Below are 52,912 nucleotides of genomic sequence, written 5' to 3' on the forward strand. Positions count from 1 at the left end.
CCGCCACCGCTCGTACTGTCTCCTTCTACTCAGCCACGTCGACGTCGACGAGGCGGACCTCCGAGAGCAGGCGGCGAAGTATGGCCTCGAAGACGAAATCGACGCCTTGCTCCGTTACCTCGAGACGCACGGCGAGGTCGACGACGACCGGCTCCCGGAGTGGGACGAGTTCCAGGAGCTGGCGGCTGACTACGAGGTGCCACTACCACAATGAGACCAACATTCGGACGTGAGTACATCGAGAACGAATTCCAGCGGATCGGGGACGGGCTATCTGAACCGCTCACGGTCTACCTGATCGGTGGTGGCGCGATGTCGCTGCGCGACCTCAAGGGGGCGACGAAAGATATCGACCTGGTCGTCCCGGATGGCGACGCGTACGGCCAGCTGTGGGCCGTCCTGATGGACCTCGGGTATGCGGAGGTTCAATCGCTGGATCCAGATTATCGGGCGCTGGGGGCAACGAGCTGCGTCGAGAACGACGATGGGTGTCGCCTCGACATCTTCAACCAGCAGGTCGCGAACAAGCTCGTGCTCACCGACGGGATGCAAGAGCGCAGCGAGCCGTTCCTCAACACGGATCGACTGACGGTCCGGCTGGTCAGCAACGAGGATATCTTCCTGTTCAAGGCGATCGCAGGCCGCGACGACGACATCGAGGACATGAATATGCTCGTGCAGGCCGGCCTCGATTACGACGTCGTCCGGGATGAACTCGAAGCCCAGATCGAACGCCTGGGGGACGATCAGTTCGCCACGTTCGCGAACGAGGCCCTGGTCGAACTCGAGGAGCGGTACGGAGTGACCACGCCGATCGAGGCCCGCGTCCAGGAACTCACGAACAGGTACTACCGGGGGCTCGAAGTCCTCCAGGCACTCGATGAACCGATGACCGTCGAGGAACTGGCCGCCGAACTGGAGCTGGATACCGACGAGGTTCACGACCGGATCGCATATCTCTCAACGTTCGACCGGGTCAGTCGGGATGGCGACACAGTCCGTCCCGTGGAGTAGTCTGGCCACCACTACGGGGAGGGAAGGCGGCCGTCTGGTCGGGGAACGCGGCCCCGTTTGATCTCGTGATCGACGCGGCGCAGGTGTTTACAGCCGCCTTCGGGTGAACGTTGCTGCCAGTCGGGACAGGTACACGATTCGTCGATGACGTCGACTTCGTACCGGTTCCCGGACGCAGACTGTACCTCGTAGCGGCCACCCTTCGAGAGGAGTGAGACGTCCATCGCTTCGGCGACGGCACGCTTCGTGCGGGGCTCAAGATCGTCCTCCGACTGTGCGTTCTCGTCGACGACCAGTCGGTCGCGAACGTCGCCCGTTCGGCCACCGTCGGGAGCGACGGCTTCCGCAGGGCCACTGAGCCGCTCGTGGAGCACTTCCTCCACCGGATGGCCTTCCGGCCACAGGTAGTGGACCTCGCGGCGCTCGCGATGGTCGTAGGAGCCGCACGCGGCTGCGCTCCCGGTCCACACTCGCCAGGCACCGAGCGCGGCCATCACGTCGACGATGTCACGGGGAACTGTCTGGTGGTCGTCCGGGAAGAACACCCGGAAGCGGGTACACGCCTCCTGGGGCGGGACAGTTTCCCACCAATCTTCGCTTGCGCTCCAGCTGTCGAACATCGCGTCGTCGCTGCCGTAGCCCACCGTGACGCCGTCGATCGGCGTCCAGCCCGTCGGGAGGTGGTCTGCCTGTCCCTCGAGTATCCGGAGGACGGCGTATCGAAGATATTCGTGGGCTTGGTTGTCCGTCGTTCGGGCGACCTGCTCGTGCTGCTCGGCGACGTGCTCGGCTTCCCTGAGGACCGTCGTGAGATAGGGTTCAGTCATCATTCGATGGAGGTCAGAACGCGCCTCCGCCCCTCCGCGGGCGCTGAAAAACTTAACCAACATACTCCCCCTCAAACGCAGATGTGTTGGTTAACTCTCCAATCACCCATCAAGAGATACAGGAACTAGTACTCCAATCGTCGCTGTGAGCAATAAGTAAAAATAGCGAATAGCTGTCTACGGGCCGGTTGAAGCAGTAGGGAGCTTGATTTTGAGAGTCGTATCCTCGGGAGCGACATGTAGTTCCCCACCAGATTTCGTCACTGTCCATTCGAGACACCAGAGCGCCAGCCCCTCCGCGTGATTGAGCGGGGTCTCCTCGCCTGCGTTGACAGCTTGAACATCTAATTCGGGGAATCCGTCGGCATCGTCATCGATTCGGAGAACGACCTTCTCCTCATCTGTTCCAGCGTCAGTAACGGTGACCGTAACATCCACGTGAACATCCCCTTCATTGTGCGTCGCGATCTGGTGGACAACATCTGCGACCGCGGTCGGGAACGTCTGTGTCGCTTGGACAGCTCTGTCGTTTGTCTCATCGTTGCATTCGACATCTGCGCATGGGGTGTCGGCATCAACTCCCGCTAACTTCGAGGCTACATCGTCCAAATCAACGGATTCTGGCTCAGCGTTTCCTTCGGCGAGCAGCTGTTTGATGCGCTGTGTGCGTGACGAAATCGTACTGAGCTCCCACGCAGCATTCTGTACAGCCTCTAAATCTGCTTGGGCAGCCTCATCGTCGATGCGGGACGCAGCCAATTCAGCTCGTCCAGTAATGATGTTCACCTCGTTTCGAACGTTGTGACGGAGGATACGATTCAGAACGTTCACCATCTTGGATCGCTCTTCGAGACTCGCATTCGATGCTTCAAGCTCTGTCTGGGTTTCGCGGATCTCATTGATCCGCAACTGCAGAGCATCCCGTGTCGATGCTATCGTCCGGTTAAGATCGCCGAACTCGTCCGGCCGGTCGGTATCGAACTCCACGTCGTACTGGCCGTCTTCGATCTGCTCTGCCCGGTCGGTTAGCCGGGAGAGCGCTCCGGTCACGTCCCGGCCGAGAACGCCGACGACACCCACGAGCGCAAGCAGGGTGAGCGCTGCGATTCCGCCGATCCATCGAAGCGCCTGTTGGGTAATAACGTACGCCTCACTGGCTGGCGCGTGCTCGATGACGACCCAGTCGGTGTTCGGAACCGCAGCATACGCTGCGACATACTCTCCCTCTATCTCAGGGCGAGTTTCATAGGCTGGTGACTCCGTGAACCCAGAGTCCCCTCGCAGGCCACTGCTGACTGCCGGTGCACGACGATCTCCATCGCTGTATTGGGTGAGCGTCGCTGCTGCATCGTCACTGAACACGACCGTCTCGTTGGAATTGACCACACGCGTAAAACCACCGTCAACGGGGTGTTCGAAGCGATCGAAGATAGTCGCGGTGTCGATTTCGACGACAAGTAACTGCTCCGGGGTCCGACGAATTGGGGAAATAAACCCGATAACCGTCTCGTTTTGTACTGCATACGGGTCAGTCACCTGCACGTCATCGAAATCCTGGAAGGCGAACCGTTCAGTCCAGCCGAGTTCCTCGATGGGTTGGCCTTCCATATCTTCATTAGAACTAACCGCAACAGTCTGGTTCCGCCGATCGATTACGTACGCTCGAACGATTTCTGTATCAGCTCTCTCCCCTTGCTGTGCCTGTAGATACTCCTGGATTTCGCCGCGGTCGCCATCTTCGAAGACTGGATGTTCGGATAGCAGCTGAGCGACGAGTCTGTTTTTTCCGCACCATTCTCGCAACTCGTCCGCCTCAGTCTCGGCAGCCGCAGCCATCGACTGTTCGACGTTCTCCTCCAGTAACCCACCTACCTGTACATACAGGCCGACTGTGCCGATACTAATGATCAGGAAGACAACGAGGAGCGCCGTGGTAAGTTTCCGCCGAAACGACGACCGCACAACATCGGCTATCGTTCCCAGAACTGGGATGGAGGACAGGAGTCTACGCATCGCCGAGCACCTCGCTTTCTAAAAACTGTGTTGCGACCGCGAACGGATGGTCACCATCGAGGAGGACCCGGCTGTTGAGGGCCCGTATTGTCGACTTATCGAGTGCTGAAACCACGGGGGAGAGTTTCTCAAAAACCTCCGGATGTTCGTCGATGAGGGGTGCATACGCCGTCGGGGCCGGTTGGTAGGGAAGGAAGTAGTCACGGTCGTCCTCGAGGACTGTAACCGACGATCTGTTGAGCTGCGGGTCCGTCGCAAATCCACTTGCAATCTGAACGCGGTCCTGTTCGAGTAGTTCGTACGTCAACCCGATCGACGTGACGATGAAAGGTTCGGTCTGGAATGGCTCGCCTGCCGTAGTCTCGATTTCATAGTATGCAGCTAGTCCCCGCCATCCATCCTCCCGATGATAGAACTCCTCGTTGACGGCTACACCCGGCGAATCACCGCCGTTTCCGATATGGGCTGCCAAGTCGCTGATGGTCGATATCTCGGTCTGCTCCGCCCATCGAGCGTCGGCAGCGATGACGTACTCGTTCGAGAACGGTGCCGGGTCAGCCAACTGGAGCCGCTGAGAATCAGCGTCCACTTGGACCCGCTCAAAGAGTGACTCGGGGTCGGTGATCCGTCTATCGTGGCGAGGCGGGAGTTGCAGCCACGCCGTACCCGTGTACTCCCAGTACAGGTGTTGATCCCCCGTTGCTGTTGCCTCCCAGTTCGATAGCGAGTTTCCTGCCCCGATTTCATCGACGGCACGAATCCAATCGATTCTCCGTAGCCGTTCGTAGGCGAGGTAGCCGAGAATCTTCTGCTCAGTGAACGGCTTCGACCCGATTCGAACGGTTACTGATTCTGTGTCGGGTTGCTCGTTGCTGGCGCAGCCACCCAGGAGTGCAACAGCGCCCACGCCGCCGACGCGACCGATCTGGCCGAGATACTGCCGGCGTGTGAGCGGCATATAAAAACATCTGTGCCACCGGATGACAATATAATTACGGGGGGTTACTTCCGCAGTGTTGTGGCGACAGAAAGCCTATGATTGGTGGAGGCGCTTCTGCGTACATGGCGGAGTGTCAGAACTGTGGCAGCCACGTGACGGAGGTCTATGTACGTGTGTTTACGCCGGATACAATCGATAATCCACGTGTCTGTCCGAACTGCGAGGATAAGACTCGCGATCGAAATGGCGTCCGGAAAAAACGAACGTAACTCCTGTAACGAGATTCCGGAATATCAGTACCCCCGCTGCGACTCTTAGTTATTCGGCGGTTGCCGTCACCAGAAACGTTTCTGGACGTACCGCTTCGAATTCGACTGTGAATCCGTGCTGACGGAGCGCATTCGCCGTCTCAGTGGCGGAATACCGCTCGTCAACGGGTGGGCCGTGAGATCCACTTCCGGAAGCTGCCCAGTCGACGATAACGAGCGTCCCCTGTGGGGTGAGCACGCGACTGAGTTCGCTCAACGCCTGTTCGTTCGCGAACTCGTGGTAGGTCATTGTCGAGAACGCTGCATCGAGACTGTCGGAATCGAGTGGAAGGTCGTCGACGCCACTCGTCACGAGCTCGACGTTCTCGGGGACGCCCTTCTCCCGGTAGTAGTCGTGCATCGCAACCTGGATGTCGACGGCGTACACGTGGTCGACAGCTGGTGCGATGTCGTCCGTATAGAACCCGGTCCCGCTGCCGAGATCTGCGATCGTCTCGTCGCCGTCTGGTGACAGCGACCAGAGGAGTTCCTCCGCGGAGAGGAAGCGGTACCGTCGCTGTGCGTCCTCGAGTTTGTCGGCGCGGTCGGCGTCAAACGTGTGATATCCCATCTTAGAGGTTCGCGAATGCCTCGTCGACGAGTTCGCCGGTGTCAGCGACGATGTCGGCCATCGCCTCGTTGTCGGGCGCTATCCCGACGAGGCGGGCGATGCGCATGATGGAGACGTGATAGACGACTTGCTTTCCGGGTTCCTCTTCCCAGATGACGACGTTACAGGCCATGAGCGCGCCGAGTTTATTGTCGGTCGCGTCGAGCGCACGGTCGGCCACCTCGGGATTGCACGCACCGAGCACGTAGTAGGGGTCGCGGCCCGCGTCGACCTTCTCGTTGAGCATCTCGGACGGCGAGAACTCGACGGGGACGCCGAAGCCGGCGTCCGTGAACACGTCGCGAACGTGTTCGATCGCTTCCTCGTGGCTCATCTCGAGGGTCGCTTGTTCTTCGCCGATGTCCGCGGGGTCGATCTGGCTCGGGTCGATTGGGAGCGTCATTCGTGTATTATCTTGGGTCTTCAGGACAAAGTCTCTTCGGGTATTCATCCACGAAAGCGGAGTATCATGGGAAGGAGTCGCTACAGTACCTTCTCTGCCAACAGAGTATTGTGGCATTCGAGAACAGCTTTAATCGTCTCTGCCACCCTATCTTCGGACATGGTGGCCACGTCAGTGCGTGAGGACCTCGAGCGCGACCTGGGGTGCCTCGACCTCCTGAGCTGCATTCACGGGCTCAACGAGCGGGATCAGGTGGTCTTTCAGCTGCTACAACAGGCAGAGGAGCGTCTCACGGTCGACGACGTCGCAGATCGAATGGATTGTGAGCGTTCGACTGCGTATCGTTCGATATCTCGGCTCCTTGAGGCCGGCGTGGTAGTTCAGGAGCAAGTAAACTACGAGCACGGAGGGTACTACTACGTGTATCGTTCGCGGACATCCGAGGAAGTTGCACACGACATGCAGCGATTGCTCAACGATTGGTATGCGGCCATCGGACAACTCATTCAGGAGTTCGAAGACCGGTACAGCCGGGACTTGGAGGATCGCGAGAAGGAGCCGATTGAGTCCCGTCTCTGACCCCTATCGTTCAAACCCACCCAGTTCAGTATTGTGCGAGTTGTACAAAACAAATAAGGCGGCGCGGTTCAAACGGACACCTAATGGCTGAAGATATCGAAGAGATTCGTCGACAGAAACTGGCTAAGCTTCGAAACAAGGCTGAAACGGGCGGTGCTGAGGCGTCCACCTCGAAGAATCCGTCCGAACCGATCCATATCGACGGCGGCGCCAAGCTGTCAGAAACTGTCGCCGAGTCCGGTCTCGTTCTCGCCGACTTCTACGCCGATTGGTGTGGTCCGTGCCAGATGCTCGAACCAATCGTCGAAACGATCGCGGCCGAGACCGATGCGACCGTCGCGAAGATCGACATCGACGCGAATCAGCAACTCGCCGCAGAGTACGGTGTCCAGGGGGCTCCGACCCTCGTCCTGTTCGCTGACGGCCAGCCGGCGGAACGACTCGTCGGAATGCAGGGCGAAGCGCAGCTTCGCTCCGTCATCGAAGCGCACGCGTGAACCAACGATGCCCGATGAGTCTACTGACGCGGATAACCGCTCACTGAAGGATATCGCTGGCTCCCTTGAATCGACACTGAAGGCTGATTTCGGTGAGACGCTAGTCGGCCTGGCGTCCTACGAGGATGGCGAGTACGATATCCTGTACCGAGACGAGGCGGCGTCCTCACAGTACGCAGCGTCGGATATCCGGGCGATTCTAGAGCACATTCAGCTGGAGGCGATCGGCACTGCAGTCTACGAGGAGTACCACGGAGAGTCGCTGCACGCGACCGTCCGCGTGTACGATACGCTGGTCACCATCACCGTACCAGTCCAGGAGACGACCGGGCTCGTTGTCGTGGTACGGAACGATGGCAGACACGATCCGTATTCGATAATTGAAACAGTCGAAAACGCGGTATAGGTGCCCATAGAGGGGGGTCTTGGATTTCTATTAGGACCACAACGTCTATCAGCCGATGCGAAGTAGTATTGTATATAGATGGACGAAGAGGGCAATATCACTCGGCGGAGGGCACTCATCGCCGGCGGCGCGGTGCTCGCGTTCGGTGGTGGTGTCGCCTACATGGGATCACGATCTGGTGCGAGCGGACAGCACTACGTCCCCGACGCCACGCACGCTGGTTCCGGGACGACCAGATTCGACGTCGACCTCGACGGCCGCCCCATCGCCGGTGAACGCGACGCGCCGATAGACATCTACTACTGGACGGACTATCTGTGTCCGTTCTGCAAGCAGTTCGAGACCGAGACACTCCCGGAACTCGGCCGAGAGCACCTCGACACCGGCGATGCGCGCCTGGCCGTGCTGCCCTACCCGAACATCGGAGAGTACTCGATGCCGGCGGCGGTTTGGGGCCGTTGCGTGTGGTCGCAGGTCGCCCACAGCGACCCGGACGCGTTCTGGAACTGGCACGCGGCGGCCTTCGCCGAACAGCCAGAGTCCGGCACGGACTGGGCCGACGAGAAGACGTTCGCGGCGGTCACCGAACAGACGGCTGGTGTTGACCTGTCCGCGGTCGAGACCTGCCGCGAGGAACGCGGCGCGTCGATCCGGGAGTGAATCGAGCCGAACGTCGCCATGGCCCGGAAGTCGAGAATCCAGGGGACCCCCGGGTTCGTACTCTACAACCGTGACTCCGGGGCGGCCGGAAAGCTCGTCGGCGCCCACCCCTACGAGAACTTCGCCGAGGCGATCGAGAAGGTGATGGAGGCGTGACCGGGAACCGCGCCGCCACGAGTCGCGACTGGACTCGCGACCTCCGCGACGCGCTCGGCTATCCGCTCACGTCGGACGCCCGGTTGCTATCGACCGCCGTCGTGACACTCGCCACGTACTTCGTCCTGGTGTTGAGCTCATTCCCCCAGTTCTCGGTTCAGGTGCTTACGACCGACCCGACCGATGTCGGCTACGCGGTTACGGCGCTCACGCGCGAAGTATACCTGACTACCGGCTACCTTGGGCTCGGGCTAGTCGCCACGTACGCCGTCCTGACCGGTGTCGCGGTGACCAACGCGCTCACGCTGGTCCAGCGCGCACGTCGCCGGAGTGCGTCGACGATCGTCGGCGTGCTTCCCGGACTGCTCGCCGCTGGCTGTGCGGGCTGTGGTGCGGGCGTGCTCGGCGCGTTGGGCTTCGTCGGTGCGATGGCGGCGCTGCCGTTCGACGGCAATCTCCTTCGAGTTGGTGGAATCGCCCTACTCCTCTTCTTCCTCGGTCGCGCGGGCGACCCACGAACGTGTTCGCTCGACGGAGGTGGGCGTGCATGACGGCGCTGCCGCGCCCACGTCTGCTCCGGAGTGTCGGCGTGAGCATCGGGGTGTTTGTCCTGTTCGGGGCGGTGACCGGCCTGCTGCCGAACCCGGTCTACGTGCGGATGGTCTCTCGGACCCCGGCGGATTACCTGTTCCTCGTCGCGACCGCCGCCTTCGCCGGCGCGTTCGTCTACCAGCGCTCGCTAGCCGAGAAGCCAATTGGCGATCGATTCGCTGCCGGTGGAATTATCGGCGGATTCCTGGCGTTTGGCTGTCCGATCTGTAACGCCGTACTGCTCGCGCTGTTCAGCTCGTCGGCGCTCATGACGTACTTCGACCCGCTCCGCCCAATCCTCGGTGCCGTGAGCGTCGTGTGCTTCGCCGCGCTTCTGGTCTATCAACGCCGGCGCTGCGAGGTGTGCTGACCGTGCGAGCGACGGCCTCGACGACCCAAACGCACTTGGGTCAATCAGACGAAGGAGAGCCCAATCGATGACTAGTTCAGACGAGAGCGGGAGTGCCGAGGACGCGTCGACCCCTCCGTGGGGATTACTCGGTGTTGGTGGCGCGGTGAGCCTCTGCTGTCTCTTCGCGGCGCCGACCGCCGGCGCCGCCGCTGCCGGGGGAACGGCGGGTGCACTCGGTGGTGGGCTCATCAGAATCGTGGTGACTGCGCTAACGGTCGGTGTGATTGGCACCTTCTGTTGGCTCTACTCTTCGGGCGATACCGACCAAAGCTCCGCAATACGTACATGACGTCGTTTGTGGCGAATTTGGTAATGACCGGGCTACGGAACGGAAACAGGCTTCTGCACTGCCGTTTGGCCATCACTGGCTGTCGTCGCCCTCGGTAGCGGCCCCCTCGACAACAAACCCACCCACGTATGAGCAATGTCACGTCCACCGAGTACGTGCGAGCACACCGAGAGGAACTGGTCGCGCTCGCGCTCGACCTCCTCGCGATTGAGACGTCGAACCCGCCCGGCGGCACGCGCGAAATCGTCGCCAAAATCGAACAATTCCTCGGCCCGCTTCCGGTCGAAATAGAGCGGTTTGCAGTCGATCCAGCCAAGCCGAATCTGATCGTTCGACTGCCGGGTGCGTCTGACCACACACTGCTCTATAATGGCCACCTCGATACGGTGCCCTTCGACGCAGATGCCTGGTCCCACGATCCACTTGGCGAGCGCGTCGATGACCACGTCTACGGCCGCGGTGCAACCGACATGAAGGGTGCCGTGGCGTCGATGCTGTTCGCAATACAGGCCTTCGTAGCCACCGATACTGAGCCACCTGTCGACCTCCAATTCGCGTTCGTGAGCGACGAGGAAGTGGGTGGTGACGCCGGCTTGCCAGCGTTACTGGACGCTGGTGAGTTCGACGCTGACGCATGCGTGATTGGCGAGCCGACCTGCGAGGAAGGCCGCCACTCCGTCACAATCGCGGACCGGGGGAGCATCTGGCTGACGCTCGAAGCCAGCGGTGATGGGGCCCACGGCTCCCGACCAATACTCGGCGTCAATGCCATCGACCGGCTCTACGACGCCGTCGGGACTATGCGCGAACGGTTTGGCACCCAGCGACTCGAGATCGACGCTGACGTGGCACCAATCGTCGAGGAGTCAGTCGAATACTACGCCCCCTCGATGGGTGAGGCCGCCGCTCGAGAGCTGTTTTGGTACCCCTCGATCAATCTCGGCGTGCTCGAGGGCGGGGACGCGATTAACACCGTCCCGCAGTCTGCGCACGCCGAAGTTGACGTGCGACTGACCGCGGGCGTCCACACGCCCGATGTGCTCGCGGAGATTCGGGAGTGCGTCGCCGACTGCGACGGTATCACAATCGCCGATGTCTCTTGGAGCGTCGGTACGGCCGAAGCACCCGCCAGCTCACTCGTCGAAGCCGTCGCGTCGACCGCGGAGGAGGCCACGGGTGATCGCGTCTTCCGGCGGAGCGCTACGGGTGGTGGTGATGCCAAGAAACTCCGGAATGCGGGCATCCCGACCGTCGAGTTCGCGCTCGGAACCGACACTGTCCACGCGCCGGATGAGTACGTTCCGGTCGACGTCCTCGTCGACAACGCCGTCGTCTACGCTCAGCTACCAACACGGTGGCAGTCCCAGATCGGTTAGTAGCGTCTCCAGGCTGACGGTTGTACCGGATTGCTTGGGCGGTGAGAGGAAGCCGTCGGGAAACACTTAGGTAATAGTCTGGTGTATCTGTGGGTATGGAGAACAATATTGGTGCGGCAGACAGCCGAATCCGAATTGGTATCGGACTGATTTTAGCGGTTGTCGGAGTGGCCTCACTCGGGGGGCTGCTTGGAGCTGGGACGGTGGTCGGCACGGTTCTAACCCTGCTGGGTCTCGTTCTTGCCGGGACTGGCCTCCTTCGAGTCTGCCTCCTGTATCGCCTGCTGGGAGTGGATACGTCAGGGTCCCGCTAGGGATGGAGCGCTTCCAGAACACCGGCCAACCCGACTGGGACTGGTGGAGCAAACTCTGGCCGACACCCGGCGCGACGCTCCGGGAACTCGGCGTCAAATCAGGCAAGTCGGTCGCTGAAGTCGGCTGTGGAAGCGGCTACTTTGCCCTTCCAGCTGCTCGAATTGCCGACCCCGAGCCTGTTTACGCTATCGACCTGGATGTATCACTGCTCGATGAACTCGATGATCTCGCCGAGCAGCAGGACATCGAGAACGTCGTTCCGACCCACGGTGACGCCCGGAACCTGACTGGCGTCCTCCCCGACTCAGTCAACACGCTCGTCGTGGCGAACACGTTCCACGGCGTCGACGATCATTCGGAGCTGGTCGAGCAGGCGTTCCAGGCGCTCGAACCTGGCGGAAGCCTGATCGTCGTCAACTGGCACGACCGCCCACGTGACACGACGACTGTCGGACCTGAACCCCGCGGACCTCCGACGAAACTCCGGATGACGCCGAGAGAAACTGAAGATGCCGTGCTGCCAGCCGCAGCGTTCACGCTCGACCGGCAGGTAGAGCTGCCGCCGTACCACTACGCGCTTGTATTCGAGCGGTAACCCTCCTCCTCTACGATTTCAATATTACCTCTCGGTCGCTCATCCCAAACCCACAGATTTTCAGAATCTTGGAACACGCACACAATACTAATATAGGGTAGTTCCAACTGCCGTCTGTGAGCTCTCTATGACTGACATCGAGCCTGACGACATTGTCGATGCCAGAGGCGCAGCATGCCCCGGCCCGTTGATGGACCTCATCGGAAAGATTCGGAGCGCCGAGTCGGGGGACGTGATTCGACTGCTGAGCGACAACGACCAGTCGCTCACCGACGTTCCTGAGTGGGCCGAGGAAGCCGGTAACGAGCTACTCGCGGTCGAAGAGCGCGACGACCACAACGAGTTCTACGTGGAGAAAGCATGACCGAGCACGTCGTTATCGTCGGTGGCGGGACCGGCGGCACCGTCCTCGCGAACGACGTCGCCGACCGACTCGAACCCGAACTCGACGCCGGCGACGTCCGAATCACGCTCGTCAACGACGACCCTGACCACGTCTATAAGCCGGTCTGGCTGTACGTGCCGTTCGGCCAGCGCGAACCCGACGACGGCCGTCGCCCGCTCGACGACCTCGTCGACGACGCAATCGACCTCCGGATCGACCGCGTGTCCGACATCGACACCGAGGCCCAGCGGCTCCGGTTCCACGGGAGTGCCCCACCAGTCAGCTATGACTACCTCGTGCTGGCGACCGGGTCGACGTTGGAGCCCGACCAGATTCCGGGCCTCATGGAGGACGGTCACAACTACTACAGCGAGTCGGGCGCGACCGACTTGCGCGACGAACTGCTGGAGTTTACTGAGGGCGAGCTCGTGTTGAGCGTCATCGGGACGCCCCACATGTGTCCGGCGGCACCACTCGAATTCGTCTTCATGGCCGACGACTGGCTCCGCGAGCGCGGCCTCCGCGAGGACGTCGATATCACGTACACGTATCCGATCCAGCGCGTCCACGGCAACCCCCATATCGCCGAGTGGGCCCGCCCCATCATGGAGGAACGGAACATCACCGTCGAGACGTTCTTCAACGCCGAGTCGGTCGACCCCGAGGCGGAGACCATCACGTCGATGGAGGGGACTGAACTCGAGTACGACCTCCTTGTGACGATTCCACCTCACGGCGGCATCGACCTGATCGAGGAGGCTGGGCTCGGCGACGACGGCTGGGTCGATGTCGACAAGCACACGCTCGAAGCCGAAGCTGCCGACAACGTCTACGCGCTCGGCGACACCGCCGATACCGGCGTCCCGAACGCTGGCAGCGTCGCCCACTACCAGGCCGGCGTCGTCGGGCAGCGCCTCGCTAGCGAGATCCGTGGCCGCCCGGCGACGGCGACCTACGACGGGAAGACGCTGTGCTTCATCGAGACGGGGATGGACGCGGCGTCCTTCGTCGAGTTCGACTACGAGAATCCGCCGTCGCCAGCGCCGCCCTCGGAGAAACTCCACTGGTCGAAGCTGGCGTACAACGAATCCTACTGGCTGACTGCACGAGGACTGCTCTGATTATGTCTGAACCGCAGAACTCTGCACCGTCCAACCTGGAAGCGGCGATCGAGCAGAACCCCGAGGCAGTCGCCGAGTTCGTGGAACACCTCGACGCGGTAAACGAGCTGCTGGACGTGCTCTCGCTCGGCGAGAGCGCGCTCGACGACGAGATGGTCCGCGAATTCTCGAGCACGGGGTCGATGCTCGCGGAGTCGGCCGACGGGCTGGCGACTGACGAGACTGTGGCGCTGGCCGAGACGGTCGGCGAGAAAGGCGATGACCTGCGGGAGGCCCTTGACACGTTGCTTGCGCTCCAGCAAAGCGGGACGCTCGACGACTTGACCGAACTCGCGGAGGTAGGGTCGTTGGCGACCGCGGCCCTCGACGACGAGATGGTCACGTCACTAGCCGGCACCGGTGCCGCGCTCGGTGAGGTCGCGCAGACGGCGTCCGACGACGACACTCGTGACGGCATCGAAACCCTGTTAGAGAGTGTCGGCGAAGCGGAGCGGGAATCGTCTAAGCAGGTCGGGGCCGTCGGCCTGTTTCGCGGATTACGGGATCCGGATGTCCAATACGGGCTGGGTTTCTTGTTGGCGCTTGCAGGTGCGATTGGTCGGGAACGGACCAACAGCCAATCTCAGTAACGACCAACTGCTACCTCGGCCCTGATGGCGATATTTGTTGTGTCGGTCGGATTTCTACAGGCTCACAATAGTCTTGTGCGATAGTCCCAAGACTATTAAACTCCCGGCACGTAGAGTCTTTAATGGCAACCAAGATAGCAGAGACGGATAGCGTGATTTCGCTTGGCGATGATGAGGATATTCAATCGGTCGTCGAAGACACCGGCGTCACCCTTGTGGAATTCTTCACGGAGTGGTGTGGCACATGCCAGCGAATGAAGCCGATGCTCGAAACGATCGCAGCAGACACGGATGCAGCGGTCGCAATGATTGACATCGAATCTCACCTCGAAACAGCAATCGAGTTCGGTGCCCAGAGCACTCCCACGTTCGTTCTGTTCGCGGACGGCCAGCCAGTTAAACAACTCCGGGGTGGCCAAACCGAGCAGTCACTTCGCGAACTGATCGCTACGTACAGTGACTAAAGTCCGGTGAACAATCGATGACTCCTACTGAACTTCGCGCTGACACGCCCGCACTACACGAAGACATCTACCTGAATTTCGGTGCTCACGGCCCGAGCCCACAGTACGTCGTTGAAGCTGCTGATGAGTTCGTCCGGTCACACGAGTACGAGACGAACACTCGAAACGACCCCTACGAGGTGGCGTTCGACGCGTACGACCGGGTGCGGGAACGCGTCGCCAGTTTCGTCGGTGCGGACGACGACGAGATCGCGCTCATGGAGAGTACGACTGCAGGCATCAACGCCGTTGCGAACGCCATCGACTGGGAGCCTGGCGATACTGTCGTGCGAACCGACCTCGAGCACCCGGCCGGGACGCTCCCGTGGGAACGCCTGAAACAGAAGGGTGTCGAGGTTCGCGTCGTCGAGACGGAGAACGGTCGCGTCGAGCTCGACGCCTTCGCCGAGGCCGTCGCCGATGCGCGACTGGCCTGTTTCAGCGCGGTGACGTGGACACACGGCACTCAGTTGCCCGTCGGCGATCTCGTTGATATCGCCCACGACGCTGGCGCGTTCACGATCGTCGACGCTGTGCAAGTGCCGGGACAGCTTCCCCTCGATGTCGGCGAATGGGGGGCCGATGCCGTCGCGGCGGCTGGTCACAAGTGGCTGCTGGGACTGTGGGGTGGCGGCTTCCTCTACGTCGACCGGACAGCTGCTGATTCCCTGCTGCCCACCACAGTTGGATACCGAAGCGTCGAGACGCCGACTGCAGATCCCTACGAGTTCGCAGCTGGCGCCCGCCGATTCGAGGTCGGCTCGGCGAACCCAGCTCCGCACGTCGCCCTGGCGGCAGCCATCGAGGCGATCGACGAAGTTGGAGTCGACCGTATCGCTGCCCGAATCCAGGAATTGGCTGGCCAGCTGGCCGATGGGGTCCCCGACGACCGGCTTCTCAGTCCTGCAGACCCCGAGTCGGGACTCGTGACCATCGACGTGGACGACCCCGAAGCGACGGTCGACCGACTCGCGTCGGAGGGAATCGTCGTTCGTGCCGTGCCGACCCCGGACGCCGTCCGCGCATCGGTCCACGCGGTCAACACTCAGGCTGAGGTCGCGGAGCTGTTGGACGCCCTCGAATCAGAGTGGACCTGACGCGACCGCTGTTCTCCGCTGCCTCCCGCTACGACACTCCCTCAGCGTCTACTCGTTGAACTCGGATGGCGCTCCTGGAGTGGCCGTCGGGGGGATTCCGTTATCGAAAAGAGGTTCTGTCTGCTTCAGTCGACCTGCACGCGACCACTGTTGTCGACGACGATGTCGTGACCTCGATACGCGAATCGAACTTCGAGGTCAGACGCCGTTGAATCCTCGACCAATGTTTCGAGCGCATCCGGATCGACGACCTCGGCTAGAGGCGGATCGAGTGTAACTGGCTCGACGCCCTCTGCCTCCGCGACGGCATCGACAATCTGGGGAATCGGATTCTCGAGTTTGTTCATCTGAGTTTAGACGAGGAGCTGGATGTCGGCGTCGGCCATGTCTTGGAGGGCGGTGGCGGCGCCGACGCCCGTGGTGACGCCGTCGTAGAAGTCGTCCTCGTCGTAGTCCATCAGGTCGATGGTCATCTGACAGGCCTGGAACTCCACGCCCATGTCGAGGCTCGTCTCGATGAGCTCCTCGATGGTGGCGGTGTCGTTGTCGGCGATTTTCTTTTCCATCATCTTCGTCGTCACCCGATCCATCCCAGGCAGGGCGGCGACCGCGTTGGGAACGGGCATGTTGGGGTTGCCGACGGAGCTGAGCTTGAGGTTCTTCGAGCGCTCCTCATGGAGGATGTCCAGCCCCCAGAACGTGTGGAAGACGGTGACGTCGTAGCCGAACGCGGCCGCGGTGCTGGCGAGGATGAGCGGCGGGTACGCCATGTCCAGCGTGCCCTTCGTCGCGATGATACTCATCTTCTTGCCGTCGTCGTCACTGGTGGCTTCGGCAAGGGCATCCTCCAGTTCGTCCACGCGTGCGGCCAGTTCCGCACGCGAGGGTGCGTCGTCGGCCGAAGCGTCGGGTGTGTCCGTACTCATCGTTACTCCGTCTTGCGGACGTAGTGCGTGTACACGTCGTCGCCTTCCTCCTGGTCGACGAGTTCGACGCCCTCGGTGCCGGACGCCCAGCCGTCGATGTCGCTCATGCTTCCAGGGTCGGTCGCCAGCACTTCGAGGACTTCACCTTCCGAGAGCTCGTCGATGGCCGACTTCGCTTTCACCACTGGCATGGGACACGATGCACCTTTCACGTCTAGCGTTTCCGTAATGTCGAATTCAGCACTCATTGGTTATCTGCTCCGTTTGTCTGTATTGGAGCTATCGCACAATACCCACCACCCAAGTAAAAGATTGTCGGTTCTTGGGAATACTCTACTAATCCAAGCAGCGGTATATCCTCCATATGCCGGCTTATATACCTAATTTCGGATGTCTGAGGGAAACGGGGCCGTCTACACTCGAATTAGTATTGTGCAGTTGGGGAACTTCTATGCAAATGCTTTTGTGCGTCCACCCAGTAGAAACGACTGCACAACATGAACGCCGATGACTTCCCGACTCCGGACGTCGACGTCGAAACTGTCGACCCGGAGACGCTGAAGGATCGTATCGACGCCGGCGAGGACGTCACACTCCTCGACGCGCGCATGCAATCAGACTACGAGGAGTGGCGCATCCACGGCGAGAACGTCACGTCAATCAACATCCCGTACTTCGAGTTCCTCGAAGACGACATCTACGAGGACGTTCTCGAGCAGATCCCCGACGACCGCGAAGTGACCGTCCTGTGTGCGAAGGGCGGCGCCAGCGAGTTCGTCGCGGGCACGCTCGCCGAGCGCGGCTACGACGTGAACCACCTCGAGGACGGGATGAACGGCTGGGCGAGCATCTACGAGGCCGTCGAGGTAGAGCGCTACGACGGCGCCGGCACGCTCCTCCAGTACCAGCGCCCCTCCTCGGGCTGCCTCGGTTACCTCCTCTACGACGACGGGGAAGCCGCGATTATCGACCCGCTGCGGGCGTTCACCGACCGCTACCTCGCGGACGCCGACGACCTCGGCGTCGACCTGCAGTACGCGCTCGACACGCACGTCCACGCCGACCACATCTCGGGCGTGCGGAATCTGGACGCGGAGGGCGTCGAGGGCGTCATCCCCGAGGCCGCGGTCGACCGCGGGGTCACCTACGCTGACGAACTGACCACGGCCGCTGACGGCGACTCCTTCACGGTCGGCGACGCGACCATCGAGGCGGTCTACACGCCCGGGCACACGACCGGGATGACCTCCTACCTCGTCGACGACAGCCTGCTCGCGACCGGCGACGGGCTGTTCGTCGAGAGCGTCGCCCGCCCGGACCTCGAGGAGGGTGACGACGGCGCCCCCGAGGCCGCGAGCATGCTCTATGAGTCACTGCAGGAGCGCGTCCTCTCCCTGCCCGACGACACGCTCGTCGGCGGGGCCCACTTCAGCGACGCCGCCGAGCCCGCCGCCGACGGTACCTACACCGCCCCCATCGGCGAGCTCGTCGACGAGATGGACGCGCTCACGATGGACGAACAGGAGTTCGTCAAGCTGATCCTCTCGGACATGCCACCGCGGCCGGCCAACTACGAGGACATCATCGCGACGAACCTCGGCCAGAACGCCGTCGACGACGAGGAAGCGTTCACGCTCGAACTCGGGCCGAACAACTGCGCAGCCAGCCAGGACTCGCTTGCGGGTGACTAACGACGCCGATGGTCACTGATCCAGTACTGCTCCAGACGGCCGCCGACCTGTTCCCGAACGGGATTAGTCGGTACGCCGTCGGCGGACTGCTCGTCGGGCTCGGCACCGTTCTGATTTACATCGGGACGGGTATCCCAGCCGGGGCGAGTACGTTCCTGGAGTCGACGCTGTCGTACGTCTCCGACCAGTCCCGCTTCCAGCAGTACGTCGGCTCCCGGGACTGGCGGCTCGTGTTCACGGCCGGCATCATCCTCGGCGGGCTGGCGTTCGCGGCGACGTTCCAGTCTGGGCTGGTCACGAGCTCGCTGTACGAACCCGGGACGACCGGCCAGCTGTACGAGGTCGCCGGAGTGACGCTCTGGATGACAGAGGTGCAGCCGTGGCGGCTGTTCCTCGGTGGCATCCTGGTCGGCATCGGAACCCGAATCGGCAAGGGCTGTACGTCCGGGCACGGCGTCTGCGGCGTCGGCTCGGCGTCGAAGACGTCGCTGGTCGGCGTGGTGACGTTCCTGACCGTCGCCATCGGGACCGCCCAGGTCGTCGCAGCGCTGGGGGTGAGCCCATGAGCGACCGCCACCCGCTGTTCAAGCCGCTGATCTTCGTCGGCGGCATCGTGTTCGGGTTCGGGCTCGGGTTCAGCCACATGGCGCGACCGGAGGTTGTGCTGAACTTCCTCCAGTTCGACGACCTCGGCCTCCCGTTCGTGATGTTCGGGGCCGCCATCGTCTCCGGAATCGCGTTCGCCCTGTTGCCACGAATTCGGGACGCGGCACCCCTCACGGGCGACCCCTACGAGCGGCGTCTGAAACCGTTCGACCGGAACGTTCTGGTCGGCGGCGCCGTCTTCGGCGTCGGCTGGGGGCTCTCCGGCATCTGTCCGGGCGCCGCGTACGCAAGCCTCGGTGTCGGCAACATCACGATTCTCTGGGCGCTCGCCGGGATGTTCCTCGGCGCGTACGCGCAGGGCTACTGGCGGAGCCGCACCCAGGCGCGTGACACCGCTGCGACGGGCGCAGACTAACTCACTTCTATGGACCCCGCTCTCATCGCCCTCTTCATCGGTGCAGCGCTCGCCAGCCTGTTCATGGCGTGGGTCATCGGCGCCGGGTCGAGCGGCGCGACGCCGTACGCCCCCGCGGTCGGCGCGAACGCCATCGGGACGATGCGGGCTGCGTTCCTCGTCGGCATGTTCGGCCTCGCCGGCGCCGTCACGCAGGGAGGGAACGTCTCGGAAGCCATCGGGAGCGGCCTCGTCGGCGGCATCAGCCTGCCGATCGCCGGCGTCATCCTCGTGCTCGTATTGGGCGCGGGGCTGATGGCAGTCGGTATTACGACCGGCTATCCGATCGCGACGGCGTTCACCGTGACCGGCGCTGTTATCGGCGTCGGGCTCGCGCTCGGTGGCTCGCCGGTCTGGCCGAAGTACCGCCAGATCGCCGCCGTCTGGGTGCTAACGCCGTTCGTCGGCGGCGGGATTGCGTTCACGATCGCGAGCCTGCTTCCACGTCCGGACGTCCCCGAGCGGTACAGCATCCCTGTCCTCGCCGGTCTTGTGGGAGCTGTCCTCGTGAACGTTCAGTTCAGCTTTCTCGGTGAGGGGAGCGCGTCAGGGACTGTCCGTGGGCTCGGTCAGCGGGCGCTGGCAGCTGACGGGCTCGTCTCGGCGGTCGGCATTACGGGCCTTGCGGCGCTGGCTGTCGGGGTCGTCGTCTGGTGGGACGTCAGTCGTGACAAACACGGCGGCCTACGACGGGTGCTGCTCGCGCTCGGCTCGCTCGTCGCTTTCTCCGCGGGCGGGAGCCAAGTCGGGCTCGCCGTCGGACCACTGCTGCCACTGCTTGACGAGGTGGGGATGGTTTCGACGTTCGCCGTGCTCGTCGGCGGTGGCCTCGGAATGCTCGTCGGCTCGTGGACGGGCGCGCCGCGGATGATCAAGTCGCTGGCGCAGGACTACTCGTCGCTCGGGCCGCGGCGTTCGATCTCGGCGCTTGTGCCGTCGTTCCTGATCGCACAGCTGGCAGTGCTGCTGGGCGTCCCGGTCTCGTTCAACGAGATTGTCGTCAGCGCCATTATCGGGAGCGGCGCCGCGGTCGGCGGTTGGGAAGCTGTGGATGCCAGAAAGATTCTCCTGACAGTCGGGGCGTGGGCAGGGTCATTTGTCCTGTCGTTCGGCCTCGCGTACGGTACCGCGTTCCTCCTACTGTAACCCACAAATGAATCTAATAAACTCACGAACTAATGCCTACGACAACTGAACTCGAACAAGGAATCCGCGAGCACCTCGGGCAGTTCTCGCTGCACGTCCTGCTCGTCTTCGCGACCGGGCTGACCATCGGCTCCGAACGAACTGTCGTCCCCGTGCTGGGGGAGGACGTCCTCGGCGTCGAGTCGTTCCTCGTGATCGGCTCATTCGTCGTGTCGTTCGGCATCGTGAAGTCGCTCCTCAATCTCTACGCCGGCAAGTGGGGCGAGGAGTACGGCCGCAAGCCCGTCCTCATCGCCGGGTGGGCGACCGCGCTCCCACTGCCGGTCATCCTCATCTTCGCCCCAAGTTGGGGCTGGATCACCGTCGGGAACATCCTGCTGGGTGTCAACCAGGCGTTGACCTGGAGTATGGCGATCAACGCGAAGATCGACCTCGCGGGCCCAGACCAGCGTGGTCTCGCGGTCGGCATCGACGAAGCGTTCGGCTATACCGGCGTCGCGGTCGGCGCCTGGGTCACGGGCGTCATCGCTGGCCAGTGGAGTCTGCGGCCTGAGCCGTTCTACTTCCTCGACGTCGTTGTCGTGCTGGCGTTCCTCATCTCAATCTTCCTGATTAGGGAGACCGTCCAGTACGCCCAAGCCGAGGGTGACGACGACCACCACGATGCAAACCTGCCGTTCAACGAAGTGATAAAGCGCGCGACGTACGGCGACCGGACGCTGTTCGCCGCGGCGCAGGCCGGTCACATCGAGAACTTCGTCGACACGCTGTTCTGGATCGCCGTCCCGCTGTACCTGACGGGCCAGGGTCTCGGCATCGCAGCGGTCGGGGTTGTCGTCGGTGTTCACAGCGCGATGTACTTCCTCCAGATTGCGACCGGTGGGCTTGCGGACCGCATTGGTCGCCGTCCGCCAGTCATCGCGGGGATGTTCCTCGCTGGCGCGGGCGTCCTCGGGATGGTGCTCGTCGATAGCTACATCCCGTGGGCAGTCTTGGCCGGTATCTCCGGGCTCGGCATGGCGCTGCTGTACCCGAACCTGATGACGGTGCCGAGCGACGCCGCCCACCCGACGTGGCGGTCGGCGGGGATGGGCGTCTACCGGATGTGGCGCGACTCCGGGTACGCTGTCGGCGCGGTCCTGATTGGACTCTCGATGGAGTTCGTGAACGTTGAAGCTGCGTTTTACTTGACCGCTGGTCTGATGTTCGTTTCCGGCGCTGTGGTGTCTCTCTGGATGGAGGAGACCCATCCCGAGTTCGGTACTCACGAGCCACCCGCGCCTGTGAGGGCCGGAAGGGGAAGCGTCACTGAAGACTGAATGCTCCGTGGGGGGCCGTCTCGTGGACCTCCACACGTCCTGAGAGCTGTCAAGGGCTGCCGACGCCCAACGATATCGCAGCCCTGGTGTTGCTTCTCTCAGACTGCCCGGGGTGGCGGGACGAGAAAGACGTTTCCAGCTGCCTGTGCGACGATCTCCTCGGAGACACTCCCCAACAGGAGCCGTCGGATACGGCTTCTCCCTTTCGACCCGACAAGGACCGTTGACGGTGTTACCTCAGATTCGACGGCGAGGATTTCGTTGGCGGGATCACCGTGCCGGACCTCGACCTGTGTCTCGATGCCCCAGTTTTCCAGCGTGCTCGCATGCTCGGCCAACTGTTCCTGTGGGCTGGCATCGGCGTCGACGTCATCGTCTTTCGGCGACCGAACGTGAACGAGCGTCACCTCCTCGGTCGCGTGACGGAGGTACGAGAAGGCGTCGAACGCTCGGTTGGCGTTCTCAGAGAAGTCCGTCGCGAAGAGAACACGCTGAAAGAGGTGTTCTCGAAGAACCTCGGGGTCGTCGGTCCCCCGCTCGACGCGGTTGACCAACAACGGAACGACAGTCGTCCGCGCGAGGTTGCGGGCTGTCGAGCCGATGATTCGGTTCTCTAACGGGCTTTGTCCCCGTGAGCTGACGACCGATAGATTGGCGTGGACGGTCTCAGCAATGCCGTTGATACGTCGATAGGGGGTGCCACGGACGACGTGAGTCTCGACGTCGAATCCGGCGGCCTCGATGACCGTCCGATACTGATCGAGCGCTCGTCGACGTTGCTCTTCGAAATTCACGCCGGGCATCCCGGAGTGGACGTTCGCCGGAACGACCGTCACGAGGTGGATCGTATCGACGCCGATACGGCCCAAGCACTCGAGGCAGGTTTCGTTCTCTATTGCGGCCTCACTTGCAGCCGACAGGTCGGTCGCGCACAGGGCCCTCATAGCGACACTTTTGTCGAGTGTCCACAACATGGTTTTGTTCGATTTTGTAGAAATAGTCGACAACGGTATCTTCGCTGAGCAGTTTCGTGAGCTGCTAGCATCTATATGTTTTCTATAAGTTATCGATAGTCTGGCCGAGGTTACCGGAATATAGTATTGTATAGTAATCCCAAAACCGTTATAGGCACGAGGCGGGTAGAGGCTACTGAGCAGAAATGTGCAAACAGCGAATTTCCGTGTTCGTAACTCAGAGGGAGAACCGATGGCAGGATTAGAGATTCCCACATGGGATCCGGAGACAGCCTTGCTTATCGGCACGATACTACTGGAAGCGATCGTGCTGTACGTGGGCTACGGCGGCCTCGAACGGCTCTTCGGGCCCTATCTGATGAAGCTCCTCGTCGGGGGTGACGCGGATGCTCGATAGTCTCCTCGACGGCCTCGGGATCTTAGGAATAAGTCCCGAGATGCTGGCGCTGTTCGTCGGCTTCGGTCTCGTCGTCGGGGTCTTGTTCGGCTTCTTCGGCATGGGAGGGTCGTTCCTCGTCACCCCGGCCCTGCTGATGCTGGACTACGAACCATCGGTCGCCGTCGGGAGCGGGATGGCGTTCGTGTTCGGGACGGCCGTCATCGCGACCCTGAAACACCACGACCTCGGGCAGGTCGACTACAAACTCGGCGCGATCATGATCACCGGGACGACGATTGGAATCGAGGCCGGGCGCGCCAGCGTCTACTACCTTGAGTCGCTGGGGCTCGCGGGCGGCATCATCAGCGTCGCCTACGTGGTCCTGCTTGGCGGTGTCGGCGCGATGGTGACCCGTGACGCCCTCAACAGCGACGGCGGCGGTGGAATTGATCACGAGGCTGCTGACAAGGACCTCGACGAGTACGAGATCCCAGAAATCGCCAAAACGATTCAGCAGACCGTGCGGATTCCGCCGATGGTGACGCTCCGCGGTGACGTCCGCGTCTCCGCGTGGGTCATCACCGCTGTCGCCTTCGCGACCGGCCTACTGTCCGGCTTCCTCGGCGTCGGCGGGGGCTTCATCCGGATGCCGGCGATGATCTACGCGATCGGCGTCCCGGTACCCGTCGCCGTCGGAACCGACCTCTTCGAGATCGTCTTCTCCGGCGGTCTCGGAAGTTACCTCTACGGCCAGGGCGGCGGCGTGAACCTCGGTATCGTCGCGCCGCTGCTGTTCGGAAGCGCACTCGGTGCGCGTATCGGCTCTGCTGCGACCGCCGTCGTCGACGCTGACGGCATCAAGATATACTTCGGCGGGATGCTCCTGATTGGTGCCATCGCCGTGGGTATCGGCGAGATCGGCTCCTACGTTGGAAGCCCGACGCTCGAGCTGATCGGGCTGGTACTGGTTATCGGCGCGGCGGTCGTCGTCGCCTTCGCGATTCTGTACACGACGATTTCGTCGCTCCGGCAGAAGCGTCATCAGGGAACCACAGTTACCGACTAATCGGTTTTTTCGCGCCAACCCGCTATCCGGTCGGGTTAATTGATTGTTTACTCCCTGAATTTCACCAGAGTGAGAAGTAGCTGTTCACGCCTTTTCCTGTTTACTTCTCTTGGTTCACCGCGAAATTGTGCGTACTGTGCAAAAGTCTTTTATTGGGCTAGGACCTACGTAGTATTGATAACAATGCCAGATTCGATGTCTGAACAGCTCCGTCGGGACATGGAGTGCGAGGGACTGTTGGAGTGTTTCCACGGTCTCAAAGAACTCGATAAAAAGTGCTTCCAGGCGCTCGTCGAGTCCCAAGAACCGCTGACCGTCGACGAGATCGCCGATGCAGTCGACCGAGAACGCTCGACAGCCTACCGTGCTGTCCAACGGCTGCTGCAGACCGGTTTCATCGAGAAAGACCAGATAAACTACGACCAGGGCGGCTACTACCACGTCTACTCGCCGACTGACCCATCCAAGATCGCCGACGACATGCAGCGGTTGCTCAACGACTGGTACGCGAAGATGGGCCAGCTCATCCAGGAGTTCGAAACCAAGTACGAGCAGTCCGAAACTGCGGCTCCTGCAGCCGAAAGCTAACGCTCTACTTCTCTCTATCTCTGGTTCTAAGATCCCCTCGGGAGCAGAATTTAGCGCGATCTCGAGTTCGCATCAGTATTTCGGTCGACCATCTGTATTGGGTAGTATTGTATATATTCCCCAAAACCCTTAATTAGCGCTGGTGCATACGTACTGGTGATGGCAACTGATACTGCATCCGACGCTGGCACCGCGTCCACGAATGGACCAATGTACGTCGACGGGCAGTCCCAGCTCGACGACATCGTCGCAGAGAACGATGTCGTCCTTACGGACTTCTACGCCGACTGGTGTGGGCCGTGCCAAATGCTCGAACCGATCGTCGAGACGCTCGCCGCCGAGACCGACGCGACTGTGGCGAAAGTCGACGTCGACGCGAACCAGCAACTCGCCTCCGCGTACGGCGTCCGGGGGGTTCCCACCCTTGTCCTGTTCGCCGACGGTGAACAGGTCGAGGAAATTGTCGGTCTCCAGGGCGAAGACCAACTCCGAACGCTCATCGAGAGCTACACTGAGTAAATGACTCAGGATATCCACGACCTCGTCATCGCCGGATCGGGAATCGCAGGCCTCTCGGCAGCCGTCTACGCTGCGCGGGCCGACCTCGACCCACTCATCCTCGAGGGCGACGAGCCCGGCGGCCAGCTCACGCTGACGACCGACGTCGAAAACTACCTCGGCTTCCCCGACGGCGTCGGCGGCATGGAACTCGTCCAGCGCGGCAAAGAGCAGGCCGAGCAGTTCGGCGCCCAGTTCGAACACGGTCGCATCGAGGACGCGGACCTGGACGGCCAGCCGCTGGAGCTATCGCTGTCGACCGACGACACGATCTACACGCGGTCGCTGATCGTCGCGACCGGCGCGAGCGCGCGCTGGGTCGGTGCCGAGAACGAGGATGAACTGATGGGGGCCGGGCTCTCGACGTGTGCGACCTGTGACGGTGCGTTCCACCGCGGCGACAATGTCCTCGTCGTCGGCGGCGGCGACAGCGCGATGGAGGAAGCGTTGTTCCTCGCGAAGTTCGCCGACTCCGTGACCGTCGTCCACCGCCGCGAAGAGCTGCGTGCGTCCGAGATCATGGCCGACCGTGCTCGCGACCACGAGGACGTCCAATTCCGCTGGGACACGGAGCTTGAAGCTATCCACGGCTCCCAAGAGGAGGGCGTTACCGGCGCGACGCTCGTCTCCCATCCCGACGGATACCCCCGGGAGAAGGCTGAGTCCGGTGTCGACGTCGATCGAGAGACGGTCGACGTGGGCGGCGTGTTCTACGCAGTCGGCCACACGCCGAACACGCAGTTCCTCGAGGGGACCGGCGTCGAACGCGACGAGGACGGCTACATCTTCACGCAGGCTGACGACGCTGGGCGGCCCACAGCCCAGACGGCCGTCGATGGGGTATTCGCTGCTGGCGACGTTGCTGACCCCCGCTACCGGCAGGCGATCACGTCCGCCGGCACAGGGAGCATGGCTGCCCTCGACGCCGAGGAGTTCCTCGAGACGCGACAGAATTCAGACGGATCGTCCGCTACTGCACACCCACGTCCGGAACAAACTGCACCATGATTTCCAAGTTTTCCACGGTACTCGTTCGTAGTACCGCTGGGTCCGCCCTCTTATTCGCAGTCACCGGAACAGCCACTGCTCAAATGGGTAGTGGCCATTCCGGTGGGATGGGTGGTGGAATGGCTGGTTACGGCTGGTGGCCTGTCCTATGGACGCTTGTCCTACTGAGTGTGGTGCTCATCGTCGGCTATGCGATTCATACACATGGGAGGCCCCCGGCTACTGAGCAATCACAGGCGGATACGGCCCTATCGACGCTTCGCTCTCGGTATGCTCGTGGAGAAATCTCGGAAGAAGAGTTCGAAGAGCGCCGTCGCCGACTCGAAGAGTAACTGGTAGGCAGTTCGTCAACAGCGCTGTCACTTCATTTAACTCCGATTACTGGGCCTAATGGTTCGACGAGTGGGCTTCGAGAACGTCGATGAGCTCTTCTGCCGTTCGACTAATCCGTCCAAGCCGCTCGCGAACGACCTCGGGGTCGTCCGACTCCCAGGCTGCGAGGTAGAACGCTGACCCACTGGTGTCGAGCCCGCAGTAACGCCCGACGACGTACGCGACGGCTTCGGCCTCCACTTCGCGCTTCGACCGTTCGGTGTCGTCGTCGACGTCGAAGTGGAGCAGGGCGTGGGCGTACTCGTGAATCAGCGTCCGCGCGAGGTCGGCCTCGTTCTCCCGATCACGCACCTCGACGAGCGGTTGGACGTCGACGAGGCTTAGCTGCTCGCAGATGCCCTTCGCCTCGCCGTGGGTCCACTCCTCGGCTGGAATGATCCGCACCGTAACGCCGAGGTCGTCAGCGGCGTCAGTCAACTGTTCGACGAGGTCGCCGGCGTCCCCAGTCGCTTCCGTGTCCAGGTCGGGAAGCGGTTCGCCCTCGGTCTGGGAGACGTCGAACACCGGCGCGGGCTTGAACCCGACCAGCCCCTCGGACCACTCCTCGGGCGGCGTCTCGTCGTACTCACAATCGTTGTCCTCGTGGTAGCTCGGGGAGTTCTCGCACTCCGGGCACTGTTTCGCGATGATTGGCGCCCAGATCCAGATGGCCGACTCACCCTCCGTGACGTGACGGTCGAACTCCTCCTGCCACGTCCGGTAGCCAGCTACGCGGGTTGCCTCGGGATACTGCCGCTTGATGAGGAGCGTGTTCCGATACGAGTAGTCGTGGAAGCGACTCTGGACGTCAAGCCACTCCTGGAACTCCGCGCTGGCCTGCGCGTCGTCGACGCCGGCGACGAGGTCGTCGATCCACTGTTCGATAGTGCTGTTCATCTCCTCGGATCGCGTGTCGGTCTGGTCGAAGGAGACCGACGAGTCACTGGTCGTAGCCATTGTGTGCACCGAATCACGTTCACGGCGACTGCGTCTGTTCAGACCGCGCCGCACCCTTCAGAGGCGCATCAGAAACAGCTCCCCGCGAATATCGTTTAAGTAGGGGGTAGAGTTAGAGGATAGTGTTAACAACCGAGGGGACCACATTTTGCTCGGATGGGGATACTGACTACACTCCGCAAAGCCGTCGAGGGGAAGTCGTCGACGGTATGGGAGTGCCGGCACTGTGGAGAGACACTCTCAGAGGATGCTGATGAGTGTCCAACTTGCGGTGCCGAAGATATCGCGTGCTACGAGATCTGATTATCGAAGCGTAGATCGTTCCTCAGCGAAGCCGACCGTCACGAGATACTCGAGGAATTCGTCGAACCGTTTGACGTCACTGGGGGTGTCGGTCGCAAGGTGACGTGCCCACTCGACGGCCCACTGGAAGGCGGGATCCGTGCCGCCCTTGCCGTGAATGTACCACCACCTGGCCGCTTTCAGCACGACCAGCGGATTCGTCGGCGGCTGCTTGCCGGCGAGCCCACGGGTGATGGACTCGATTTCGTCGGGGACGTCGGCGGGATCGACCTCCGCTGATTGCGTGTTGTCGATATCGACCGGGATTTCGTCGATCGAGACGGTGTCAGGACGCTGTTGTTGACTCACTGGAAATCACCTCTGAGAGCTTTCGAAGGAGCCCTCGCCCTCTCTGGGGCACGAAAAACAGGTCGCAAAGTCACGCCGGCGGGAGGTAGACGCTCTGCTCGCCGGCAGATACCTTTGTGCTGAACGTGGGACTTCGCTTGTTAGTCAACTACTGGTTGGACTGGCAGCCGTTCGAGTCGGCGATGGCACGGGATACAGAGAGTCAGCAGGTTACTCGGTACATCTGCATCGTCGACCGACTGGTCTGGGTCGTTGTAGAACCGGCGTCGAGGAATCCGGTGGTGAACCGGGAGATCACGACCGAATTTCTCGCGGTGAGCTTCACGGCCCATACCGCAGCGCAGGCAGGACTCGTTGTCACGGGTGATGATCTCCTCACGAATCTGTGGCCAGTTCGAGCCAAACGGAACTATCTCAGTATCTGACTGACGGTAGTTTTCTAGATAGTCCGGGTCGGCCGCTTGAAGGGCCGTTCGCCACGTTCCGAATTCACGCTGATACGGATCGATGGTAAAATTCCCGTGTTCGTTCATTTCCGTTGTTGTCGGTGGGTGGCCCAGCTCATTCGCAACAGCCCGCAGTTCGGCTAATAACTCCTCCCGTGGAATTCGCCACCGCTCATTCGGCTCGAAGCCGGCAGCTCGGAGAGCTTCATTCCACGAACCGAATCGCTCCTGATAGACTGCTGCACTCCATTTCCCTTGGTTTCGCATTTCATCCTTCCGAGGGACATGGCCTAGCTCTTCGGCGAGACGGTTGAGTTCGGATATCAGATCCTCCTCGCTCACATCCCATACGGAGTGGACTTCCAACTCAGCCTGTCGAAGAGCACGATTCCAGGTTCCAAACGCTCGCTTGTACGAATCCGAGGTGTAGGGGCCACTCCGGTCCATTTCATCTGTTGTGGGCGGTCGACCCAGTTTCTCAGCGAACCCCTGTAAGGCAGTAATGAGTCTCTCTTCGGAGAGGTTCATTTCAACGTTCGGCTCAAAATCGGCCGCCCGTAGTGCTGCATTCCACCCTCCAAATCGCTTGCAGTATGTCTTCACCGAATACTTTCCGTGAGCACTGTATTCACGCTCTGACGGGGTTCCTCCCACGATGTCGGCAACCGATTTGAGATCAGTAAGGAGGTCCTCTTCGGGCGTCGATGGTCGTCCGTCTGGATCATTCGTTCCGGTTTGAAGTCCGGCAGCCTCGAGTGCGTTATTCCACGACCCGAACCGATTCCCGTACGTCTTCGAAGCATGAGGTCCTGAATCGTCCATCTCACTCTGCGATGGGGGACGACCGAGTTCCTCAGCGAACTTCTGGAGCCGATTGAGGAGTTCATCGTCTGAGTACAGCTTCTTGCCCATGATCTCTGAGGGGATTGAGTCACTCAGTTTGGATCCGGCTCGGTATTTCAATGTCCGCTCTGGTGTCTGTGATCCGTCATCGCTGCTGGCTGCCCCGCACCCGTTCAGGGGCCCGAAAAACCGGGGCACAGCGGATTAACCAACAATAGGGGAACTCACGCGGAGTGTGTTGGTTAAGAGCAGAGCTTACTCTTCGCCCTCACGCAGCTCTTCGGCCTTCCACTTGAGCCGGCGCAGGATCTGCGTCCGATTCTGGTGGGCGTTCTCGTAGGCAACACACTCTTGGAGGGTTTCCATATCCGGGATTGTCGCGATACCGGCCTTGATCAGGCGCGTGTTCGGTGCCTCAAGCCGCTTTTCAGGCGGAAATTCGTCTGACGCCTCTGAGTCGTCTGTAGAAGTACCCATAACGGATGCCTCCACCTATCGAGGGCACGAGCAACAGCAGAGAATTGAAGCAGTAGATCTTGGGAAGGTGCACCTACTGCGAATGAGACCATCAAAATAGAGGCCTGCACGACAGGATTCGAGCTGTCTCGAAGCCCAATCAGGCTTCCGAGGATTCGAGCAAAACGAGGTTCTGAACAGGGTATGGGTTATTCTCGCCGGCGAACTCGTCCTCAGGAACGTAATGCCAGAGGTGGCCGTCTACCTGGTAGAGAAACGACCTGCCGCCTTCTGCTTCAACTCGTACCCGCTTCCCGACGTTATCGTCTTCTTCCCAGCCGATGACGGTCAACGGCTCGACGGGCCATTCAAAGAATTTGACCGAGTCACCAGGCTCCAACTCTTCAAAAGTCTCTATATCCCCCTGCTGTGGCTCTCGCGCGTCGAGGGTCGGATTATGCTCAATAGACATGGTCTCTGGGTGCGCCCCTACTCACTTAATACTGTCAGCAGTGGATTCCAGCCGCTAGACCGGAAGCACGCCTGGCGAATTTTTTCTCCGACTGCTCTTAGCCCATCGCCTCTTGGAACCGCTCACGCAGCGCGTCCTCTCGCTCTTCGAACTGCTCGACTTTCTCCTGCAGGTCGTCGCTGACGCGCTCGATGCTCGCCAGCGCTCGTTCGCCGGCCAGTGAGGCCTGTGACCCGTCGTCACCGTCTGCCTCTAGCTGCTGCTCGTAGGCCTGCTCGACGCGCTCGATCGTGCCTTCCGGATTGAACAGGATGTCGTTGGCGATGCGGACGTACTGATCGAGGGATGCCCCCTCTTTCCCCTGGAAGAAGTGGGTGAGGGCGTACGTCGCGCCGGAATGCAGCGTCCACATATCGATCTCGAACGGTGACGCGGCGTTGGCTTCTGCATCGCCGGCCGCACGCTCGGCTAGGTAGTCCGGGAAGCCCAGCAGGGTGTAGAACTCCGTGACGGTGAACGGGAGCTCCGAGAAGTCGAGGTCGATGTCCTGGGCGTCCCGGATGAACTCGAAGAGGTCGTCGGCGACGAGTTCGACCTGTGCGAGGAGCTCCTCCCACCAGGTCCGGAAGTTCCGCACGTCGCCGACGTGTTTGATGACCTCCTTGTCGGTGAGCGAGCGCATCGTGTTCGAGCAGTAGCCATCCTGGGCGAACCCCTCCACGTAGACGGCGTGCTCGCCGAAGAAGTCGTAGCCAGACGTGACGCCCATCGTGATCGGGTCCGACCGGCCGGGCAGGCGCACCTCGAGGCCGTCGAACATGATGTCCATATGGACTTCGCCGCCGCCCCGGTAGCGCCGAATCTCGCCGAACATCACCTCGCCCAACGGCGTCCCGTCGATGGTCTCCTCGCGGAGGACCTCCTCCAGCGGCCCGTAGACGTCGACCGGGTTGATGATCGAGTAGCTGTCAGTGGGAACGTGGAACAACGGGTCCGTCTCCGCGTCCTCATCTCGGGCCTGCTCCCGAGCCCGACTCGGCTCGACGAGTGCGTTGAACCGCTCCGTCTCGACCCACTCGTCGGTGTACGGATTCTGGTACGCCACGGTCGTCTCGACGGCCTGCGGAAGATCGCGAATCGCCTCGGCGAAGGTCACAGGGTCTGCATCCCCGTGTTGCTCTCGGTACCACTTTGGTAGTTCGGTGTCGGTACGCCCATCGACGCCAGCGAAGATGGTTCTGGACTCTGGATCTTTCATCTCAGTCACCTCACTTCAGGAATCCTCGTCGACGTGCGACTGCATCGTCTCGCGCCCTGCGCCCCTCTCCCGGGCGCAAAAACAACACCACGTTAACCAACGCCCGTCTCTGAATGGCGGGGAGTGTTGGTTAATCCAGATCCAGTCCACGGCTCGGAACAGATGTCGGAACTACTCAGATTTGTCTCTCCGTACCCGGACCTGCTCAGGATTTGGAACCCAGGGGTGTGCTTCCCAGCAATGCCGAGCGTGACTATGCGGTGAGTCGAACTCTCTACTACAGGATCCACACTCGTAGGTGGCATCGGGCCAAGGCTCGCTGACGAACATCGCTGTCACCGTCGTCGCCACCGGCTCGGGGGCCTCGCTCCGCGTAACGTACCTGTAGCCGAGAACCGTCCGTTGCCCCATCGCTGTTCGGGCGATCTCGGTGGGCTTGTCCTCGGGGAGATACACCCAGCGAACGAAGTCGTCGACCGATTTCTTGGCTGAGGGCTGGAGGATGAACCATCGCTCGTGGTCATCTCGGAACAGGTAGCGTTCGGTCCCCCTGTTTTGGAGGTATATTGGGTCACCCCTGCCCGGTACGAGCCGCAGTCCGAGAGACGGCGATACCGGTTTCAAAAGCTGGTCAACGACCGATGGGCCGTCATCTGTCTGGCTGTCCGAATCAGCCTCCGCTACGAATTCATCGAGACTGGCATTCGTGGTCACGGGGACCACCTCCCGAGGGAGGCCTGTTCCCGGTCGGACTCAGCTGGGACTTCGCAGAGAAACCGCCACTTCGGCTGCTCTCGGATCTGCTTATCGGGGCGATTTCCCGCTTGGCCGGGGTCCGTTTTACCGGCACAGTGCCAGCCCTTGTCTCTGAGCGCTTTGATCATCGAGCCGTCGAAGTCGGCTCGCACGAACGTCAGCAGGAGCCGAACGCCTCGTCGCCGACCGTGCCGACGCACGAACCGTTCCATCGACCGGGCGAGGGCGGCAGAGGCGAGATTGGGGAAATCGACGCCGATGCAAATCCGTGCTGCCTCGACGATTTCGTCACCCTCGAATCGCGTACCGTCGTACTCCAGCGAGCGAATCAGCGGATAGCGCCACGTAATCGCACCTAGTAGCTGGTCCTGGTAACAGAGTCCGTGATGGACGAGATTCGTCCGAGGGACATCGTCCATATAGGAGTGATGTGCTTCGTAGATCGCGCCGGCGACATGGCGCGGGATCGATTCGATATGGACGCGCTCTGCGAACCGCAAACCGAGCGGCGCCGTGACCGGCTGCCCCTCCCGATGGATGGGACACGAGCACCCCTCGGGGGTAGGCGTATACTGGAAGCCGGTACTCCGTATTTGGTCTAGAGAGTGAGTTTGGGTCACGAGTCGGTGTCGTCGGTGCGCTCCTGTCGGTCGTTGTATCGCTCCAGTTCACGCCCGATTTTCTCGAGCGCCTCGACACCACGTTCGAGGAGCTGGTGGGTGGCTCGCGCCAGCCGAAGTGTCTCCATCAGTGCTCCCCCTCCGGGGGTTCGATAAGATCGTTGCTCTCTTCGGCGAGTTCCCGGATTACCCGTTCCACGTCAGCCTCTTCGGACATCGTCCGATGTGCGAGTGGGGCAGGATATGCACGGTCGCCTTGGCTGCAGAGTACGACCAGCCACTCGTCGGTTCCATCCCCGAGTACGATGTAGTGGTCGCGATCAGCGCGCTGGAAGACCCGCCGGTCCGGGCGAGAGACGGCTCGCCAGTTCTCGGGGAGCGTCGGCGACGGCCGTCCACCGTCGGCGAGCGCGACGACGTCGTCGGTAAGGGTCGCCATCGCGGCGTCGATCTCCTCGCCGGGGAGGTGCCAGCACGCCGCGGCACCGTCGCACTCCAGCTGCGAAACCACCTGATTCCGGAACGCGATGTAGTGTTCACGGGCGAACTGTTCATCGTCGTAGTAGTCGAGGAGGAGCGCGCACGCGAGCTGGGCGGGCCCGCTACCACTATACCCCCACTCGAACCCGCTCGGACTGTGGTTGACGAGGTCCAGACTGCGCTCGAGGGAGAGTCGCCGATGCTCCGAGAGGTTCAGGACGACGGCTTGGCCGTCGACGCGGAAGCCGACGTATTCGACTGCGTCTCGGTGAGCCTGACCTGGCGATGCGACTGGAACCGATTCCGAACTGGCCATAGGTACATTCCCGTTCATCGTTGCTCGCGGGCGGTTCGGTGACCCCCGCACCCCTCTCAGGGGTTCAACAAACAGGACGGCGCTGCGTTCGGCAACGTATTTGGCAGTTGCAACGTACTGTCCACATAATTGAGGATGGCTGTACTGGACGATCTCTCGGGGTTCGAGTTCGAGGACGTGATGGAGGACGTGTTCCGGAACCTCGGCTACGAGAACGTCCGCCAGGCCGACCGCACGGCTGACGAGGGTCGCGACGTCATTATGGAGGAGGTCGTCGACGGCACGCGGCGCGCGATCATCGTCGAGTGCAAGCACACGGGGACGGTCGGGCGGCCGGTCGTCCAGAAGCTCCACTCCGCCATCGCGACATTCGATTTCGACGGCCCCAAACGCGGAATGGTCGTCACGACCGGCCGGTTCACGAATCCCGCCCAGGAGTACGCCGACCGCCTCCAGCAGAACGACGACCCACATCCGATCGAGCTGCTCGACGGCGAGGATCTCCGGGAGATCGCCGACGAGATCGGCCTCGACCTCTACAACGGTCGCATCGAGATTCTCTGCGACGAGACCCTGCGCCCGTACGATCCGGCCGCCGACGTCGACGCGGCCGTCGCGGAGGCGTTCCGCGACATCGAGAACATCGAGGCTGCCGACCTCTCAGAACCGCACTCGTCGGTGACGTTCCGGCCGGTGGTCGCGGTCACCGCGGACACGAACGCCGTCTTCGAGACGTCGGTGGGCGTCATCCACCGGATCAACGACCGGACGCGATTCGTTGCCCACGCCGAGCGCGGGCAGCCGCAGGTCGTCGATGAGGACGTCGGGACGCTGGTCACCGAGAACCTCCACGCGACGGTCGAGTTCGACACCGAGCAGTTCGGCGAGGTGTTCGACGACGTTGAGGAGCGCCGGTTCGGCCAGACTCAGACGGAGTACAAGGAGTGGGCCGTCGAGCGCCTCCAGCAGCACCACACGACGACGGTGACCTACACCGGCGACAACAACGTCACGTACAACAAGACCTGCGAGCCGAACCGCTCGGACATCTCCGTCCAGTCGATTGAGCCGGTGTACCTCCCCGAGGTTCGACAGACGACCGAGCTCCAGGAGTACACCTACCCCTACGAGTACTACGCGGCAGGCCCGTCACGAGTAACCGCAGAGGACGGCATCCACCGCTGCGTCCATTGTGACACGAGCGGCGGCGACGAGACGTACACCTACTGTCCGAACTGCGGGGCAATCGCCTGCTCCAGTCACATCAAAACGGAGCGGCTGGAAGGCGAGCCGGTCTGTACGGGCTGTGCGAGGACGGAACGGTTCGCGCTGAAGACGAAGTACTTCTACGACGAGGAGAACCTCGAAGCGTTCCGCGAGGAGTACGCCGCGATGCCGCTTCACGAGAAGGCGATGGAGAACAAGTGGCTGGCCGGGGGAAGCGTTGTCGCGACGCTGCTGGTCGTCGTCGGACTACTCGTCATCGGCGGCATCATCTGAGCGGGCTACGCGTTCACGCCGGCTCAGCGACCAGCTCTTCGAGCGCGTGCTCAAGCGGGCCGTAGAACTGCCAGCTAGCCCGCTCGAAGGCTTCCTCGGTCGGACCATCCCACCGGGGGAACGCGGAATGACCACTCACCTTGACGGTCCACTCGGATGACTCCTCGAACGGGTTCCGGGTCGGGAGTTCGACGACGTAGAGGTACTCCTCGTCGCCGTGAATGCCGTCGGCTGGGTTCTCGACGCCGTGTCCGAGCAGGAACATCGGCTGGTTGAGGTGCTCCATATTGTCCGGATCGAGGAGATCCGAGGGTTGGTCAGCGTGGATGCTCCGATCACGCCCTTCGTCCACGTAGAGGGTCATCGTCGAGAGTGTGTCGAGGAACAGGAACTGGGCAGCGGCGTACGCAGCTCCGCGCTCTGTTCGTGTCTCGTCAAGCAGCTGCTTCAGCTGATTAAGGTCACGGAGGACGCTATCGGGATAGCCGTCCGAGTGTCGGTAGATTTGTGCGATGCGGTCGGTATCGGACTGTTCGCCTGCGGTCTCGCTCCGTTGGATGAATCGGAGTTGACTTCGTGTCGACATCGATTACCGCCGACGCCTGTGCGCCGGCACCCATCGCCGGCGCCAGAAAAAAGTCACTGACGCGAACCATCGAGCCCGCCCGTGAACCCTCAGATCCTGTCTTAGTCGCCAGTGAAGGCTTCGAGTGTCTCTTCAGTTACTCCTGAGCGTGAATGGATCGTGACGAAATCGTCCTCCTTGATCAACGTCTCTCCCGTTGGGGTGATGGTCCCCTCGTCACGGTTGATTCGGACAACAAGCACATCGGAGGGGATGAGCTCCTCTTCGTTCGCTTCTTGGAGTGTTTTCCCGGCGATTGGAGCCTCCTCTCGCACGATGATTTCGACGACATCGGCGTCGCCCGCAAGCCCCGCGACGCCGGTCACTGGTGATGCTCCTTCTTCGTCGCGGGGCCCGAATGGGGCGTACGGGCGGAAGTATTCTCTGTGAACTAGGTCCTCGTCGTCGATCTCGATTCCGAGTGACGTGATTCCCTGCGCAATACGCGTGAGGTCATCGGTATCCGTCCCGACGACCGTAATCCGGAGGTCGCCTTTTCCGGACATGATCTCTCGGACGTTGATCACGCCTGGGATATCGAGAACGCGTTGGGCCATCTCCTCGCGGTCCCGATTCCCTGTACTACAGACGTAGTGATTGGTTAGCCGCCCACCGACCTTTTGATAATCGATGTCGGCGTGGTAGCCTCGAATCACCCCTTCTTTCTCGAGGCGTCGGATTCGGTTTCGCACCGTCGGTGCCGAGACATCGACTTTCTCTGCGATATCTGGTGCAGAGGTGTGACGCGCCTCCTGGGACAGATAATACAGGATTTGCTCGTCGACTGAATCGATTTGAACGGGCATATTTATACGACGCGATTGACTCCACAGGCTCTTTTATATTACCGTTACGTGACTGTTTGAGTTCTCGGTGGATGTTCTTATTGCGCTCCTCTGTATCTTCCCCTAAACTACGAAAATTCTGTGGGAGAGGGTCTAAGGCCGGTAACAAACGAATAGAAAACAAATTACGTAGATACTACGCTATCGTTTGCTAATACCGAGATTATTTATTGGTTCGCAATATGGCTTCGTATATGACTTCAGAAACCACCTTCACCGCGCCAGCAACCAGTGTGAATTCGCTGAGTGATTCGGGGAAGCGAACGGTCCGTCGGAATCCCTGTCGGAGATTCGGATTCAAACGGTCTCCGTCGGGTCCCTCGACTGAATGGGCACGCAAACTGGATGACTTCGCAGCTCCCCCCAGACGGAGGTAAGACGATGGGGAACTCGAATGGAGAGCCCACGCCACCGGACGATCTCTCCGAGGCGTTGATTCAGCGGATCGACGCGCTGGAGCTCCCGGAATTGAAATCCCTCCTGTCGTACGTCGAGCAGCGCATCGATGCACTCCGAACGCCGATCGAAGAAGAAATCGAGGCGAACGCGGCAGGGGAGGTCCTCGACATCGAGAATCACGGTGCATACGCCATCGTCCGAAAGCACCCACCTGATCCGGATGATGACGGCGTGAATACGGAGATTACCTCCCTCTATCACGTCCGACGGGAGCCACAAATCGACGGCACGGAATCGCTACACTGGGCGTATCTCGGGGACGTCCACAATAACGCGCAGACCCGGTGTGAAAGCTGCGGACGAACGCTCGACGATGATGTCGATACCTGCCCGCATTGTGGCAGCGACGACGTCGACCATTCTGACACGGAGGAATAAGATATGCCAGAGTCACTCACAGCGCATCTCGTCGTTCCGGTTGCGAACGAAGCGGATGCACGAGAAACCGCACGGGCACTTGACGCGTACGAATATGACCGCGTAACTGTCGTTCACGTCATCGAGAAAGGCGAGGGAGTTCCCGACAAGATTCCCGTCGAACAGGCCGAGCAACGGGCAGCGGACGCGTTCGCGGCGTTTCGAGAGCTCATCCCCGAGGCCGAGTCGGAAACCGCCTACCGTCGGGACGTGGTCGGCGCCATCATCGACGTCGCGGCTGATGTAGACGCCAGCGCGATCGCCTTCCGCCCCCGAGGCGGGAGCCGGATCGTCAAATTTCTGTCCGGAGACACAGCGTTGAAGCTGGTCACCGACGCTGACCGCCCAGTCATCGCACTCCCAGACGAGGACGATACCGAATGATGGTCGATACAGCACGCGTTCTCACGCCCGGAGCGACGGCCACGACGGAGGTGACTGTCGATGAGTGAAACCGATCAGGAGCTCGCCCGCGACCTCGGTTTCCTCGAGGCGTACACGATTGGCCTGGGAACGATGATCGGAGCGGGGATTTTCGTCCTCCCGAGCATCGCTGCCCAGCAAGCAGGTCCGGCCAGTATGATTTCGTTTTTCGCCGGTGGGATCGTCTCGTTGCTGGCCGCGCTCTCCCTCTCGGAGCTGGCGACGGGGATGCCGAAGGCTGGCGGGAGCTACTACTACGTCAATCGCGCCCTCGGGCCATTCTTCGGGAGTATCGTCGGCTGGGGTATGTGGGCCGGACTCACCTTCGCGTCGGCGTTCTACATGATCGGCTTCGGTCAGTATCTCCTCCCCGGCCTCGGCCAGTATATTGGCTTCCTCGCTGGCTGGGGGCAGCTCGGAATTACTGTTGCTGCCCTCGTGATGGCGGCGCTACTGACCGCGGTCAACTATTACGGAGTCAAGGAGACCGGCTCGCTGCAGAACGTCATCGTCCTCACGCTCGTCGGCCTCATCGTCGCGTTCCTCGCGCTGGGCTTCATCAGTGGCCCGACCATCGGAGAGTTCAACCCGAACGGATGGCCGGCGGTCGCGGCGACGATCGGGACGGTGTACGTGACGTTCATCGGGTTTGAGGTAATCGCGACCAGCGCCGAGGAGATCAAGAACCCGAGTCGAAACCTCCCGCTCGCGATGATCGCGTCGGTAGTGACGCCGACGCTGATGTACGTCGGTGTAATGTTCGTCTCGACGGGCACCCTGTCGATAGACGCGCTCGCGACCTCCGAGGTCCCGGTTGCCGACGTTGCAACCGAATTCATGGGGTCGATAGGTGCGCTCGCGATGATCGTCGGTGCGGTCCTCGCGACAGTCTCGAGTGCGAACGCGAGCATCCTGTCGGCCGCCCGGGTCAACTTCGCGATGGGCCGAGACCGGATTCTCGTCAACTGGCTCAACGAAGTCCACGAACGCTTCCGAACGCCCTACCGGGCCATCTCGGCGACAGGGATCATCACACTCGTGCTGATCGCCATCGGCGTCGGGATCGGGACGCTCGCCGAGGTGGCGAGCTTCATGTACCTCGTCACGTACGCCCTCGTGCACGTCACTGTCGTTGTGTTGCGCCGGGCGAATCCGGAGGCGTACGACCCGGCGTTCCAGATTCCGTCGGTCCTGTATCCGGTCGTCCCGGTTGTCGGGATGCTGGCGTGTTTGACCGTCCTCTTCCAGATGTCGGTCGAGTTCGTCCCGACTGTCGTCACGTTCGGGCCGGTCGAACTCGCCCTGCCCGTTACGCCGACACCGGTCGGTGCGATCGGGACGGTACTCGTCGCCTTCGGCATCGCCTGGTACTACCTTTACGCGCGGGACCGAGCCCTGAGCGAGAGTCTCGTCGGCGAGGCGATTGCGCCCGAACCGACGGCGGTCGCCAACGGTGACGACCGCTACCGTGTGGTGGTTCCGGTTGCGAATCCGGAAACGGAGCAAGACTTGCTCCGGATGGCTGCGGCCAGCGCGCATGCCCACGAAGACGAGAACGCCGAGGTTATCGCGGTGAACGTCATCGAGGTTCCCCGCCAGACGTCGCTCTCGCAGGATCTCGAATTCGAAGAGGAGCGGGTCGAACGGCAGCAGGAACTGCTGGACTCCGCTCGCGATATCGCCGCCGACCTCGATATCGGTCTGCAGACGCGGGCGATCGTCGGTCGCAATGCTGGCTCAGTCATTCTGGATGTCATCGAGGAGGAGAACGCGGATCACGTCCTCCTCGGCTGGCAAGGAACCCGAAGTCGTCGAGAGCACGTCCTCGGATCCACAATCGATCCCGTCATCGGACGCGCACCCTGTGATGCGACGCTCGTGAAACTCGGCTCCGAAGGTGAGCGTGGTGAGGGTGACATCATGGTTCTCGCCGGACGGGGTCCACACGCGCCGATTGCGGCCCGGCGGGCGTCGGAGTTCGTCGCAGCGGCCGACGACGCCTCGCTGACGCTGCTCAACGTACAGTCGCCGGAAACCGATACTGACGATGAGGGCTCCCCCACCGAGCGCGGTGAAGCGGTAATCGAGGAGCTAGCTGAACGCGCAGGAATTCAATATATGTCCTACGAGACCGAGATCAGAGTTGCTGAGGATACCGAACAGACGATTCTGGAAGCGGCGGCGGAATACGATACAGTCTGCGTCGGGGCGACTCGCTCCGGCGCGATTTCACAGGCTGTGTTCGGGTCGCTCCCGGAGACGATCGGCGAAGAAGTAGACAAGACGGTCGTGATGGCTCGCGGACCGGAGGAGTCGGCGATGTCGGTCCGTGAAGCGCTCCTGCGGCGACTGGAGGTGTAACCTATATGTACCTCATCATCATCGGCGCCGGCGACATCGGCACGCCACTCATCGATATTGCGACCAAGTCCGGGAACGAAGTCGTCGTCATCGAACGCGACGAAACCCGAGCGAATCGAGCGGCCGACGAGTTCGACTGTCTGGTGCTGAACGCCGATGCGACGTCGAAGGACACGTTAGACGATGCAGGGGCAGCCCAAGCTGATGCGCTCATCTCGACGACCGACCAGGACGCGACGAACGTGATGACCTGCCTGCTCGCGAAAGAGTTCGAGGTGCCCGCGATCCTCTCGGTCGTCCACAATCCCGAGCACATGGGGCTGTTCGAGCAGATCGGTGTGAACACGATGCAGAATCCCCAGCAACTCATCGCCGAGTACCTGTACCGCGCCGTGGCACGGCCGGCGATTGTCGACTATATGCGGATCGGGGACGATGCTGAAGTGTTCGAGATCACGGTCACTGACGAGGCACCAATCGCGGGGAAGACACTCAAGGAGGCTGCCCAATCGGGGCTGCTCACCGACGAGATGCTCGTCGTGGCGATCGAACGGGACGAAAACGACCACCCGATAACCCCGCGCGGTGAAACGACGATTCAGGCGGGCGATCTGCTAACTGTCTACTCCGGCGTCGGTGCGGACCCGGAGATTACGGACATCTTTGGCCACTATGAAGACCGGGAGGAGTGAGGTGTCCATGATTTCGTCCTGGCACCGCGCGAGCCAGCTACCAGTCATCACAGGGAACGTATGAACGGGGCTGTCGCGACCGTTGGGCGGGACCTCGGACGCATTCTGGAAGCGCTCGGTGGGTTGATGCTCATCTCGCTCGTCGTGCCGATCGTCTGGGGCGAGTACTTCGCGCTCCCGGCGCTACTGGTCTCTGCCCTCGTTCCGCTCGGCATCGGGTGGGTGCTCTACCGACGATTCGAGGGGGCGGAAGCTCCCGGTCGGTTCCACGGGATGATCGTTGCCGCGTCGGGGTGGTTCTCGGTGGGCATCTTCGGCTCGCTGCCGTTCCTCCTGATTGCGTGGAGCGTCCAGCTCGGCGTGCCTGGATTCTCAACGCCGGCGCAGACGGCGACGCTCGCGGCGTTCACCGAGCCGTTGAACGCCATCTTCGAGAGTATGAGCGGCTTCACCGGGACGGGTCTCACGATGACCGACAACGAGGAGGTGCTGCCGAGGACGCTGCAGTGGTGGCGGACGTTCTCCGAATGGGTTGGCGGCGTCGGCGTGATTGTCCTGACGACGGCGATTCTTTCACGCCCCGGGAGTGGCTCGTTGACGCTCTACGAGAGTGAGGCTCGCTCGAAGAAGATCCACCCGAGCATCGTCTCGACAGTACGGACGATTTGGTGGATCTTCATCCTGTTCACGTTCGGGTCGATTCTCGCCCTGTGGCTGGCAGGGATGCCAATCTGGGGGGCGATCAACCACGGGATGACGGGACTCGCGACAGGCGGGTTCTCGATTACGGACAACTCGATTGCGACCTACGACAGCGTCGCAATTGACTTCGTATTGATTCCGATCATGCTACTCGGGAGCATCGCGTTCCCAGTCCATTACCTCATCCTCCAGGGCGACCTCCGGAACTTCTACTCGGATCTCCAGACGCGCTGGGTGTTCGGCTATATGGGCATCGGATCGGCGTTGTTGTGGGCGTTCCTCTACTTCGCCGGCCCCTACGAGACCCCGTTTGCGGCCCTGCGGTACGGCCTGTTCCAGTTCGTCTCGGCGGCGACCTGTACAGGCTTCCAGACAGCCGTCGACGCGACGAACGTCGCGCTCGGCCGGTGGCCGTCGTACGCACAGCTTACGGTCACCTTCGGAATGTTCGTCGGCGGGGCAGCGGGATCGACGGCGGGCGGTATCAAGCTCATTCGGGGCCTGACGCTCGTGAAGGGGATTCGCCACCAGATTGCGGACGTGTTCTACCCCGAGAGTGCAGTGCGTCGGCTGGAAATCAACAATCGGCGACTCAACGAGGAAGAGGCGAGTCGCGAATTTATGGAGGCCGCGATCATCGTCGTCCTCTGGAGTACGTTCCTCGTTTTAGGGACGTTCCTCCTGTTACTCACACTGCCGTCGGGGGAGTATTCGCTCGCGAACGTCCTCTTCGAGGTCGCCAGCGCCCAGGGGAACGTGGGCCTTTCGTCGGGGATTACCGGTCCTGACTCGCTGCCCATGATCGGGAAAATCGCGTTCCTCTTCCACATGTGGATCGGCCGGCTGGAAATCATCCCGGTCCTCGTGATGCTCCGAACGATCTTCAAGCGCGGAGGGGTCTACCGATGAAATCGCGTGACATCCCCGTTGTGTCTGCCGTGTTGGAGGCAGGGGCCGACGACCGGGTTTTCGACTCACTACTGCTCACCGGGCCGCTCGTCATCGGGCTGGTCGTCGTTTTCGGGCGGTCGCTCGTCACCGAGGCAGTCGCGATAGCCTATATCGCCGCATTCGTCGGGTACACGCTGTATCGAGGCGTTCGAACATAATCTCCAGTATGGGATGTCAACCGAGATTCCACCGAAATCGAGGCGCGCTCGATTAGCGGGGTTCCTCGAGCGATGGTTCCGCTGGGGTGCCATCTGGGGAACTCGGGGGATGCTCATTAGCGCGGTCCCTTTCTTAGGGTACATCGTAATTGGCGGTGTTCTGACCCTCGTCGAGAGCCGATGGGCACCAGAGAATTTCCTCTCGATGACGGCCGATCCCGGATTCGTGCTGACTGGGACGCTCGTCTGCCTGTTCATCGTCGAGGCTACGGCGTCGTTCATCCTGTACTATTTGCTCACAGGATTTGAAAACGAACGGTCGCAGTTTGTCCTCTTGATGAGCTACATCGGGCTCGGGTTCGGTGGGGCCGCCCTGCGAGTGTTTATCCCGTCCTGTATTGCGTTTCTGACGAGCTGGCTCTGACCCAGTGCTTCGGGGATTTCTACCTTTTCGATCCCTGAGGAGATCAGGCCAGATGAGAGATTTCCTCGGGTTCCTCGACGTCGTCGAACTCGCCGCGCTCAACAGGTTCCCAGTCCTCACCTGGCTCCGGACTCCACCAGTCGACCTTGTAGGCGCCCGGTGCGCCGAAGATTTTCACGCGGGCCGACCCATCAGGCAGGTCGCGCCGCAGTTTCTCGTCGACGTGGAGGTTCCAGGTCGTGGTTGAATCGAAGCAGGCGAGCACGGCCTCCTCGTAGCCGCGCGTCTCTCGGGATTCCTGGAGTTCGACCTGGGTGTTGCAGTTCTTGCAGAACACCCCCTCGAACGGGATGTGGGTGAAGACCTCCTGCCCGCAGACGGGACACCAGAGGAACTCGAACAGTGCCTCGCTGTGTCGGTCAAGTACTTCGAGACTCATTGGTTGACTCACCCGGTCGTACCGGGCCAACACCTCGTGCCCGGCCGAAAAACAGCGCCCACCGCTCACTCACTCACCGTTCGGCACCGTAGACGATGCGTGAGGGGGCTTCGTACCCACAGTCGGGGCAGTTGTACCATCGCTGGATTTTCGCCCCGTCTGCTGCCTTCTCGCCGACGCGAACGTCGTTGTTCGGACACTCCGGGCAGCTGAGGTCCGGGGCCGGCCGCTCCCGGAGTTCGTCACGGAACGACGTCGCGTCCTTCGTCTCGTACCCCCGCGACCACACCGGGTAGCCGTCGACGAGGATTGCTCCGCGCCACTTGTACTGGTAGGAATCCGGGGCTCGATGCAGGACGGCTCGCGCACCGGTCTCGGTGTTCCGATACACAAGCGTCGGCGAGCGGCTCTCGCGTCGCCAGTTGGTGATCCTGGGCATTATTCAGAAGTGGACGTCAGCGGGTACGATCCAGAGCTCCTCACTCTCCTCGAGGAGTCGATCCAGCTGTCCACGGTGACGAATGCCGGTTCCGTGTTCGGTGTACAGGAAGATCGTCGGGCCGTCGTACGCACCGACCTGGTGGAAGGCGTGCCGGGCGAGGTCCTCGTCGCGCATGATCTCCTCGTCGGAGAGCTCGTCGATGGCCTCCCTCACCCGATCGAGATTACGCTCGAACTCTTCCTTCGTCGCCTCCCAGCCACGCTCGAGCAGGTCCTGGCCGTCATCGGAGTCGACGGGGGCTGCCGTCGGCAACTCCCCCCATCGTGCCTTCCCCGCAACGGACGTGTCCTCCTCGTCGAAGGTCACATAGTAATCGAAGACGGCGCCGGCGTGTGGGTCCGCGCCGACCAAGCGGTCGAACACTGACTTTCCGGTGGCCAGCGCGTCGTCGTGCGTCGATGCCTCTACCAGAGCGTAAATCACCATATGCATCTCGAACACCTCGAAACGCCGACGCACCGGGAATCGTTGCTCGCTCCAGCTGCGCCGGCACCCATCGCCGGCGTTCGAAAAACTCTCCTCGTGACGGTGGGTTCTTAGGATTCGTCCGCTCGTTCGACAGTGATGGTCAGGTCGCCCGACGCGTAATCTGCCTCGAAGTCGACCGCGAACGCATCCGCCTCATAGGCGGCGTGGTAGGCGCGGTGGCGTTCGAGCGAGCCAGTCGCCTTGAAGTGGAAGAATGCGGCCGCCGTGTAGGGCTTGCTCTGTGTTTCGACCTGCGACTCGACGGATGCGGGGAGCGCGATCTGGGGCGTCTCCGTGTCGATACTCGCAGCGAACTCTTTCGCTTCCTCGACGGTTGCTGGCGAATGTGCCGGTGTCTCGCCGGTGAGCACGTTCACCGGGGTTTCCGTCTCGTCGGTGAACAGGACGTCTTTGAAGGTGTGTGTCCCGAGGATCGCCTCGGGATCCAACTCGCAGTCGTGAAACGGGTCGTCGTCTGAAGTCATCAGATCACGAGCCTACGGAGGGGCTCACCCCTTCCGGCCCCTGAAAAACAGACTATATTGCTTGACGGAGGGATCCTTGGTGTTTCACCACGTAATTTCGAACCGCGCTCCACTCTCGGAACTCTCAGTAATGTTGATCTCCCACCCGTGTGCTACGACAATTTGGTGTACTATTGAGAGTCCATAGCCGGTCCCCTCTTGATTCGTCGAATAACCGTGTTCAAATACTTCTGACCGGTCCGATGTTGAAATCCCTGGCCCATTATCTGCGACGTATAGACCCGGTTCTTCGGAGAGAGACCCCACACGAACTGTGACATCCCCACCACCGTGTTCGATTGCGTTCCGAAACAGGTTCCCCAGCAGCTCTTGGAAGCGGCTTTTATCCGCAGTTATTGACCCGAGCTCATCGTCGACCCGTAACGTGGCCCGAGGGGTCTCAACGCCGCCCCAAGATTCGTGGATGCAGTCTTCAATATCAACTGACTCTGTTTCTCCAATCGACCGTCCCGCCTTGGAAAGCTCAAGGACATCCTCTACTAGATCATCTATCCGAGATAGCGACTCTGATATTTTCTCTAGTTCCGGACTTTCGTGGTTCTCTTGAGCGATTTCGGTGTAGCCTTGGGCAACAGAGAGCGGATTTCGGATGTCGTGTGTGAGAATGTCAGCAAACTCGTCCAACCGTTCTTTCTGATCTTGTAGCTGGTTCTCCCGTCTCCGTCGCTCTGTGATGTCTCGAATAATGCCCGTAAAATACCGGTCGCCGTTGTGTTCGTGTTCACGAAGGCTGATCAGCGTTGGTACTTCGTGTCCGTCCTTGTGAAGAGCGGGGAGTTCTATCCCGTCCCAGTCGATATTTCGCTCACCCGAGTCAACATATGATTCAAGAGCGGCGGAATGGACGGGCTCAAGACGCTCTGGAATGATTTTCATTTTGGAACTTCCAATCAATTCGTCAGGAGAATATCCGAGAATATCCCCAACTGCAGGATTCGCATACACGATATTGCTTTCTTCATCAATAGTTAGCATTCCCTCGGCTGCATTTTCAACAAGCGTCTGATAGAAGTCGTCGCCGTTGACGAGTGGAGGGGGAGATTGCATTTTCAGTTTCCTAGTAGGGGTTGCCGGTTAACGCTTGTTCACAATGTCGTTTCTTCGTGATATACGCCTTTGAGTAAAAATGGCGATCAGTCGAGGCTACGAGTTGGTAATCTCGAATCGGACTCCATCGAGGTCCTCACCGTCTTTGATATGAATCGCCCACCCGTGGGCGAGCACGATCTGACGAACACTCGCCATCCCCATCCCGATACCTTCTTCGCCGTTCTTCGTCGAGAATCCCGGCGTGAAAATTCGGTCACGGAGTTCCGGATCGATGCCAGGGCCGCTATCCTCGTAATAGAACCCGGAATCGAATTCTCCTATTTGAATCGCAACGTCGTCGGGCCCATGTTCGATTGAATTGCCCACGAGGTTCTCGAGCATCCGCTGGAGTGCATCGGTATCAGCCTCAATCTGTGTTCCTTCTTCGACCGTTACCGAGGCCGTCTGTGGCGGATCGACCGCAGTCCAAACGTCGTCCAGCACGGATTCCAACTCGATGCGCTCCGTTCCCGAAACGATTTCTCCCGTTCGAAGCGTCGTCACGAGATCATCGCGTAACTCGTCGACGCGGTCGATCGCCTCAGCTGCCTTTTCGACGTGTTCCATCTCTCCCGTCTGAAGAGCCAATTCCAGACGTCCTTGAACCGTCGAAACCGGGCTTTGGAGGTCGTGTGAAACGAAACTCGCGAATTCATCGAACTGCTCGTTGCGTCGCTTCAATTCGCGTTCTCGGCGCCGTCGTTGTGTGACGTCTTTCGCGGAGACAATGATACGGGAGGCAGTTCCGTCCTCGTCAGTAACTGGTCGGAAATTCCCCTTGACAGTGGCTTTTCCACCGTCTTCTGTCGGGTGATCTGCTTCGTACTCGACGTACTCTCCGTCGGCTGCCTCAGCAACCCACTGTTTGACCGCTGCTCGATAATCCTCGGTCCACCACGGTGTTTCCCAGAACGGGTCACCGACGATGTCCTCTCGGGAAGCATCGACGTATTCGAGTGCCGTCTCGTTTATGTCCTGGACCGTCCCGTCGGTATCAAGAAGACCAACGAGGAGGTTCGGGTCGTTGAAAATCGCATCAAATTGGTGCTCTTGCTCGCGCAAACTCTGTTCACGCTCCTTCAATTCAGAGATGTTGCGCCCTTCTGGAATAAGTAATGTGACATCGCCGTCGTCGTTGATTACCGGTCGAACGGAGAAGTCCACGAAGGCCTTTTCATTGGCACCCTGGATCTTGATTTCGTCCCGGAATAACTCGCCGTTCTGTGCCGTCTCGACTGCTTCACGGGCTACATCTTTCGCTTGCTGGCTTGATTCGAACCACTTCCCTTCCCACAGCGGCTTCTCGACGACCTCGTTCCGATCGATGCCGGCAAACGAAAGCGCTGCCTCGTTTGCCTCGATGATCGTTCCGTCCGGTTTGAGGAGCCCTGTGAATTGATAGGTATTGTTGAAAATCGCTTCAAAGCGACGCTCACGACGTTTCGACTCTGTTATGTCTGTGATGAATCCCTCAAGCGCAATAACCTCACCATCGGAATCCGTGACGTTTCGGCCGCGCTCCCACACCCATTTGGTCTGCCCGTCAGCTGTTTCGATTCGATACGTGAGCTCAAACGGCACACCCTCCTGGAGCGCTGCCTGGACCTCATCCCAGACTTCTTTTCGGTCGTCCGGATGGATTACGTCCTCGCCCCACGAGACGGCCCCCGATTCGATTGTTCCAGGAGAGTAACCGGCGAGCTCCTCACACTCGCCGGCGACCTCGTCCATCGGCCATCCTGGCTCGTTTCGACATCTGTAGATAAGGCCCGGAACGTTGCTTATGATCGTTTCGAGCCGCCGTTTTTGCTCTTTGACGGCTCGTTGTGACTGCTGGCGTTCGACAGCATTTTCGATTCGATTTGCGAGCAACGTGTACTGCTCCGTGCCACCCTCTTTTTGTAGGTAGTCCGTGACACCCGCGGAAATAGCGTCGCTCGCGACCTCCTCTGATCCCTTCCCAGTAAAGAGAATAAACGGAAGATCAGGGTACTCGTCACGTACTGATTCGAGCAACTCGATCCCTGTCATCGAGGGCATATCGTGATCTGAGACGACACAATCGAGATCCTCGCTTCGTATCCGCTCCAGCCCCTTCGTTGCGTGCGTCTCCGTTTCCACGTCAAAATAGCCGCTCTCTCGTTCTAGGAAATCGGCAGTTAGACTCGCAAAATCCGGCTCATCATCGATATGAAGGACCCGAATAGAGTCAGCCATGTCAGGCTATTTTGAGCAGAGCTTCAAAGAGGTTATCCTGAACCACCCCTCTTATTCGCTTGCTATCTACTTTTAATATAGCGGTGGATGCCCAATACTCGTGGATTTGATTTATAATGTTGCGCCGAAGTGTTTGTCGTATGGCAACCTCTCCGCTGAGTGAGATGGCTCCGTTTAATCTCGATCATCGTCTTATGTCGGTGCTACTCGTTGATGATGATGATGAGTCTCTCGTCGATATGTCCTCGGTCTTCCTGGAGCGAGAAATCGACAATATCGAGACGACGACGCTTACTGATCCGGAAGCTGTTCTCGATGAGGTTGATGATGGGAACTATGACTGTATCGTGAGCGACTTCGATATGCCACGGTTGGACGGCTTAGAACTCCTCACCAAGCTTCGTGAAGACGGAGTCGAGATCCCGTTCGTCCTGTTCACAGGGAAGGGAAGCGAGGAAATTGCCAGTCAAGCTATCACCGCTGGCGTCGACGAGTACTTGCAGAAAGGGGGAACGGAGGAATACCCCGTCCTCGCGAATAAGATCGAAAATCTCGTCGAGAAATACTGGGCGGAGACGCAAGTCCAGCGGGGGTTTCTAGCCATTGAATCCGCCGAAGAGGGGATCGGTATCATCGACGAGGACGGCGTCTACCAATATATGAACGAGGCCTATGCTGGCGTATACAACCGTGACCGCGCCGAGCTAGTCGGGGAGCACTGGGATATGCTATACCCGCCAGAGGAGACTGAGCGCTTCCACGATGAGATCCTTCCAGAGCTCGAAATGACTGGAGCCTGGCGCGGCGTCTCGACCGGTGTCACCAAGCAGGGTGACCCTGTCTCTGAGCGTCTGGTCCTCACCCAGATGGACAGTGGTGGCCACGTCTGTATCGTTCAAGAACTCGATCAGAATGACGAACTCGAGGCTGAACTCGCGTTGAAGAATCGGGCGCTTGATGCAACCGGTCTTGGGGTCGTCATCACCGACGCATCTCAAGATGATAACCCGATCATCTACCTGAACGAAGGGTTCGAGGAACTGACTGGCTACGACGAAGAGGAGGTGTTGGGTCGGAACTGCCGATTCCTACAAGGTGAGGATACGAACCCCGACACAGTGGCTGCCATCCGAGAGGCCGTCGATACCGGGGAGTCGATTTCGACGGACATTCTCAACTACGACGCGGACGGTAACCCATTCTGGAACCTGCTCGAAATATTCCCTATTGCGGATGAAACCGGCGCTGTCACGAACTTCGTCGGCTTCCAGCGTGAGATCTCCGACCGGCGAGCACACACGGAGGATATCGAATCACAGCTCGACTGGCTCGGGGAATTCGGCAATGTCCTCTCTCACGACTTGAAGACGCCCCTCTCAGTCATTCAGGGGAACCTCGAACTCGCGCAGGAGCTCGACGACACGGACCGATTGGACGATGCGGTCGATGCGGCCGACCGCCTTGAGGCCCTCGTTGACGATTTGGCGAATGTGATGCAACAGGGCGACCTGGTAACCGAGGTCGAGCCGGTGGAACTCGGCGACGTGTTCCGGTCGTGGGACGCTTTTGAGACGAACCCGGAATCGCTCGATGTTATCGATTCGAAACCGATCTTAGCCGACGAGCATGCCCTCGTCAGACTGGCTGACAACCTTGTGAAAAACACCGTCGAACACGCAGGCGATGAAACGGCGATGCGAGTCGGGACGCTCGCAGATGGCTTCTACTACGAGGACGATGGCCCTGGTATCCCCGAAAGTGAACGTGATGATGTTTTCAAGCCAGGATTCACGACGAAAGACGATGGAACCGGCTTCGGGATGGTGAGCATCAAACAGATCGCCCTAGCACACGGCTGGGAAGTTACGATCGACGAAAGCGAGGCTGGTGGTGCTAGATTCGACTTTACTGGGGTTGCAGAGCCGCGATGACCTCGTCTTCCTCACGGGAAGCACAGCTTGAGGCACTATTCGAGAAGTCTCCTGATCTCATTGCTATCCATGATGATGACGGCGTTATTCGCGCCGTGAACGAGCGGATGTGTGATGAGCTGGATTACACGGAGTCGGAGCTGATCGGCAAGCGAGTCTGGGAACTGGATCCGACAGTTGAGCCCTCGGAGGCGCAATCCTTCTGGTCAGGCCTCTCGACGGAATCACCGCGAAGATTCGAAGGGAAGCTCAAACGGAAGGACGGATCGACGTTCCCGATCGAGATTCATCTCATCCGCTTAGATCTGGACGGTGACGATCGATTCGTGGCGATGGACCGCGACATCACCGACCAGCAGGAACGGGAAGAAAGACTCAGGCAGCAAAACGAACGATTGGATCGGTTCACCAGTGTCGTTAGTCATGACCTCCGGAACCCACTACAGGTTGCGGAAGGTCGGTTAGAGCTACTCAAAGAAGACTGTGACAGCGAGCATATTGAAGACATTGAGCGTGCGTTGAATCGGATGGACGCACTGATTGAGGATCTTCTTACTCTCGCTCAAGATGGTGATGCGGCGATGGAACGTGAAGCAGTCGGACTAAAGACGCTTGTGCAGACCTGTTGGGGGACGGTGGCAACACAGAATGCGTCACTCAAAATCGAGACCGACCGTACTGTTCATGGCGACCGTGACCAACTCCAGCAGCTGTTCGAGAACCTGATACGCAACGCTGTCGAACATGGGGGTAATGACGTCACGATAACCGTCGGAGATCTCGATGATGGGTTCTATATCGCGGACGATGGCGAGGGGATTCCGGAGGATGATATGATGTCAATCTTCGATGCGGGCTATTCCATGGCTACGGACGGCACCGGGTTCGGGCTAAGTATTGTCGAACAAATCGTAGAGACACACGGCTGGGAGATCACAGTCAAGGAAAGCCAAGCTGGTGGGGCCCGGTTCGAAATTTCAGGCGTGTCTCAGTAGCAGTCCGTTATGATAGAAGCCTACTAAGTCGATGTCTCAGGTTCCTACGTTGTTATCCCGTAGTTGCTGATGACTCTCTCCGGCCGATTCAAAGAGTGATTCTCCGGTCGGAATGAGCAGCTCCTGTCGGTCTCCGACTCGCTCGGCCAGCTTCCGTTTCAGGTACTGTCTCGCCGTCGACGGCGTGAACACCCCCTTGTCGACCATATCGCCGACGACGTCCTTCAGCGCCCGGAACTGCCCCTTCAGATGGCCGTCGCCGACCGGCTCGCCGTCGTGCCACCGAACGGTCGCGAGCGCCCCGTTCCCGACCGTCTCACCGTTGTCGATTGTCTCTGAATCGTACTGCAGGCCGAACCACAGCGTCCGGTAGGCGGTCACCTCGAAGGTCGGTGACACCACGTAGAACGCCTCGTGGTGGAGGTAGTCGAGATGGTCAGCGATGATCTCGTCGAGGGTGAGCCCGGTGGCGCGGGGCTTCGGCTCGACGACCGTCGACGGTCGATCCTCGTCAGCGAGGTAGCCGTCGACCGCATCTGCCTCGAGGCCATCGGCCAGTTCAGCCAGCAGCTGTTTCGCCCACTTGGAGTTGGTGTCGTCGCCACCGAACGGCGACTCAGCCGAAATTCGGTGCTTGAGCTTGAGGTTCGCTGCGCCCCAATGGCTGTAGTGGAGCGTGTACTGTCCGTCTGTGCGTTCGTACGCAACGAGTGCGCGGTGGCCCATCGAGCAATCACCTCACGGGGCGACCGCTACTGGATCGCCCCGCACCCCTCTCGGGGGACGAACAACGCTACTCCTCGATTGGTTCGGGGGAACTGAGATCCGCGTAGAGGACTTCGCCGTCGCGAACGACGTACCGCTTCGCCAGCACTGGGAAGCGACACTTCGTGAACCCCGCTGTCTGGATGTCGAGTTCCTCGTCAGCTTCGAGGTGGTCGGCAAGTTCTCGCAAGAATTCGTGGGTCACGATGCCGCCCTCGTAGTCCGGGAGGCCGTTCTCCCGCGCCTCGTACACTTCGAAGTCATCGTACCCCCAGATGGTGAGTTCGCCCTTGTCGGTGACCTCCCAGTCGAGCGTCCCGAAGCAGTAGCTCTCAC

General features: G+C 60.7%; 66 protein-coding genes and 3 pseudogenes (1 of these 69 cut by a window edge). 40 read left to right on the forward strand and 29 right to left on the reverse strand.

Features of this window, described 5'->3' with window-relative positions; translation table 11 throughout:
• Together ACQUSQ_RS12460 and ACQUSQ_RS12465 are read left to right on the forward strand one after the other, a co-directional pair.
• Positions 1–214 (forward strand): annotated as a pseudogene (locus ACQUSQ_RS12460) (transcriptional regulator TrmB); the annotation flags it as partial.
• Positions 211–1,014 carry a DUF6036 family nucleotidyltransferase gene (locus ACQUSQ_RS12465; RefSeq protein WP_435069655.1) on the forward strand — a complete coding sequence of 268 codons (804 nt, stop codon included), beginning with the start codon at positions 211–213 and terminating at the stop codon, positions 1,012–1,014. The pseudogene ACQUSQ_RS12460 and the gene ACQUSQ_RS12465, both read left to right, overlap by 4 nt.
• Before the next feature lie 11 nt (positions 1,015–1,025).
• On the opposite strand, the gene ACQUSQ_RS12470 is transcribed toward ACQUSQ_RS12465, so the two are convergent.
• The 3 genes from ACQUSQ_RS12470 to ACQUSQ_RS12480 all read right to left on the reverse strand — a co-directional run bounded on the left by ACQUSQ_RS12470 (position 1,026) and on the right by ACQUSQ_RS12480 (position 4,812).
• Complete coding sequence (locus ACQUSQ_RS12470) at positions 1,026–1,841, reverse strand: hypothetical protein (protein WP_435069657.1); 816 nt, start codon at positions 1,839–1,841, stop codon at positions 1,026–1,028.
• A 177-nt stretch (positions 1,842–2,018) separates the two neighbouring features.
• Entirely contained in the window at positions 2,019–3,854 is a 1,836-nt protein-coding gene (locus ACQUSQ_RS12475) for a cache domain-containing sensor histidine kinase (protein WP_435069659.1), read from the reverse strand.
• Complete coding sequence (locus ACQUSQ_RS12480; protein ID WP_435069661.1) at positions 3,847–4,812, reverse strand: glycine betaine ABC transporter substrate-binding protein; 966 nt, start codon at positions 4,810–4,812, stop codon at positions 3,847–3,849. Before ACQUSQ_RS12480 ends, ACQUSQ_RS12475 begins: the two co-directional genes overlap by 8 nt.
• A gap of 104 nt (positions 4,813–4,916) precedes the next feature.
• On the opposite strand from ACQUSQ_RS12480, the gene ACQUSQ_RS12485 reads away from it, so the two are divergent.
• Positions 4,917–5,063 (forward strand): DUF7563 family protein, encoded by a 147-nt coding sequence (locus tag ACQUSQ_RS12485; RefSeq protein WP_435069662.1) that lies wholly within the window; start codon positions 4,917–4,919, stop codon positions 5,061–5,063.
• Positions 5,064–5,112: 49 nt separating this feature from the next.
• Here ACQUSQ_RS12485 and ACQUSQ_RS12490 read toward each other — a convergent pair whose 3' ends face one another.
• Positions 5,113–5,673, reverse strand: a complete 561-nt coding sequence (locus tag ACQUSQ_RS12490; RefSeq protein WP_435069664.1) for a class I SAM-dependent methyltransferase — start codon at positions 5,671–5,673, stop codon at positions 5,113–5,115.
• A gap of 1 nt (position 5,674) precedes the next feature.
• Positions 5,675–6,115, reverse strand: coding sequence for a DUF302 domain-containing protein (locus ACQUSQ_RS12495; protein ID WP_435069666.1), 441 nt, complete (start codon positions 6,113–6,115; stop codon positions 5,675–5,677).
• Positions 6,116–6,274: 159 nt separating this feature from the next.
• Here ACQUSQ_RS12495 and ACQUSQ_RS12500 point away from each other — a divergent pair, with 159 nt between their 5' ends.
• From ACQUSQ_RS12500 to ACQUSQ_RS12570, 15 genes are all read left to right on the forward strand, one after another.
• Complete coding sequence (locus ACQUSQ_RS12500; protein WP_435069668.1) at positions 6,275–6,694, forward strand: helix-turn-helix domain-containing protein; 420 nt, start codon at positions 6,275–6,277, stop codon at positions 6,692–6,694.
• An 83-nt stretch (positions 6,695–6,777) separates the two neighbouring features.
• The gene (gene trxA, locus ACQUSQ_RS12505; RefSeq protein WP_435069670.1) at positions 6,778–7,191 is read left to right on the forward strand and encodes a thioredoxin; all 414 of its coding nucleotides are present in this window, start codon (positions 6,778–6,780) and stop codon (positions 7,189–7,191) included.
• A 7-nt stretch (positions 7,192–7,198) separates the two neighbouring features.
• Positions 7,199–7,597, forward strand: coding sequence for a hypothetical protein (locus ACQUSQ_RS12510; RefSeq protein WP_435069672.1), 399 nt, complete (start codon positions 7,199–7,201; stop codon positions 7,595–7,597).
• 78 nt (positions 7,598–7,675) lie between these two features.
• Positions 7,676–8,257: a thioredoxin domain-containing protein gene (locus ACQUSQ_RS12515; RefSeq protein ID WP_435069674.1), complete on the forward strand. Its 582-nt coding sequence runs from the start codon at positions 7,676–7,678 to the stop codon at positions 8,255–8,257.
• Positions 8,258–8,275: 18 nt separating this feature from the next.
• Positions 8,276–8,413, forward strand: a complete 138-nt coding sequence (locus ACQUSQ_RS12520; protein WP_435069676.1) for a hypothetical protein — start codon at positions 8,276–8,278, stop codon at positions 8,411–8,413.
• Complete coding sequence (locus ACQUSQ_RS12525) at positions 8,410–8,964, forward strand: hypothetical protein (RefSeq protein ID WP_435069678.1); 555 nt, start codon at positions 8,410–8,412, stop codon at positions 8,962–8,964. The genes ACQUSQ_RS12520 and ACQUSQ_RS12525 overlap by 4 nt, the downstream gene beginning before the upstream one ends.
• Complete coding sequence (locus tag ACQUSQ_RS12530; RefSeq protein ID WP_435069680.1) at positions 8,961–9,374, forward strand: hypothetical protein; 414 nt, start codon at positions 8,961–8,963, stop codon at positions 9,372–9,374. The genes ACQUSQ_RS12525 and ACQUSQ_RS12530 overlap by 4 nt, the downstream gene beginning before the upstream one ends.
• A 459-nt stretch (positions 9,375–9,833) precedes the next feature.
• On the forward strand, positions 9,834–11,081 hold the full coding sequence (locus ACQUSQ_RS12535; RefSeq protein WP_435069682.1) for a M20 family metallopeptidase: 1,248 nt from the start codon (positions 9,834–9,836) through the stop codon (positions 11,079–11,081).
• A gap of 95 nt (positions 11,082–11,176) precedes the next feature.
• A complete protein-coding gene (locus ACQUSQ_RS12540) occupies positions 11,177–11,395 on the forward strand; it encodes a YgaP family membrane protein (protein ID WP_435069684.1) in 219 nt (72 codons plus the stop codon).
• Between the two features lie 2 nt (positions 11,396–11,397).
• Positions 11,398–11,991: a class I SAM-dependent methyltransferase gene (locus ACQUSQ_RS12545; RefSeq protein ID WP_435069686.1), complete on the forward strand. Its 594-nt coding sequence runs from the start codon at positions 11,398–11,400 to the stop codon at positions 11,989–11,991.
• Between the two features lie 127 nt (positions 11,992–12,118).
• The gene (locus tag ACQUSQ_RS12550) at positions 12,119–12,355 is read left to right on the forward strand and encodes a sulfurtransferase TusA family protein (RefSeq protein ID WP_435069688.1); all 237 of its coding nucleotides are present in this window, start codon (positions 12,119–12,121) and stop codon (positions 12,353–12,355) included.
• On the forward strand, positions 12,352–13,497 hold the full coding sequence (locus tag ACQUSQ_RS12555) for an NAD(P)/FAD-dependent oxidoreductase (RefSeq protein WP_435069690.1): 1,146 nt from the start codon (positions 12,352–12,354) through the stop codon (positions 13,495–13,497). Before ACQUSQ_RS12550 ends, ACQUSQ_RS12555 begins: the two co-directional genes overlap by 4 nt.
• Before the next feature lie 2 nt (positions 13,498–13,499).
• Positions 13,500–14,126 carry a DUF1641 domain-containing protein gene (locus ACQUSQ_RS12560; RefSeq protein ID WP_435069692.1) on the forward strand — a complete coding sequence of 209 codons (627 nt, stop codon included), beginning with the start codon at positions 13,500–13,502 and terminating at the stop codon, positions 14,124–14,126.
• Positions 14,127–14,248: 122 nt separating this feature from the next.
• Positions 14,249–14,590, forward strand: a complete 342-nt coding sequence (locus ACQUSQ_RS12565; protein WP_435069694.1) for a thioredoxin family protein — start codon at positions 14,249–14,251, stop codon at positions 14,588–14,590.
• A gap of 17 nt (positions 14,591–14,607) precedes the next feature.
• On the forward strand, positions 14,608–15,726 hold the full coding sequence (locus ACQUSQ_RS12570) for an aminotransferase class V-fold PLP-dependent enzyme (protein WP_435069695.1): 1,119 nt from the start codon (positions 14,608–14,610) through the stop codon (positions 15,724–15,726).
• Positions 15,727–15,851: 125 nt separating this feature from the next.
• On the opposite strand, the gene ACQUSQ_RS12575 is transcribed toward ACQUSQ_RS12570, so the two are convergent.
• Genes ACQUSQ_RS12575 through ACQUSQ_RS12585 form a run of 3 tightly spaced genes read right to left on the reverse strand, consistent with a single transcriptional unit; the run spans position 15,852 to position 16,900 of the window.
• Positions 15,852–16,073, reverse strand: a complete 222-nt coding sequence (locus ACQUSQ_RS12575) for a HalOD1 output domain-containing protein (protein WP_276274235.1) — start codon at positions 16,071–16,073, stop codon at positions 15,852–15,854.
• A 6-nt stretch (positions 16,074–16,079) separates the two neighbouring features.
• Complete coding sequence (locus ACQUSQ_RS12580) at positions 16,080–16,652, reverse strand: DsrE/DsrF/DrsH-like family protein (RefSeq protein ID WP_435069697.1); 573 nt, start codon at positions 16,650–16,652, stop codon at positions 16,080–16,082.
• Positions 16,653–16,654: 2 nt separating this feature from the next.
• Positions 16,655–16,900 carry a sulfurtransferase TusA family protein gene (locus ACQUSQ_RS12585; protein ID WP_435069699.1) on the reverse strand — a complete coding sequence of 82 codons (246 nt, stop codon included), beginning with the start codon at positions 16,898–16,900 and terminating at the stop codon, positions 16,655–16,657.
• A gap of 249 nt (positions 16,901–17,149) precedes the next feature.
• Here ACQUSQ_RS12585 and ACQUSQ_RS12590 point away from each other — a divergent pair, with 249 nt between their 5' ends.
• The 5 genes from ACQUSQ_RS12590 to ACQUSQ_RS12610 are packed head-to-tail and all read left to right on the forward strand — an operon-like array spanning position 17,150 to position 21,868.
• The gene (locus tag ACQUSQ_RS12590; protein ID WP_435069701.1) at positions 17,150–18,343 is read left to right on the forward strand and encodes an MBL fold metallo-hydrolase; all 1,194 of its coding nucleotides are present in this window, start codon (positions 17,150–17,152) and stop codon (positions 18,341–18,343) included.
• A gap of 8 nt (positions 18,344–18,351) precedes the next feature.
• Positions 18,352–18,909: a YeeE/YedE family protein gene (locus tag ACQUSQ_RS12595; protein WP_123619639.1), complete on the forward strand. Its 558-nt coding sequence runs from the start codon at positions 18,352–18,354 to the stop codon at positions 18,907–18,909.
• A complete protein-coding gene (locus ACQUSQ_RS12600; RefSeq protein WP_435069703.1) occupies positions 18,906–19,364 on the forward strand; it encodes a YeeE/YedE family protein in 459 nt (152 codons plus the stop codon). Before ACQUSQ_RS12595 ends, ACQUSQ_RS12600 begins: the two co-directional genes overlap by 4 nt.
• 9 nt (positions 19,365–19,373) lie before the next feature.
• On the forward strand, positions 19,374–20,549 hold the full coding sequence (locus tag ACQUSQ_RS12605) for an anion permease (RefSeq protein ID WP_435069705.1): 1,176 nt from the start codon (positions 19,374–19,376) through the stop codon (positions 20,547–20,549).
• A gap of 32 nt (positions 20,550–20,581) precedes the next feature.
• Positions 20,582–21,868 carry an MFS transporter gene (locus tag ACQUSQ_RS12610; RefSeq protein WP_435069707.1) on the forward strand — a complete coding sequence of 429 codons (1,287 nt, stop codon included), beginning with the start codon at positions 20,582–20,584 and terminating at the stop codon, positions 21,866–21,868.
• A gap of 98 nt (positions 21,869–21,966) precedes the next feature.
• On the opposite strand, the gene ACQUSQ_RS12615 is transcribed toward ACQUSQ_RS12610, so the two are convergent.
• The gene (locus tag ACQUSQ_RS12615; RefSeq protein WP_435069709.1) at positions 21,967–22,812 is read right to left on the reverse strand and encodes a universal stress protein; all 846 of its coding nucleotides are present in this window, start codon (positions 22,810–22,812) and stop codon (positions 21,967–21,969) included.
• Positions 22,813–23,074: 262 nt separating this feature from the next.
• Here ACQUSQ_RS12615 and ACQUSQ_RS12620 point away from each other — a divergent pair, with 262 nt between their 5' ends.
• The 6 genes from ACQUSQ_RS12620 to ACQUSQ_RS12645 all read left to right on the forward strand — a co-directional run bounded on the left by ACQUSQ_RS12620 (position 23,075) and on the right by ACQUSQ_RS12645 (position 26,773).
• Entirely contained in the window at positions 23,075–23,239 is a 165-nt protein-coding gene (locus ACQUSQ_RS12620; RefSeq protein WP_201289496.1) for a DUF7512 family protein, read from the forward strand.
• A complete protein-coding gene (locus ACQUSQ_RS12625) occupies positions 23,229–24,287 on the forward strand; it encodes a sulfite exporter TauE/SafE family protein (protein ID WP_435069711.1) in 1,059 nt (352 codons plus the stop codon). Before ACQUSQ_RS12620 ends, ACQUSQ_RS12625 begins: the two co-directional genes overlap by 11 nt.
• A gap of 183 nt (positions 24,288–24,470) precedes the next feature.
• On the forward strand, positions 24,471–24,875 hold the full coding sequence (locus tag ACQUSQ_RS12630; RefSeq protein WP_435069712.1) for a helix-turn-helix domain-containing protein: 405 nt from the start codon (positions 24,471–24,473) through the stop codon (positions 24,873–24,875).
• Positions 24,876–25,034: 159 nt separating this feature from the next.
• Complete coding sequence (gene trxA, locus ACQUSQ_RS12635) at positions 25,035–25,394, forward strand: thioredoxin (RefSeq protein WP_435069714.1); 360 nt, start codon at positions 25,035–25,037, stop codon at positions 25,392–25,394.
• The gene (locus ACQUSQ_RS12640; RefSeq protein ID WP_435069715.1) at positions 25,395–26,441 is read left to right on the forward strand and encodes an NAD(P)/FAD-dependent oxidoreductase; all 1,047 of its coding nucleotides are present in this window, start codon (positions 25,395–25,397) and stop codon (positions 26,439–26,441) included.
• 119 nt (positions 26,442–26,560) lie between these two features.
• On the forward strand, positions 26,561–26,773 hold the full coding sequence (locus ACQUSQ_RS12645; RefSeq protein WP_241154843.1) for an SHOCT domain-containing protein: 213 nt from the start codon (positions 26,561–26,563) through the stop codon (positions 26,771–26,773).
• Positions 26,774–26,828: 55 nt separating this feature from the next.
• Here ACQUSQ_RS12645 and ACQUSQ_RS12650 read toward each other — a convergent pair whose 3' ends face one another.
• The 10 genes from ACQUSQ_RS12650 to ACQUSQ_RS12695 form a co-directional block, all read right to left on the reverse strand.
• On the reverse strand, positions 26,829–27,770 hold the full coding sequence (locus ACQUSQ_RS12650; protein WP_435069717.1) for an ArdC-like ssDNA-binding domain-containing protein: 942 nt from the start codon (positions 27,768–27,770) through the stop codon (positions 26,829–26,831).
• A gap of 303 nt (positions 27,771–28,073) precedes the next feature.
• Positions 28,074–28,421, reverse strand: coding sequence for a hypothetical protein (locus ACQUSQ_RS12655; RefSeq protein WP_435069718.1), 348 nt, complete (start codon positions 28,419–28,421; stop codon positions 28,074–28,076).
• 140 nt (positions 28,422–28,561) lie between these two features.
• Positions 28,562–29,779 (reverse strand): homing endonuclease associated repeat-containing protein, encoded by a 1,218-nt coding sequence (locus ACQUSQ_RS12660; RefSeq protein WP_435069719.1) that lies wholly within the window; start codon positions 29,777–29,779, stop codon positions 28,562–28,564.
• 186 nt (positions 29,780–29,965) lie between these two features.
• Complete coding sequence (locus tag ACQUSQ_RS12665) at positions 29,966–30,187, reverse strand: hypothetical protein (protein ID WP_008580598.1); 222 nt, start codon at positions 30,185–30,187, stop codon at positions 29,966–29,968.
• A 139-nt stretch (positions 30,188–30,326) separates the two neighbouring features.
• Positions 30,327–30,638: a hypothetical protein gene (locus ACQUSQ_RS12670; RefSeq protein WP_435069722.1), complete on the reverse strand. Its 312-nt coding sequence runs from the start codon at positions 30,636–30,638 to the stop codon at positions 30,327–30,329.
• Positions 30,639–30,735: 97 nt separating this feature from the next.
• On the reverse strand, positions 30,736–31,896 hold the full coding sequence (locus tag ACQUSQ_RS12675) for a hypothetical protein (protein ID WP_435069724.1): 1,161 nt from the start codon (positions 31,894–31,896) through the stop codon (positions 30,736–30,738).
• 171 nt (positions 31,897–32,067) lie between these two features.
• The gene (locus tag ACQUSQ_RS12680) at positions 32,068–32,610 is read right to left on the reverse strand and encodes a hypothetical protein (RefSeq protein ID WP_435069725.1); all 543 of its coding nucleotides are present in this window, start codon (positions 32,608–32,610) and stop codon (positions 32,068–32,070) included.
• Complete coding sequence (locus ACQUSQ_RS12685) at positions 32,607–33,152, reverse strand: hypothetical protein (RefSeq protein ID WP_174955913.1); 546 nt, start codon at positions 33,150–33,152, stop codon at positions 32,607–32,609. The genes ACQUSQ_RS12680 and ACQUSQ_RS12685 overlap by 4 nt, the downstream gene beginning before the upstream one ends.
• A 116-nt stretch (positions 33,153–33,268) precedes the next feature.
• Positions 33,269–33,400 carry a hypothetical protein gene (locus ACQUSQ_RS12690; RefSeq protein WP_008458061.1) on the reverse strand — a complete coding sequence of 44 codons (132 nt, stop codon included), beginning with the start codon at positions 33,398–33,400 and terminating at the stop codon, positions 33,269–33,271.
• Positions 33,400–34,068, reverse strand: coding sequence for a DUF6166 domain-containing protein (locus ACQUSQ_RS12695; RefSeq protein WP_435069728.1), 669 nt, complete (start codon positions 34,066–34,068; stop codon positions 33,400–33,402). Before ACQUSQ_RS12695 ends, ACQUSQ_RS12690 begins: the two co-directional genes overlap by 1 nt.
• A 135-nt stretch (positions 34,069–34,203) precedes the next feature.
• Between ACQUSQ_RS12695 and ACQUSQ_RS12700 the strand changes: the two genes are divergently transcribed.
• Entirely contained in the window at positions 34,204–35,568 is a 1,365-nt protein-coding gene (locus ACQUSQ_RS12700; protein ID WP_435069730.1) for a restriction endonuclease, read from the forward strand.
• A gap of 13 nt (positions 35,569–35,581) precedes the next feature.
• Here ACQUSQ_RS12700 and ACQUSQ_RS12705 read toward each other — a convergent pair whose 3' ends face one another.
• Positions 35,582–36,154, reverse strand: coding sequence for a hypothetical protein (locus tag ACQUSQ_RS12705; RefSeq protein ID WP_173230984.1), 573 nt, complete (start codon positions 36,152–36,154; stop codon positions 35,582–35,584).
• A gap of 101 nt (positions 36,155–36,255) precedes the next feature.
• The gene (locus ACQUSQ_RS12710; protein WP_095637910.1) at positions 36,256–36,999 is read right to left on the reverse strand and encodes an Lrp/AsnC family transcriptional regulator; all 744 of its coding nucleotides are present in this window, start codon (positions 36,997–36,999) and stop codon (positions 36,256–36,258) included.
• Between the two features lie 420 nt (positions 37,000–37,419).
• Between ACQUSQ_RS12710 and ACQUSQ_RS12715 the strand changes: the two genes are divergently transcribed.
• From ACQUSQ_RS12715 to ACQUSQ_RS12745, 7 genes are all read left to right on the forward strand, one after another.
• Positions 37,420–37,875 carry a zinc-ribbon domain-containing protein gene (locus ACQUSQ_RS12715; protein WP_173230985.1) on the forward strand — a complete coding sequence of 152 codons (456 nt, stop codon included), beginning with the start codon at positions 37,420–37,422 and terminating at the stop codon, positions 37,873–37,875.
• A gap of 3 nt (positions 37,876–37,878) precedes the next feature.
• Positions 37,879–38,298 (forward strand): universal stress protein, encoded by a 420-nt coding sequence (locus tag ACQUSQ_RS12720; protein ID WP_173230986.1) that lies wholly within the window; start codon positions 37,879–37,881, stop codon positions 38,296–38,298.
• A gap of 60 nt (positions 38,299–38,358) precedes the next feature.
• Positions 38,359–40,698 carry an amino acid permease gene (locus ACQUSQ_RS12725; protein WP_435069733.1) on the forward strand — a complete coding sequence of 780 codons (2,340 nt, stop codon included), beginning with the start codon at positions 38,359–38,361 and terminating at the stop codon, positions 40,696–40,698.
• 5 nt (positions 40,699–40,703) lie between these two features.
• Positions 40,704–41,390, forward strand: a complete 687-nt coding sequence (locus ACQUSQ_RS12730) for a potassium channel family protein (protein ID WP_173230987.1) — start codon at positions 40,704–40,706, stop codon at positions 41,388–41,390.
• A gap of 60 nt (positions 41,391–41,450) precedes the next feature.
• Entirely contained in the window at positions 41,451–43,001 is a 1,551-nt protein-coding gene (locus tag ACQUSQ_RS12735; protein WP_435069735.1) for a TrkH family potassium uptake protein, read from the forward strand.
• The gene (locus ACQUSQ_RS12740) at positions 42,998–43,201 is read left to right on the forward strand and encodes a hypothetical protein (protein WP_173230989.1); all 204 of its coding nucleotides are present in this window, start codon (positions 42,998–43,000) and stop codon (positions 43,199–43,201) included. Before ACQUSQ_RS12735 ends, ACQUSQ_RS12740 begins: the two co-directional genes overlap by 4 nt.
• Before the next feature lie 205 nt (positions 43,202–43,406).
• Complete coding sequence (locus ACQUSQ_RS12745) at positions 43,407–43,625, forward strand: hypothetical protein (RefSeq protein WP_144049561.1); 219 nt, start codon at positions 43,407–43,409, stop codon at positions 43,623–43,625.
• A gap of 43 nt (positions 43,626–43,668) precedes the next feature.
• Here the strand turns inward: ACQUSQ_RS12745 and ACQUSQ_RS12750 are convergent, their stop codons facing one another.
• From ACQUSQ_RS12750 to ACQUSQ_RS12775, 6 genes are all read right to left on the reverse strand, one after another.
• The gene (locus ACQUSQ_RS12750) at positions 43,669–44,064 is read right to left on the reverse strand and encodes a DUF7567 family protein (RefSeq protein ID WP_435069736.1); all 396 of its coding nucleotides are present in this window, start codon (positions 44,062–44,064) and stop codon (positions 43,669–43,671) included.
• A gap of 73 nt (positions 44,065–44,137) precedes the next feature.
• Complete coding sequence (locus ACQUSQ_RS12755) at positions 44,138–44,503, reverse strand: DUF7568 family protein (RefSeq protein WP_435069737.1); 366 nt, start codon at positions 44,501–44,503, stop codon at positions 44,138–44,140.
• Between the two features lie 3 nt (positions 44,504–44,506).
• Positions 44,507–44,998, reverse strand: coding sequence for a hypothetical protein (locus ACQUSQ_RS12760; protein WP_435069842.1), 492 nt, complete (start codon positions 44,996–44,998; stop codon positions 44,507–44,509).
• 104 nt (positions 44,999–45,102) lie between these two features.
• Positions 45,103–45,519: a hypothetical protein gene (locus ACQUSQ_RS12765; RefSeq protein ID WP_435069738.1), complete on the reverse strand. Its 417-nt coding sequence runs from the start codon at positions 45,517–45,519 to the stop codon at positions 45,103–45,105.
• 84 nt (positions 45,520–45,603) lie between these two features.
• The gene (locus ACQUSQ_RS12770) at positions 45,604–46,626 is read right to left on the reverse strand and encodes a two-component system sensor histidine kinase NtrB (RefSeq protein WP_435069740.1); all 1,023 of its coding nucleotides are present in this window, start codon (positions 46,624–46,626) and stop codon (positions 45,604–45,606) included.
• Positions 46,627–46,722: 96 nt separating this feature from the next.
• Positions 46,723–48,885, reverse strand: a complete 2,163-nt coding sequence (locus ACQUSQ_RS12775) for a PAS domain S-box protein (RefSeq protein ID WP_435069741.1) — start codon at positions 48,883–48,885, stop codon at positions 46,723–46,725.
• Positions 48,886–49,025: 140 nt separating this feature from the next.
• Between ACQUSQ_RS12775 and ACQUSQ_RS12780 the strand changes: the two are divergent.
• The 3 genes and pseudogenes from ACQUSQ_RS12780 to ACQUSQ_RS12790 all read left to right on the forward strand — a co-directional run.
• A pseudogene (locus ACQUSQ_RS12780) lies at positions 49,026–50,183 on the forward strand (PAS domain-containing protein); the annotation flags it as partial.
• A 45-nt stretch (positions 50,184–50,228) separates the two neighbouring features.
• A pseudogene (locus tag ACQUSQ_RS12785) lies at positions 50,229–50,816 on the forward strand (sensor histidine kinase); the annotation flags it as partial.
• Positions 50,813–51,811 carry a two-component system sensor histidine kinase NtrB gene (locus ACQUSQ_RS12790; protein WP_435069742.1) on the forward strand — a complete coding sequence of 333 codons (999 nt, stop codon included), beginning with the start codon at positions 50,813–50,815 and terminating at the stop codon, positions 51,809–51,811. The pseudogene ACQUSQ_RS12785 and the gene ACQUSQ_RS12790, both read left to right, overlap by 4 nt.
• A 36-nt stretch (positions 51,812–51,847) precedes the next feature.
• Here the strand turns inward: ACQUSQ_RS12790 and ACQUSQ_RS12795 are convergent, their stop codons facing one another.
• Entirely contained in the window at positions 51,848–52,537 is a 690-nt protein-coding gene (locus tag ACQUSQ_RS12795) for a DUF6735 family protein (protein WP_435069744.1), read from the reverse strand.
• Between the two features lie 67 nt (positions 52,538–52,604).
• Positions 52,605–52,912, reverse strand: the 3' portion of a protein-coding gene (locus tag ACQUSQ_RS12800; RefSeq protein ID WP_004594505.1) for a hypothetical protein. 73 nt of this gene lie beyond the right edge of the window; 308 of the gene's 381 nt are visible here — the last part of the coding sequence; its start codon lies off the right edge, out of view; the stop codon is at positions 52,605–52,607.

This window comes from Haloplanus sp. C73 (assembly GCF_051195115.1).
In the GTDB taxonomy this organism is placed as follows: domain Archaea; phylum Halobacteriota; class Halobacteria; order Halobacteriales; family Haloferacaceae; genus Haloplanus.

Coding starts and splice junctions, on each gene's coding strand:
- ACQUSQ_RS12515 (WP_435069674.1), top strand. CDS start 7,676: ATGGACGAAGAGGGCAATATCACTCGGCGGAGGGCACTCATCGCCGGC.
- ACQUSQ_RS12560 (WP_435069692.1), top strand. CDS start 13,500: ATGTCTGAACCGCAGAACTCTGCACCGTCCAACCTGGAAGCGGCGATC.
- ACQUSQ_RS12565 (WP_435069694.1), top strand. CDS start 14,249: ATGGCAACCAAGATAGCAGAGACGGATAGCGTGATTTCGCTTGGCGAT.
- ACQUSQ_RS12510 (WP_435069672.1), top strand. CDS start 7,199: ATGCCCGATGAGTCTACTGACGCGGATAACCGCTCACTGAAGGATATC.
- ACQUSQ_RS12720 (WP_173230986.1), top strand. CDS start 37,879: ATGCCAGAGTCACTCACAGCGCATCTCGTCGTTCCGGTTGCGAACGAA.
- ACQUSQ_RS12520 (WP_435069676.1), top strand. CDS start 8,276: ATGGCCCGGAAGTCGAGAATCCAGGGGACCCCCGGGTTCGTACTCTAC.
- ACQUSQ_RS12615 (WP_435069709.1), bottom strand. CDS start 22,812: ATGAGGGCCCTGTGCGCGACCGACCTGTCGGCTGCAAGTGAGGCCGCA.
- ACQUSQ_RS12650 (WP_435069717.1), bottom strand. CDS start 27,770: ATGGCTACGACCAGTGACTCGTCGGTCTCCTTCGACCAGACCGACACG.
- ACQUSQ_RS12735 (WP_435069735.1), top strand. CDS start 41,451: ATGAACGGGGCTGTCGCGACCGTTGGGCGGGACCTCGGACGCATTCTG.
- ACQUSQ_RS12765 (WP_435069738.1), bottom strand. CDS start 45,519: ATGACTTCAGACGACGACCCGTTTCACGACTGCGAGTTGGATCCCGAG.
- ACQUSQ_RS12660 (WP_435069719.1), bottom strand. CDS start 29,779: ATGGGCAAGAAGCTGTACTCAGACGATGAACTCCTCAATCGGCTCCAG.
- ACQUSQ_RS12775 (WP_435069741.1), bottom strand. CDS start 48,885: ATGGCTGACTCTATTCGGGTCCTTCATATCGATGATGAGCCGGATTTT.
- ACQUSQ_RS12530 (WP_435069680.1), top strand. CDS start 8,961: ATGACGGCGCTGCCGCGCCCACGTCTGCTCCGGAGTGTCGGCGTGAGC.
- ACQUSQ_RS12700 (WP_435069730.1), top strand. CDS start 34,204: ATGGCTGTACTGGACGATCTCTCGGGGTTCGAGTTCGAGGACGTGATG.
- ACQUSQ_RS12500 (WP_435069668.1), top strand. CDS start 6,275: ATGGTGGCCACGTCAGTGCGTGAGGACCTCGAGCGCGACCTGGGGTGC.
- trxA (WP_435069670.1), top strand. CDS start 6,778: ATGGCTGAAGATATCGAAGAGATTCGTCGACAGAAACTGGCTAAGCTT.
- ACQUSQ_RS12675 (WP_435069724.1), bottom strand. CDS start 31,896: ATGAAAGATCCAGAGTCCAGAACCATCTTCGCTGGCGTCGATGGGCGT.
- ACQUSQ_RS12535 (WP_435069682.1), top strand. CDS start 9,834: ATGAGCAATGTCACGTCCACCGAGTACGTGCGAGCACACCGAGAGGAA.
- ACQUSQ_RS12750 (WP_435069736.1), bottom strand. CDS start 44,064: ATGAGTCTCGAAGTACTTGACCGACACAGCGAGGCACTGTTCGAGTTC.
- ACQUSQ_RS12665 (WP_008580598.1), bottom strand. CDS start 30,187: ATGGGTACTTCTACAGACGACTCAGAGGCGTCAGACGAATTTCCGCCT.
- ACQUSQ_RS12470 (WP_435069657.1), bottom strand. CDS start 1,841: ATGACTGAACCCTATCTCACGACGGTCCTCAGGGAAGCCGAGCACGTC.
- ACQUSQ_RS12555 (WP_435069690.1), top strand. CDS start 12,352: ATGACCGAGCACGTCGTTATCGTCGGTGGCGGGACCGGCGGCACCGTC.
- ACQUSQ_RS12695 (WP_435069728.1), bottom strand. CDS start 34,068: ATGGCCAGTTCGGAATCGGTTCCAGTCGCATCGCCAGGTCAGGCTCAC.
- ACQUSQ_RS12475 (WP_435069659.1), bottom strand. CDS start 3,854: ATGCGTAGACTCCTGTCCTCCATCCCAGTTCTGGGAACGATAGCCGAT.
- ACQUSQ_RS12645 (WP_241154843.1), top strand. CDS start 26,561: ATGGCTGGTTACGGCTGGTGGCCTGTCCTATGGACGCTTGTCCTACTG.
- ACQUSQ_RS12490 (WP_435069664.1), bottom strand. CDS start 5,673: ATGGGATATCACACGTTTGACGCCGACCGCGCCGACAAACTCGAGGAC.
- ACQUSQ_RS12795 (WP_435069744.1), bottom strand. CDS start 52,537: ATGGGCCACCGCGCACTCGTTGCGTACGAACGCACAGACGGACAGTAC.
- ACQUSQ_RS12715 (WP_173230985.1), top strand. CDS start 37,420: ATGGGGAACTCGAATGGAGAGCCCACGCCACCGGACGATCTCTCCGAG.
- ACQUSQ_RS12625 (WP_435069711.1), top strand. CDS start 23,229: ATGCTCGATAGTCTCCTCGACGGCCTCGGGATCTTAGGAATAAGTCCC.
- ACQUSQ_RS12550 (WP_435069688.1), top strand. CDS start 12,119: ATGACTGACATCGAGCCTGACGACATTGTCGATGCCAGAGGCGCAGCA.
- ACQUSQ_RS12730 (WP_173230987.1), top strand. CDS start 40,704: ATGTACCTCATCATCATCGGCGCCGGCGACATCGGCACGCCACTCATC.
- ACQUSQ_RS12670 (WP_435069722.1), bottom strand. CDS start 30,638: ATGTCTATTGAGCATAATCCGACCCTCGACGCGCGAGAGCCACAGCAG.
- ACQUSQ_RS12690 (WP_008458061.1), bottom strand. CDS start 33,400: ATGGAGACACTTCGGCTGGCGCGAGCCACCCACCAGCTCCTCGAACGT.
- ACQUSQ_RS12760 (WP_435069842.1), bottom strand. CDS start 44,998: ATGCATATGGTGATTTACGCTCTGGTAGAGGCATCGACGCACGACGAC.
- ACQUSQ_RS12745 (WP_144049561.1), top strand. CDS start 43,407: ATGACGGCCGATCCCGGATTCGTGCTGACTGGGACGCTCGTCTGCCTG.
- ACQUSQ_RS12740 (WP_173230989.1), top strand. CDS start 42,998: ATGAAATCGCGTGACATCCCCGTTGTGTCTGCCGTGTTGGAGGCAGGG.
- ACQUSQ_RS12595 (WP_123619639.1), top strand. CDS start 18,352: ATGGTCACTGATCCAGTACTGCTCCAGACGGCCGCCGACCTGTTCCCG.
- ACQUSQ_RS12640 (WP_435069715.1), top strand. CDS start 25,395: ATGACTCAGGATATCCACGACCTCGTCATCGCCGGATCGGGAATCGCA.
- ACQUSQ_RS12575 (WP_276274235.1), bottom strand. CDS start 16,073: ATGAACAAACTCGAGAATCCGATTCCCCAGATTGTCGATGCCGTCGCG.
- ACQUSQ_RS12725 (WP_435069733.1), top strand. CDS start 38,359: ATGAGTGAAACCGATCAGGAGCTCGCCCGCGACCTCGGTTTCCTCGAG.
- ACQUSQ_RS12580 (WP_435069697.1), bottom strand. CDS start 16,652: ATGAGTACGGACACACCCGACGCTTCGGCCGACGACGCACCCTCGCGT.
- ACQUSQ_RS12485 (WP_435069662.1), top strand. CDS start 4,917: ATGGCGGAGTGTCAGAACTGTGGCAGCCACGTGACGGAGGTCTATGTA.
- trxA (WP_435069714.1), top strand. CDS start 25,035: ATGGCAACTGATACTGCATCCGACGCTGGCACCGCGTCCACGAATGGA.
- ACQUSQ_RS12545 (WP_435069686.1), top strand. CDS start 11,398: ATGGAGCGCTTCCAGAACACCGGCCAACCCGACTGGGACTGGTGGAGC.
- ACQUSQ_RS12570 (WP_435069695.1), top strand. CDS start 14,608: ATGACTCCTACTGAACTTCGCGCTGACACGCCCGCACTACACGAAGAC.
- ACQUSQ_RS12710 (WP_095637910.1), bottom strand. CDS start 36,999: ATGCCCGTTCAAATCGATTCAGTCGACGAGCAAATCCTGTATTATCTG.
- ACQUSQ_RS12590 (WP_435069701.1), top strand. CDS start 17,150: ATGAACGCCGATGACTTCCCGACTCCGGACGTCGACGTCGAAACTGTC.
- ACQUSQ_RS12755 (WP_435069737.1), bottom strand. CDS start 44,503: ATGCCCAGGATCACCAACTGGCGACGCGAGAGCCGCTCGCCGACGCTT.
- ACQUSQ_RS12705 (WP_173230984.1), bottom strand. CDS start 36,154: ATGTCGACACGAAGTCAACTCCGATTCATCCAACGGAGCGAGACCGCA.
- ACQUSQ_RS12480 (WP_435069661.1), bottom strand. CDS start 4,812: ATGCCGCTCACACGCCGGCAGTATCTCGGCCAGATCGGTCGCGTCGGC.
- ACQUSQ_RS12605 (WP_435069705.1), top strand. CDS start 19,374: ATGGACCCCGCTCTCATCGCCCTCTTCATCGGTGCAGCGCTCGCCAGC.
- ACQUSQ_RS12630 (WP_435069712.1), top strand. CDS start 24,471: ATGCCAGATTCGATGTCTGAACAGCTCCGTCGGGACATGGAGTGCGAG.
- ACQUSQ_RS12540 (WP_435069684.1), top strand. CDS start 11,177: ATGGAGAACAATATTGGTGCGGCAGACAGCCGAATCCGAATTGGTATC.
- ACQUSQ_RS12495 (WP_435069666.1), bottom strand. CDS start 6,115: ATGACGCTCCCAATCGACCCGAGCCAGATCGACCCCGCGGACATCGGC.
- ACQUSQ_RS12620 (WP_201289496.1), top strand. CDS start 23,075: ATGGCAGGATTAGAGATTCCCACATGGGATCCGGAGACAGCCTTGCTT.
- ACQUSQ_RS12600 (WP_435069703.1), top strand. CDS start 18,906: ATGAGCGACCGCCACCCGCTGTTCAAGCCGCTGATCTTCGTCGGCGGC.
- ACQUSQ_RS12465 (WP_435069655.1), top strand. CDS start 211: ATGAGACCAACATTCGGACGTGAGTACATCGAGAACGAATTCCAGCGG.
- ACQUSQ_RS12790 (WP_435069742.1), top strand. CDS start 50,813: ATGACCTCGTCTTCCTCACGGGAAGCACAGCTTGAGGCACTATTCGAG.
- ACQUSQ_RS12585 (WP_435069699.1), bottom strand. CDS start 16,900: ATGAGTGCTGAATTCGACATTACGGAAACGCTAGACGTGAAAGGTGCA.
- ACQUSQ_RS12770 (WP_435069740.1), bottom strand. CDS start 46,626: ATGCAATCTCCCCCTCCACTCGTCAACGGCGACGACTTCTATCAGACG.
- ACQUSQ_RS12610 (WP_435069707.1), top strand. CDS start 20,582: ATGCCTACGACAACTGAACTCGAACAAGGAATCCGCGAGCACCTCGGG.